At 67.3% G+C, this 55,822-nt stretch carries 56 protein-coding genes (2 of these 56 running past the window's edge); 19 read left to right on the top strand and 37 right to left on the bottom strand.

All coding sequences use genetic code 11. The features are described 5' to 3' along the window. The 4 genes in view from M9978_RS03210 to M9978_RS03195 are tightly spaced (each overlapping or abutting the next) and all read right to left on the bottom strand, a layout consistent with a single transcriptional unit that may run on beyond the window. Positions 1–872, bottom strand: the start of a protein-coding gene (locus tag M9978_RS03210) for a tetratricopeptide repeat protein (RefSeq protein WP_254291418.1). The gene continues 1,216 nt to the left of window position 1, outside the view; the window shows 872 of its 2,088 coding nt (coding positions 1–872); the start codon lies at positions 870–872; the stop codon falls past the left edge of the window. Next, positions 856–2,205, bottom strand: coding sequence for a PEP-CTERM-box response regulator transcription factor (gene prsR, locus M9978_RS03205; RefSeq protein ID WP_254291417.1), 1,350 nt, complete (start codon positions 2,203–2,205; stop codon positions 856–858). Before prsR ends, M9978_RS03210 begins: the two co-directional genes overlap by 17 nt. After that, positions 2,202–4,241, bottom strand: a complete 2,040-nt coding sequence (prsK, locus tag M9978_RS03200) for an XrtA/PEP-CTERM system histidine kinase PrsK (RefSeq protein ID WP_367305037.1) — start codon at positions 4,239–4,241, stop codon at positions 2,202–2,204. The genes prsR and prsK overlap by 4 nt, the downstream gene beginning before the upstream one ends. After that, positions 4,241–5,629 carry a TIGR03013 family XrtA/PEP-CTERM system glycosyltransferase gene (locus tag M9978_RS03195; RefSeq protein ID WP_254291415.1) on the bottom strand — a complete coding sequence of 463 codons (1,389 nt, stop codon included), beginning with the start codon at positions 5,627–5,629 and terminating at the stop codon, positions 4,241–4,243. Before M9978_RS03195 ends, prsK begins: the two co-directional genes overlap by 1 nt. 162 nt (positions 5,630–5,791) lie before the next feature. Here M9978_RS03195 and M9978_RS03190 point away from each other — a divergent pair, with 162 nt between their 5' ends. From M9978_RS03190 to M9978_RS03180, 3 genes are all read left to right on the top strand, one after another. Next, positions 5,792–6,850 (top strand): mannose-1-phosphate guanylyltransferase/mannose-6-phosphate isomerase, encoded by a 1,059-nt coding sequence (locus M9978_RS03190; protein WP_302053769.1) that lies wholly within the window; start codon positions 5,792–5,794, stop codon positions 6,848–6,850. 7 nt (positions 6,851–6,857) lie between these two features. Further along, the gene (trhO, locus tag M9978_RS03185; RefSeq protein WP_254291414.1) at positions 6,858–7,802 is read left to right on the top strand and encodes an oxygen-dependent tRNA uridine(34) hydroxylase TrhO; all 945 of its coding nucleotides are present in this window, start codon (positions 6,858–6,860) and stop codon (positions 7,800–7,802) included. 90 nt (positions 7,803–7,892) lie between these two features. After that, the gene (locus M9978_RS03180; RefSeq protein WP_254291413.1) at positions 7,893–8,447 is read left to right on the top strand and encodes an aspartyl/asparaginyl beta-hydroxylase domain-containing protein; all 555 of its coding nucleotides are present in this window, start codon (positions 7,893–7,895) and stop codon (positions 8,445–8,447) included. 71 nt (positions 8,448–8,518) lie between these two features. Here M9978_RS03180 and groL read toward each other — a convergent pair whose 3' ends face one another. Continuing rightward, complete coding sequence (groL, locus tag M9978_RS03175; protein ID WP_254291412.1) at positions 8,519–10,162, bottom strand: chaperonin GroEL; 1,644 nt, start codon at positions 10,160–10,162, stop codon at positions 8,519–8,521. A 52-nt stretch (positions 10,163–10,214) separates the two neighbouring features. Continuing rightward, on the bottom strand, positions 10,215–10,502 hold the full coding sequence (groES, locus tag M9978_RS03170; RefSeq protein WP_066660780.1) for a co-chaperone GroES: 288 nt from the start codon (positions 10,500–10,502) through the stop codon (positions 10,215–10,217). A gap of 298 nt (positions 10,503–10,800) precedes the next feature. Between groES and M9978_RS03165 the strand changes: the two genes are divergently transcribed. The 5 genes from M9978_RS03165 (at position 10,801) to M9978_RS03145 (ending at position 16,439) form a co-directional block, all read left to right on the top strand. Further along, a complete protein-coding gene (locus tag M9978_RS03165) occupies positions 10,801–11,676 on the top strand; it encodes a hypothetical protein (RefSeq protein ID WP_254291411.1) in 876 nt (291 codons plus the stop codon). A gap of 83 nt (positions 11,677–11,759) precedes the next feature. Next, positions 11,760–13,346, top strand: coding sequence for a ShlB/FhaC/HecB family hemolysin secretion/activation protein (locus M9978_RS03160; RefSeq protein ID WP_254291410.1), 1,587 nt, complete (start codon positions 11,760–11,762; stop codon positions 13,344–13,346). Between the two features lie 197 nt (positions 13,347–13,543). Then, positions 13,544–15,442: a signal peptide peptidase SppA gene (gene sppA / locus M9978_RS03155; protein ID WP_254291409.1), complete on the top strand. Its 1,899-nt coding sequence runs from the start codon at positions 13,544–13,546 to the stop codon at positions 15,440–15,442. Beyond that, positions 15,439–16,002 (top strand): GNAT family N-acetyltransferase, encoded by a 564-nt coding sequence (locus M9978_RS03150; RefSeq protein WP_254291408.1) that lies wholly within the window; start codon positions 15,439–15,441, stop codon positions 16,000–16,002. The genes sppA and M9978_RS03150 overlap by 4 nt, the downstream gene beginning before the upstream one ends. A gap of 47 nt (positions 16,003–16,049) precedes the next feature. Continuing rightward, positions 16,050–16,439, top strand: coding sequence for a hypothetical protein (locus tag M9978_RS03145; RefSeq protein WP_254291407.1), 390 nt, complete (start codon positions 16,050–16,052; stop codon positions 16,437–16,439). Between the two features lie 3 nt (positions 16,440–16,442). On the opposite strand, the gene M9978_RS03140 is transcribed toward M9978_RS03145, so the two are convergent. The 18 genes from M9978_RS03140 to M9978_RS03055 form a co-directional block, all read right to left on the bottom strand. Then, the gene (locus tag M9978_RS03140; RefSeq protein WP_254291406.1) at positions 16,443–16,979 is read right to left on the bottom strand and encodes a hypothetical protein; all 537 of its coding nucleotides are present in this window, start codon (positions 16,977–16,979) and stop codon (positions 16,443–16,445) included. 35 nt (positions 16,980–17,014) lie between these two features. After that, positions 17,015–17,641, bottom strand: a complete 627-nt coding sequence (locus M9978_RS03135; RefSeq protein WP_254291405.1) for a trimeric intracellular cation channel family protein — start codon at positions 17,639–17,641, stop codon at positions 17,015–17,017. 31 nt (positions 17,642–17,672) lie between these two features. Next, positions 17,673–18,179: a DUF2314 domain-containing protein gene (locus M9978_RS03130; protein ID WP_254291404.1), complete on the bottom strand. Its 507-nt coding sequence runs from the start codon at positions 18,177–18,179 to the stop codon at positions 17,673–17,675. Between the two features lie 51 nt (positions 18,180–18,230). Then, complete coding sequence (locus M9978_RS03125; RefSeq protein WP_254291403.1) at positions 18,231–19,262, bottom strand: CAP domain-containing protein; 1,032 nt, start codon at positions 19,260–19,262, stop codon at positions 18,231–18,233. Positions 19,263–19,580: 318 nt separating this feature from the next. Further along, positions 19,581–20,975 carry a dihydrolipoyl dehydrogenase gene (gene lpdA / locus M9978_RS03120; protein WP_254291402.1) on the bottom strand — a complete coding sequence of 465 codons (1,395 nt, stop codon included), beginning with the start codon at positions 20,973–20,975 and terminating at the stop codon, positions 19,581–19,583. A 58-nt stretch (positions 20,976–21,033) separates the two neighbouring features. After that, positions 21,034–22,260, bottom strand: coding sequence for a 2-oxoglutarate dehydrogenase complex dihydrolipoyllysine-residue succinyltransferase (odhB, locus tag M9978_RS03115; protein ID WP_254291401.1), 1,227 nt, complete (start codon positions 22,258–22,260; stop codon positions 21,034–21,036). Positions 22,261–22,286: 26 nt separating this feature from the next. Continuing rightward, entirely contained in the window at positions 22,287–25,244 is a 2,958-nt protein-coding gene (locus tag M9978_RS03110) for a 2-oxoglutarate dehydrogenase E1 component (RefSeq protein ID WP_254291400.1), read from the bottom strand. Between the two features lie 73 nt (positions 25,245–25,317). Next, positions 25,318–26,202, bottom strand: a complete 885-nt coding sequence (gene sucD / locus M9978_RS03105) for a succinate--CoA ligase subunit alpha (RefSeq protein WP_254291399.1) — start codon at positions 26,200–26,202, stop codon at positions 25,318–25,320. Next, a complete protein-coding gene (locus M9978_RS03100) occupies positions 26,203–26,544 on the bottom strand; it encodes a hypothetical protein (protein ID WP_254291398.1) in 342 nt (113 codons plus the stop codon). It lies immediately after the preceding gene. Beyond that, positions 26,545–26,778: a hypothetical protein gene (locus M9978_RS03095; RefSeq protein ID WP_254291397.1), complete on the bottom strand. Its 234-nt coding sequence runs from the start codon at positions 26,776–26,778 to the stop codon at positions 26,545–26,547. It abuts the gene before it with no gap. Next, complete coding sequence (gene mdh / locus M9978_RS03090; protein WP_254291396.1) at positions 26,778–27,740, bottom strand: malate dehydrogenase; 963 nt, start codon at positions 27,738–27,740, stop codon at positions 26,778–26,780. The genes M9978_RS03095 and mdh overlap by 1 nt, the downstream gene beginning before the upstream one ends. 320 nt (positions 27,741–28,060) lie before the next feature. After that, positions 28,061–29,170: a cell division protein ZapE gene (gene zapE, locus M9978_RS03085; protein ID WP_254291395.1), complete on the bottom strand. Its 1,110-nt coding sequence runs from the start codon at positions 29,168–29,170 to the stop codon at positions 28,061–28,063. Then, positions 29,167–29,616: a PaaI family thioesterase gene (locus tag M9978_RS03080; protein ID WP_254291394.1), complete on the bottom strand. Its 450-nt coding sequence runs from the start codon at positions 29,614–29,616 to the stop codon at positions 29,167–29,169. Before M9978_RS03080 ends, zapE begins: the two co-directional genes overlap by 4 nt. Continuing rightward, positions 29,613–30,569 carry an MBL fold metallo-hydrolase gene (locus M9978_RS03075; RefSeq protein ID WP_254291393.1) on the bottom strand — a complete coding sequence of 319 codons (957 nt, stop codon included), beginning with the start codon at positions 30,567–30,569 and terminating at the stop codon, positions 29,613–29,615. The genes M9978_RS03080 and M9978_RS03075 overlap by 4 nt, the downstream gene beginning before the upstream one ends. Continuing rightward, on the bottom strand, positions 30,566–31,348 hold the full coding sequence (locus tag M9978_RS03070) for a succinate dehydrogenase iron-sulfur subunit (protein WP_254291392.1): 783 nt from the start codon (positions 31,346–31,348) through the stop codon (positions 30,566–30,568). Before M9978_RS03070 ends, M9978_RS03075 begins: the two co-directional genes overlap by 4 nt. A gap of 19 nt (positions 31,349–31,367) precedes the next feature. After that, entirely contained in the window at positions 31,368–32,750 is a 1,383-nt protein-coding gene (gene creD / locus M9978_RS03065) for a cell envelope integrity protein CreD (protein ID WP_254291391.1), read from the bottom strand. An 85-nt stretch (positions 32,751–32,835) separates the two neighbouring features. Beyond that, positions 32,836–33,462, bottom strand: a complete 627-nt coding sequence (locus tag M9978_RS03060; protein ID WP_254291390.1) for an ATP-dependent Clp protease proteolytic subunit — start codon at positions 33,460–33,462, stop codon at positions 32,836–32,838. A 38-nt stretch (positions 33,463–33,500) separates the two neighbouring features. Beyond that, complete coding sequence (locus M9978_RS03055; protein WP_254291389.1) at positions 33,501–34,493, bottom strand: C13 family peptidase; 993 nt, start codon at positions 34,491–34,493, stop codon at positions 33,501–33,503. A 94-nt stretch (positions 34,494–34,587) separates the two neighbouring features. On the opposite strand from M9978_RS03055, the gene M9978_RS03050 reads away from it, so the two are divergent. Together M9978_RS03050 and M9978_RS03045 are read left to right on the top strand one after the other, a co-directional pair. Next, on the top strand, positions 34,588–34,830 hold the full coding sequence (locus M9978_RS03050) for a type II toxin-antitoxin system ParD family antitoxin (protein WP_254291388.1): 243 nt from the start codon (positions 34,588–34,590) through the stop codon (positions 34,828–34,830). Further along, positions 34,830–35,162, top strand: a complete 333-nt coding sequence (locus tag M9978_RS03045) for a type II toxin-antitoxin system RelE/ParE family toxin (RefSeq protein ID WP_254291387.1) — start codon at positions 34,830–34,832, stop codon at positions 35,160–35,162. Before M9978_RS03050 ends, M9978_RS03045 begins: the two co-directional genes overlap by 1 nt. Before the next feature lie 39 nt (positions 35,163–35,201). On the opposite strand, the gene sdhA is transcribed toward M9978_RS03045, so the two are convergent. Genes sdhA through sdhC form a run of 3 tightly spaced genes read right to left on the bottom strand, consistent with a single transcriptional unit; the run spans position 35,202 to position 37,854 of the window. Next, positions 35,202–37,004, bottom strand: a complete 1,803-nt coding sequence (gene sdhA, locus M9978_RS03040) for a succinate dehydrogenase flavoprotein subunit (protein WP_254291386.1) — start codon at positions 37,002–37,004, stop codon at positions 35,202–35,204. Continuing rightward, a complete protein-coding gene (gene sdhD / locus M9978_RS03035; RefSeq protein ID WP_254291385.1) occupies positions 37,004–37,390 on the bottom strand; it encodes a succinate dehydrogenase, hydrophobic membrane anchor protein in 387 nt (128 codons plus the stop codon). Before sdhD ends, sdhA begins: the two co-directional genes overlap by 1 nt. Then, positions 37,390–37,854: a succinate dehydrogenase, cytochrome b556 subunit gene (gene sdhC, locus M9978_RS03030; protein WP_254291384.1), complete on the bottom strand. Its 465-nt coding sequence runs from the start codon at positions 37,852–37,854 to the stop codon at positions 37,390–37,392. The genes sdhD and sdhC overlap by 1 nt, the downstream gene beginning before the upstream one ends. Positions 37,855–38,050: 196 nt before the next feature. On the opposite strand from sdhC, the gene M9978_RS03025 reads away from it, so the two are divergent. Genes M9978_RS03025 through M9978_RS03005 form a run of 5 tightly spaced genes read left to right on the top strand, consistent with a single transcriptional unit; the run spans position 38,051 to position 43,351 of the window. Then, the gene (locus M9978_RS03025; protein ID WP_254291801.1) at positions 38,051–39,394 is read left to right on the top strand and encodes a methyl-accepting chemotaxis protein; all 1,344 of its coding nucleotides are present in this window, start codon (positions 38,051–38,053) and stop codon (positions 39,392–39,394) included. Between the two features lie 10 nt (positions 39,395–39,404). Continuing rightward, on the top strand, positions 39,405–40,778 hold the full coding sequence (locus M9978_RS03020) for a methyl-accepting chemotaxis protein (RefSeq protein ID WP_254291383.1): 1,374 nt from the start codon (positions 39,405–39,407) through the stop codon (positions 40,776–40,778). 41 nt (positions 40,779–40,819) lie between these two features. Continuing rightward, positions 40,820–41,521, top strand: coding sequence for an SDR family NAD(P)-dependent oxidoreductase (locus tag M9978_RS03015; protein ID WP_254291382.1), 702 nt, complete (start codon positions 40,820–40,822; stop codon positions 41,519–41,521). Beyond that, positions 41,511–42,380: a subclass B3 metallo-beta-lactamase gene (gene bla / locus M9978_RS03010; RefSeq protein WP_254291381.1), complete on the top strand. Its 870-nt coding sequence runs from the start codon at positions 41,511–41,513 to the stop codon at positions 42,378–42,380. The genes M9978_RS03015 and bla overlap by 11 nt, the downstream gene beginning before the upstream one ends. After that, positions 42,377–43,351: a 50S ribosomal protein L11 methyltransferase gene (locus M9978_RS03005; protein ID WP_254291380.1), complete on the top strand. Its 975-nt coding sequence runs from the start codon at positions 42,377–42,379 to the stop codon at positions 43,349–43,351. The genes bla and M9978_RS03005 overlap by 4 nt, the downstream gene beginning before the upstream one ends. 18 nt (positions 43,352–43,369) lie before the next feature. Here M9978_RS03005 and M9978_RS03000 read toward each other — a convergent pair whose 3' ends face one another. From M9978_RS03000 to M9978_RS02955, 10 genes are all read right to left on the bottom strand, one after another. Next, on the bottom strand, positions 43,370–44,098 hold the full coding sequence (locus M9978_RS03000) for a metallophosphoesterase family protein (protein ID WP_254291379.1): 729 nt from the start codon (positions 44,096–44,098) through the stop codon (positions 43,370–43,372). Beyond that, positions 44,095–44,928 (bottom strand): diacylglycerol/lipid kinase family protein, encoded by an 834-nt coding sequence (locus M9978_RS02995; RefSeq protein ID WP_254291378.1) that lies wholly within the window; start codon positions 44,926–44,928, stop codon positions 44,095–44,097. The genes M9978_RS03000 and M9978_RS02995 overlap by 4 nt, the downstream gene beginning before the upstream one ends. Positions 44,929–44,959: 31 nt before the next feature. Further along, on the bottom strand, positions 44,960–45,730 hold the full coding sequence (locus M9978_RS02990; protein WP_254291377.1) for a phosphoadenylyl-sulfate reductase: 771 nt from the start codon (positions 45,728–45,730) through the stop codon (positions 44,960–44,962). Next, positions 45,723–46,148 carry a DUF934 domain-containing protein gene (locus M9978_RS02985; RefSeq protein ID WP_254291376.1) on the bottom strand — a complete coding sequence of 142 codons (426 nt, stop codon included), beginning with the start codon at positions 46,146–46,148 and terminating at the stop codon, positions 45,723–45,725. Before M9978_RS02985 ends, M9978_RS02990 begins: the two co-directional genes overlap by 8 nt. Beyond that, positions 46,141–47,772 (bottom strand): nitrite/sulfite reductase, encoded by a 1,632-nt coding sequence (locus tag M9978_RS02980; RefSeq protein ID WP_254291375.1) that lies wholly within the window; start codon positions 47,770–47,772, stop codon positions 46,141–46,143. The genes M9978_RS02985 and M9978_RS02980 overlap by 8 nt, the downstream gene beginning before the upstream one ends. A gap of 1 nt (position 47,773) precedes the next feature. After that, positions 47,774–48,070, bottom strand: a complete 297-nt coding sequence (locus M9978_RS02975; RefSeq protein WP_254291374.1) for a DUF2849 domain-containing protein — start codon at positions 48,068–48,070, stop codon at positions 47,774–47,776. Then, positions 48,067–48,864 (bottom strand): uroporphyrinogen-III C-methyltransferase, encoded by a 798-nt coding sequence (gene cobA, locus M9978_RS02970; protein ID WP_254291373.1) that lies wholly within the window; start codon positions 48,862–48,864, stop codon positions 48,067–48,069. The genes M9978_RS02975 and cobA overlap by 4 nt, the downstream gene beginning before the upstream one ends. 66 nt (positions 48,865–48,930) lie before the next feature. Further along, a complete protein-coding gene (locus tag M9978_RS02965) occupies positions 48,931–49,107 on the bottom strand; it encodes a hypothetical protein (protein ID WP_254291372.1) in 177 nt (58 codons plus the stop codon). 56 nt (positions 49,108–49,163) lie between these two features. After that, positions 49,164–50,579: a succinylglutamate-semialdehyde dehydrogenase gene (gene astD / locus M9978_RS02960; protein ID WP_254291371.1), complete on the bottom strand. Its 1,416-nt coding sequence runs from the start codon at positions 50,577–50,579 to the stop codon at positions 49,164–49,166. Between the two features lie 73 nt (positions 50,580–50,652). Continuing rightward, positions 50,653–52,041 carry a protein adenylyltransferase SelO family protein gene (locus tag M9978_RS02955; protein WP_254291370.1) on the bottom strand — a complete coding sequence of 463 codons (1,389 nt, stop codon included), beginning with the start codon at positions 52,039–52,041 and terminating at the stop codon, positions 50,653–50,655. A 36-nt stretch (positions 52,042–52,077) separates the two neighbouring features. On the opposite strand from M9978_RS02955, the gene M9978_RS02950 reads away from it, so the two are divergent. The 4 genes in view from M9978_RS02950 to M9978_RS02935 are tightly spaced (at most 60 nt apart) and all read left to right on the top strand, a layout consistent with a single transcriptional unit that may run on beyond the window. Beyond that, on the top strand, positions 52,078–52,935 hold the full coding sequence (locus tag M9978_RS02950; protein WP_254291799.1) for an alpha/beta fold hydrolase: 858 nt from the start codon (positions 52,078–52,080) through the stop codon (positions 52,933–52,935). 10 nt (positions 52,936–52,945) lie between these two features. Beyond that, positions 52,946–53,287 (top strand): hypothetical protein, encoded by a 342-nt coding sequence (locus M9978_RS02945; protein ID WP_254291369.1) that lies wholly within the window; start codon positions 52,946–52,948, stop codon positions 53,285–53,287. A gap of 57 nt (positions 53,288–53,344) precedes the next feature. After that, positions 53,345–54,481 carry a glycosyltransferase gene (locus M9978_RS02940; protein WP_254291368.1) on the top strand — a complete coding sequence of 379 codons (1,137 nt, stop codon included), beginning with the start codon at positions 53,345–53,347 and terminating at the stop codon, positions 54,479–54,481. A 60-nt stretch (positions 54,482–54,541) separates the two neighbouring features. Next, positions 54,542–55,822, top strand: partial view of an NAD(P)H-dependent flavin oxidoreductase gene (locus tag M9978_RS02935; RefSeq protein WP_254291367.1) — the 5' portion only. Its footprint extends 123 nt past the window's final position; 1,281 of the gene's 1,404 nt are visible here — the first part of the coding sequence; its start codon is at positions 54,542–54,544; its stop codon lies off the right edge, out of view.

Here is a 55,822-nt window from a genome sequence, read left to right as displayed (position 1 = left end):
TGCAGGTAGAGCGCCTGCGGGCTGCGCGGGCGAACCTCCATGGCCTTGCGCGTGACCGTCAGCATGTCGCGCGTGCGGCCGGCATCGCCAAGCGTCGAGGCATATTGGATCAGCGCGGCGTGGCGGTAGGGATCGCGCTTGAGGGCGGCCTCGAACCACGGCAGCGCGGCGACGAGGCCATATTGGGTGCGGACCAGTTCGCCGCGCAGGATCAGGGCGTCGGTATTGCCCTTGTCGAGATCGACCGCCTTGGCCGAGGCTTGAATCGCCCCGGCGACATCGCCCGCATTGAAGCGGAAGCGGCCGAGCTCGGTCCAGGCATCGGCGCTGCGCGGTGCGATACGGATGGCCGTGGCGGCCGCCTGTTGCGCGGCGGCGAGGTTGCCGCCGGCGGTGTAGGCTCGCGTCTTGATCCGAAGCGCGTAAAGCCGGTCGGAGGCGGGGGCCTTGTCCGCTTCGACGATTGCCCGGCGCGGGTCGCCTTGCAGCAGTACGGCATGGGCCATCAGCGCGTGAGTGCGTTTTGCATCGACGCCGCTGTCGAGCGCGCGGCGTAGCGAGGCTTCGGCGGCGACACCCTCGTCGAGCATCAGCGCGGCGCGGGCGAGCGCGAGATGCGCCTCGCCCCATTGCGGGTCGGCCTTGACTGCCTGAAAAGCCTGGCTGCGCGCGGCAGAGGCATTGTTGGCCTTGAGATAGGTATCGCTCCTGGCCAGCGCTTCACGCGCGGCTGCGGGGTCCGGCCCGCCGGTGACGACCGAGCGGAACGCGAGCAGCGCCACGCCGAACGCGCCGAGGCACAGCGCGAAGACGACCAGTCGGCGCAGGTTGAAGCGGCGCGCGCGGCGCGGGCGGTTACGGCTGGAGGTCATAGGCCTTCATCAGATCATAGAGGGTGGGGCGGCTGATCCCGAGCAGCCGTGCGGTGCCGGAGATGTTGCCTTCCGACCGCGACAGCGCATGCGCGATGGCGCGGCGGTCGGCGGCTTCGCGCACGGCCTTGAGGTTGATCGGCCCGGCTTCCTCGCCCGCATCGAGGTCGAGATCGGCGGCGGTGACGAGCTTGCCGTCGGCCATGATCGCGGCGCGCTTCACGCGGTTTTCGAGCTCGCGGACGTTGCCCGGCCAGTGCCAGGCGTCGATCGCGGCGAGCGCGTCGGGCGCGAAGCTCTTGTTGCCGAGCTTCATCCCCGCGGCGTGCTTGTGCAGCAGGTGGCGCGCGAGCAGGCCGGCATCGCCGGGCCGTTCGGCGAGTGAGGGAATGCGCACGACGATCTCGGCGAGGCGGTAATAAAGGTCCTCGCGGAAGGTGCTGGCGGCGACCATGGCGTCGATGTCCTGATGCGTCGCGCAGACGATGCGCGTGTCGACCGCGATCGGCTGGCGGCCGCCGATGCGCTCGATCACGCGCTCCTGAAGGAAGCGCAGCAATTTGACCTGGAGGGGCAGGGGCACATCGCCGATCTCATCGAGGAATAGCGTGCCGCCCTGCGCCTGCTCGATCTTGCCGGGGGTGGTTTTGACCGCCCCGGTGAACGCGCCCTTTTCGTGGCCGAACAGCTCGGATTCGAGCAACGTCTCGGGGATCGCGGCGCAGTTGATCGCGACGAACGCACCCTTGCGGCGGCTGGCGTCGTGCAGCCCCCGAGCAAGCAGTTCCTTGCCGGTGCCGCTGGCGCCCAGGAGCATCACCGAGACGTCGGCGGGGGCGACGCGCTCGATCGTGCGGGTGACCTTGAGCATCTCGGCCGAGCCGGTGATGATACCGCCTAAAGCGGTGCCGGTTTCGGCCTTGGCGGCGAGACGGCGGTTTTCAGCTTCGAGCGCGTGGACGTGGAAGGCGCGCGCGACGATCAGGCCGAGCGCGTCGATATCGATCGGCTTCTGGTAGAAGTCCCACGCGCCCATCGAGATGGCGCGCAGCATCGATTCGCGCTCGCCATGGCCCGAGGCGACGATGACGCGGGTATCGGGCTTGAGCGCGAGGATGGTTTCGAGGGCGGCGAAGCCTTCGGTCGTGCCGTCAGGATCGGGCGGCAGGCCGAGGTCGAGCGTGACCACCGCGGGCTCTTCGGCGCGCAGGATGGCGATGGCGCTCTCGCGGTCGCCCGCGGTGAGGATCTCATAGCCCTCATAGGCCCAGCGCAGCTGGCGCTGGAGGCCGGCATCGTCCTCGACGATCAGGAGTTTGGGCTTGTCGCTCATGCCGCTTTTCCGATTTCAGTTGCCGTCCGCCCGGCGGCGCGCAGCACCACGCTGAAGCGCGTGCCATGGCCTTCGCTGCTTTCGACCTCGATCCGCCCGCCCATTTCCGCAGCCAGCTTCTGCGCCTCGAACGCGCCGAGGCCGAAGCCGCCGGGCTTGGACGACACGAAGGGCTTGAACAGCTTTTCGCGGATGAAGGCGGGAGACATGCCGCAGCCGCGGTCGATCACATCGATTCGTGCCTCGCCCTGCGCCGTCCCGATCGCGAGCGTCACCGGCGCATCGTCCGGGCTCGCCTCGATCGCGTTCTGGATGAGGTGGCCGAGCAGGGTTTCGAGCAGCGCCGGCTCGACGATCGCCAGCGGATCGCCGGTCACGGTGACGTCGATCTTGCGCTGCGCGCGGCGCGCCTTGGCGACGCGGCGGGCGAGCGGGACGAGCGGGGTCGCCACCGGCGCTTCGCCACGCGCCGCGTGGTGCTGCGACAGGCGCGCGAGCATGTCGTTCATGCGGCCTGCGGAATCATGCAGTGTCGCGAGCATGTCGGCGCGGAAGGCGGGATTGTCGGCATGACGTTCGGCATTACGAGCAACCAGAGTAAGCTGGCTCACCAGATTCTTGATGTCGTGCATGATGAAGGCGAAGCGGCGGTTGAACTCGTCGAAGCGCTGTGCCTCGGCGAGCGCCTCCTGTGCGCGTTCCTCGGCGATATAGCTGGCGAGCTGACGCCCGGCGGCCTTGAGCAGGTCGAAATCCTCCCAGTCGAGCGCGCGCGGCACCGGCGGGCGGGCGAGCAGGATGACGCCGGCGAGCCGCTTGTGATGGGCCAGCGGGACGATCACCCAGGCGGGCTCCCAGGCGCGGATCGAAGCAGGGACCACGTCGGCCCCGGCGGGCGTGTCGAGTTCGAGAATGAGCGCGGGATCGATCGCGGCGCGCGTCCAGTCCTCGCCCTGATTGGCGGGGAGCGACGTGCGATCGACGTTCCACGTCGCACCCACGCAAAGCGTCTCGGCATGCGGCAGGAGCAGCACGCCGGCGGGCGAGTCGGTGAGATCGGCCAGCGCCTTGACGATGCGCTCGTCGAGCGGGGCGCTGTCCTCGGGCTCGCCCAGCGTCTCGGTGAAGCGCATCCATTCGGCGCGATAGTCGTAGCGATGGCGGAAGAAATGCTTGGCGAGCTTGACCTTGATCCAGGCGCGCAGCCAGGTGCTCGACACCAGCGTCAGAATTGCCGCCGTCGAGCCGAACACGAAGGCCGTCTGCAACAAGCGCGCATTGGCGCCGCCGATCGCGGCGATGGCAGTGGTGGCGAGCGCGAGAAGCGCGAAATACAGGCCAATCGCGACGAGGCTGAGCGACTGATAGGCGACCGTGCGCGAAATCTGCATCGGCCATTCGCCGCGCCGCTGGAGTCCGGCGGCGATCGTGACCGCGATCAACGCCATGGCGAGTCCGCGCATCGCGGCCAGCTCGGCGGGCCAGGCCGCGGTGAGATAGGCGACGCTCAGGATATTGACATCGACCAGCCACATCGCGCCCATCGCGAACACGATCGGGCGCATCCCGCTGCCGCGGACCGGCTTGACCGCATTGTACAGGCCCTGGACCAGCACGAGCGCGGCCACCGCCACCATCATCCGCAGCAGCAGCGCGGCTTCGGTGGCCTTCGCCGCGATCTCGGGGCTGGCGACCGCCGTCGCGTCGAGCGCGAGCGCGACCAGGATAAGGACGGCGACGACGCCATAGACGGTGCCGATCGCCGCTGGCGGGCGTTCGATTCCGCTGCGCCGCTGCACGACGATCATGAAGGCGAGCCAGGCGAGGTTGCGCGCACCGCGCGCGATCTGCGTCACCAGATCCTCCTCGCCGATGCCGGCGACGGCGAGCGCCCACAGCGCGGTCATCACCAGCGCGGCAGCGAGCGGCTTGCGCGGCACGCCACCCCCGCCGCCGCCGCGCAGCGCCCACAGCGCCAGTGCGCCGAACAGCAGCGCGGCGAGGGCATGGCCCCACAGGATGAGGGTGGGGATCATCATCGCGCGCCCTCTGGGAACAGCACGACGCGGATCGTCTGGAGGAGAATCAGAATGTCGAGGAAGGGCGAGTAGTTCTTGGCGTAATAGAGATCATATTCGAGCTTCTGGCGGCTGTCGTCGATCGACGCGCCATAGGGATAGTTGATCTGCGCCCAGCCGGTGATGCCCGGCTTCACCATGTGACGCTCGGCATAATAGGGGATTTGCTGCTCGAGATCCTCGACGAACTGCGGTCGCTCCGGGCGCGGCCCGACGAAGCTCATCTCGCCCTTGAGCACGGACCAGCATTGCGGCAGTTCGTCGATGCGAACCTTGCGGATGAAGCGGCCGACGCGCGTGATGCGCGGATCGTCCTTTTCGGCCCACACCGCCTTGCCCGCGACCTCGGCGTCCTGGCGCATCGAGCGCAGCTTGATGATGTCGAAGCCCTGGCCGTACAGGCCGACGCGGCGCTGGCGGTAGAAAGCGGGACCGCGGCTTTCCAGCTTCACCGCGAGTGCGCCGAGCAGGATCAGCGGCAGCGTCAGCGCCAGCAGGATGAGGCTGGCGGTGATGTCGAACAGCCGCTTGAAGATGCTCGAGAACATCCGGCCCGAGGAGAAGCCGTCGGAGAAGATCAGCCAGCTCGGATTGACCGACTGGAGATCGACGCGCCCGGTCTCGCGCTCGAGGAAGGTCGAGATTTCGTTGACATGGACGCCGGTGGTCTTGATCCGCAGCAGGTCCTTGAGCGGGAGCGCGTTGCGGCGTTCTTCCAGCGCGAGCACGACCTCGCTGGCGTTGAGCAGCACGACATGGTCGGCGAGATTGTAGATGGCGTCGCGCGCGATCGCCTCGGGAATCACCCGGTTGGGCTCGCTCATCGCGACATAGCCGACCACGACGAAGCCCGAGCCGGGCTTGCGCGCGAGCTGCTTCAATCGTTCGGCGCGCGCGCCGGCGCCGAGCACGACGATGCGCCGTTTGAACACCTGGCCGCCCAGCGTCTTGCCGAGCAGGATGCGCAGCATGAACAGCCCGACCAGCGCCGCGCCCATCGCGTAGAGCAGGTTCGAGCGCCAGAAGGTGAGCGCCGGGACGAGGAAGAAGATCACCGATAGGAAGATCGTGCCGAGCGAGATCGCGATCAGCAGCCGCGCCGTCGCGACGCGGATCGATTGCAGCGAATCCGCGCCATAGACGCCGACCGCCATCATCGCGAGCTCGAGGCTGAGCGCGAAGCTGACCATCTGCGGCACGCGGCTGTAGATCGGCTCGATATCCATGCCGATCTGGTGCGCGCGGTAGAGCCAGCCGAACTCCGCTGCGCCGAACAGCAGCAGCACGTCGAACAGCGCCAGCAGCAGCACCGCGTTGGGGATATAATGTTTGAACAGCCGGATCATGATGGCCGCACCCTAATCGCGATGTGTAAATATTTCCGACACGCTAGCTGCATGTCGGCGAAATTGACGAAGAAATGCTGAACGGGCGGACATCTGTTGCGCGATAAGTGTTTGGCGGGACGGGCGCGCATCGTTAGGTGCGCATGAGCAAGAGGACCAAGCATGACCGACCACAAGCCGATCGTTCCCGTGATCCTCTCTGGCGGGTCGGGCACGCGGCTATGGCCGATGTCGCGGCCCGAGCGGCCCAAGCAGATGCTGGCGCTGACCGCGGAAGAGACGATGCTGCAGCTGACCGCGCGGCGCACGCCGGCGGGGGAGCGTTTCGCCGCGCCGGTGATCGTCGCCAACGCGCTGCATGCCGACATGGTCGAGGAGCAACTCGGCGCGGTCGAGGCGCGGGCGCAGGCGCTGGTGCTCGAGCCGATGGGGCGCAACACCGCGCCGGCGATCGCGCTCGCCGCACTGGCGGTCGGCGGGGGCAGCGATCCGCTGCTGGTGATGCCGTCGGACCATGTGATCGCCGATATCGATGCCTTTCATGCGGCGATAGACGCCGCGTTGCCGGCGGTCGAGGATGGCTGGCTGGTGACCTTCGGCATCGCGCCCGACGCGCCGGAAACCGGCTATGGCTATATCAAGGTCGGCGAGGCGATCGGCCCCGGGGTGCACCGTGTCGACCGCTTTGTCGAGAAACCGCAGCGCGAAGCCGCCGAGGCGATGCTGGCGAGCGGCGATCATGCCTGGAATGGCGGCATCTTTCTGTTCCGCGCCGACGTGTATCTCGGCGCACTGGCCTCGTTCGCGCCGGACATGCTGGCGGCGGCGCAGGCGGCGATGGACCGCGCGGTGCGTGAGGGTACGCGCATCCTGCCCGACGCCACCGAGTTCGCGAAGTCGCCGTCGGATTCGATCGACTATGCGGTGATGGAGAAGGCGCCGCGCGTCGCGGTGGTGCCAGTCAGTATGGGCTGGTCCGACGTCGGCAGCTGGGACGCGCTGCATGCGATCAGCGACTGCGACGCGCATGGCAATGCCTGCCGCGGCGACGTGGTGGCGATCGACACGGCGGATTGCCTGGTGCGCGCGGCTGCCGGCAAGCGCGTGGCGCTGGTCGGCGTGTCGGACCTGATCGTCGTGGTGGATGGCGATGATGTGTTGATTTTGCCGCGCGGTCGCAGCCAGGACGTCAAGCGCATCATCGAGGCGATGAAGAAATAGCCTTTGCATGTCCGACGCCGCCGATCCGATCCGCGTTGCCGCGCTCTATCAGTTCACCCGCTTTGCCGATCCGGCCGCGATCAAGGGGCCGCTGGCGGCGCTGTGCTGCGCGCAGCGCGTAAAGGGCACGCTGTTACTGGCGGGCGAGGGGATCAACGGCACGATCGCCGGGAGCGACGATGCGATCGAGGCGGTGCTGGCGCATATTCGCGAACTGCCCGGATGCGCGGCGATCGAGGTCAAGCAGTCGCGAACCGCGGTGATGCCGTTCCACCGGATGAAGGTGCGGCTCAAGCGCGAGATCGTGACGATGGGGCAGCCGGACATCGATCCGCTGGCTGAGGTCGGCCATTATGTCGCGCCGCAGGACTGGAATGCTCTGATCGACGCGCCGGATACCGTCGTGATCGACACGCGCAACGATTACGAGGTGGCGATCGGGACGTTCGCCGGGGCGGTCGATCCCGGGACGAAGACGTTTCGCGATTTCCCCGACTGGTTCCGCGCGCATCGCGACGAGTTGGCGGGCAAGAAGGTCGCGATGTTCTGCACCGGCGGCATCCGCTGCGAGAAGTCGACTGCGTTTCTCAAGGCCGAAGGCATCGACGAAGTTTTCCATCTGAAGGGCGGCATCCTGGCCTATCTGGAACAGGTGGCCGAAGCGGACAGCCGGTGGCGGGGCGAATGCTTCGTGTTCGATGAGCGCGTCTCGGTGGGCCACGGGCTGGCGCTCGGGACTCACGGCCTGTGCCGCGCGTGCCGGATGCCCGTTGGCGACGCCGAGTGGGCCTCGCCACTATTTGTGGAGGGCGTCAGCTGCCCGGCTTGTCATGGTGAACGCAGCGATGCGCAGCGGACGAGCTATCGCGAACGGCATCGTCAGGCGCAGCTGGCTGCGGCGCGCGGCGATACGCATGTCGGGGCAGTGTTCCGCCGCGGCGACGGAGGTTGACCCGACCGGCTTGCAGCCGCGATCGTCGCGCTTAAGACTGGGCGCATGGAGTGTATCGAGCAAGCACGGGAATGGCGGTTTCCGGATCGGGTGAAACTGCCCCTCGCGCTGGATGGGGCGGCGCTGGAGGCCGATCTGCGACGGATCGAGGCGCGCGACTGGACGCGCCATGTTGTGCGGCAGAATTATCGGGGCGATTGGGATGTATTGCCGCTGCGGCATGCGGCTGGCGAGACGCACCCGATCCGCCAGGCGATGCCGGTGCCGGGCGCGATCGCCCATGTCGATAGCCCGCTGCTCGCCGGAGCGTCCTATATCGGCTCGGTTCTGACCAAGCTTCGCTGTTCGTTGCGCAACGTACGGCTGATGCGGTTGACCGCCGGGTCGGCGATCCTGGAGCATTGCGACCCGGGCATGAATGCCGAAAGCGGCCTGGTGCGGCTGCATGCGCCGATCCGAACCGGGGGCCGGGTGTCTTTCCGGGTGAACGGCACGCCAGTCGTGATGGCGCCGGGCGAGTTGTGGTATCTGAGGCTGTCCGATCCGCATGCGGTGGACAATGACGATGCGGTCGACCGCGTGCATCTGGTGATCGATGCCGAGGTCAATGACTGGCTCGAGGCCATGCTCGCCGCGGGACAATGATGCGAAAGGGCCGGCGGATCTCTCCGCCGGCCCTCTGCATTCGGTTCGACTGGATAGCCGAGCGTCAGGACTTAGAAGTCCATCCCGCCCATGCCGCCCATGCCACCGCCGCCCATCGGCATCGCCGGCTTGTCTTCCGGCAACTCGCTCACCGCCGCTTCGGTGGTGATGAGCAGGCCGGCGACCGAGGCCGCGTTCTGCAGCGCGGTGCGGACGACCTTGGTCGGATCGATCACGCCGGCCGCGACCAGGTTCTCGTACACGTCGGTCGACGCGTTGAAGCCGAACGAGGTGTCGGTCTGGTCGAGCAGCTTGCCCGAGACGACCGCGCCGTCATGGCCGGCATTCTGGGCGATCTGGCGAACGAGCGCCGTCAGCGACTTGCGGACGATGTCCACGCCGCGCGTCTGGTCTTCGTTGGCGCCGGTCAGGCCTTCGAGCGCACGCGTGCCATAGAGCAGCGCGGTGCCGCCGCCGGGGACGATGCCTTCTTCGACCGCAGCGCGGGTCGCGTGAAGCGCGTCGTCGACGCGGTCCTTGCGCTCCTTCACTTCGACTTCCGAAGCGCCGCCGACCTTGATCACGGCCACGCCGCCGGCAAGCTTGGCGAGACGCTCCTGGAGCTTCTCACGGTCGTAATCGCTGGTGGTGACTTCGATCTGCTGACGGATCGCGTCGGTGCGGCCCTTGATCGCATCGGCTTCACCCGCACCGTCGACGATGGTGGTGTTGTCCTTGTCGATCGAGACGCGCTTGGCGGTACCGAGCATGCCGAGCGTGACGCTCTCGAGCTTGATGCCGAGGTCTTCCGAGATCACTTCGCCCTTGGTCAGGACGGCGATGTCCTCGAGCATCGCCTTGCGGCGATCGCCGAAGCCCGGCGCCTTGACGGCTGCGACCTTGAGGCCGCCGCGCAGCTTGTTGACGACGAGCGTGGCGAGTGCCTCGCCCTCGATGTCCTCGGCGATGATCAGCAGCGGCCGGCCCGACTGAACGACGGCTTCCAGGATCGGGAGCATCGCCTGCAGGTTCGACAGCTTCTTCTCGTGGATCAGGATGTACGGATCGGTGAGCTCGACCGCCATCTTCTCCGGGTTGGTGATGAAGTAGGGCGAGAGATAGCCGCGGTCGAACTGCATGCCTTCGACGACGTCGAGCTCGAATTCGAGACCCTTCGCTTCCTCGACGGTGATCACGCCTTCCTTGCCGACCTTCTCCATGGCTTCGGCGATCTTCTCGCCGACTTCACGGTCGCCATTGGCCGAGATGATGCCGACCTGAGCGATCTCGCTCGAACCCGAAACCGGCTTCGAACGCGACTTCACGTCCTCGACGACCTTGGCGACGGCGAGATCGATGCCGCGCTTCAGATCCATCGGGTTCATGCCGGCCGCGACCGACTTCATGCCCTCGCGTACGATCGCCTGGGCGAGCACGGTCGCGGTGGTGGTGCCGTCGCCGGCGATGTCATTGGTCTTCGAGGCCACTTCGCGCACCATCTGCGCGCCCATGTTCTCGAACTTGTCCTTGAGCTCGATCTCCTTGGCGACGGTGACGCCGTCCTTGGTGATGCGCGGGGCGCCGAAGCTCTTGTCGATCACGACGTTGCGGCCCTTCGGCCCCAGCGTGACCTTGACCGCGTCGGCGAGGATGTCGACGCCGCGCAGGATGCGCTCACGCGCGTCGCGGCTGAATTTTACGTCCTTGGCTGCCATGTGACTGCCCTTTCAAAATCTGGAAGATGACAAAAGTGAGCTAGAAGAAGGGTCAGCCGACGATCCCGAGGATGTCGCTTTCCTTCATGATCAGCAGGTCTTCGCCGTTGACCTTGACCTCGGTGCCCGACCACTTGCCGAACAGGATGCGGTCGCCGGCCTTGACGTCGAGCGGGGTCACTTCGCCCTTCTCGTTCTTGGCGCCCGAGCCGGCGGCGACGACTTCGCCTTCCTGCGGCTTTTCCTGGGCGGTGTCGGGAATGATGATGCCGCCGGCGGTCTTGGCTTCGGCCTCGACGCGACGAACGAGCACACGGTCGTGCAGCGGACGAAAGTTCATGGAGCTCTCCTGAACGGGTTGGAATCACTTGTTGGCACTCCCCCTGGGTGAGTGCCAGCGCGAGGCATATGGATGCGGCATGGCGCGGCGTCAACGGGTCAGCGGCCAGGCGACCGAAAGAATCAGGCGAGCCGGTCTTTCAAGAAGAAGCATCCGTTTCGGATGTATCGTCTCAAGTACATACCAAGTAAACTCAAAGTTAACTACGATTGTTACCAAGAACATGGAACCGTCTAAATCAAAACAGCTTTTCCGTTATGTCGATCCGATCAAGTATCGACCGGACAGGAGATGCGCCATGATCAATAAAACGGCAGTTCTGCCGGCGCTGGTGTTCGCCTCGGGGGCGGCGCTGGCGCTGGCGGCTTGCGAAAGTTCCGGCAATTACCGCGTCGGATGGGTGGGTGATACGCCGCCGCCGGGCGGATCGGCGAGTTCCAGCAGCACCGGCGGCGACGATGGCGGGTCGAGTTCGGGCGGCTCGGGCGGCGGCACCGCGAGCAGCAGCGGCGGCGGTTCGTCGTCATCGAGTTCAGGCGGCACCGCGAGCAGCGGCGGAAGCGGATCGTCGTCGAGCTCCGGCGGCACGGCAAGCAGCGGCGGCGGCAGCACCGGCGCGCAGGGTCTGGTCGGCAACGTGCTCGTCACCGCGGGCAACACCGTGATCGGCGCGGCGGGCAAGGCCAACGGATTGGTCCAGGGCGGCGTGTTGCCGACTGCGGGCGTGGTCACCGGCAAGGTCACCGGCGTCCTCGCCAAGACCGGCCAGACCCTGGTCAGGCTGGGCGAGGGCGGCACCGGCGGCGGACTGATCCTCGACGGCGCGGGCGGCAAGGTCGGCGCGCTGGTCGGGATCGATCTGGGCAAGGGCACCGTGATCGCCGCGCCGGAGGGCTCGAAGTCGCTGATCGGCGTCAATGTGCTGGCGCAAAATCCGACCACCGGGACGCTCGCCACGGTCGGCGGCGGCACCGGCGGCAAGCTGCTGACGGTCGACGTCAACGGCCTGGGCGGCGCGACCGGCGGCGGGCTGCTCGGCGGCGTCACCAACGCCCCGCAGCCCGGCAATCTCGCCGGCACCGCCAAGGGCGCGGTCAAGTCGACCGTCGGTACGGTCGGCGGAGTCGTCGGCGGCGTGACCGGCGGCTTGCTGAGCCCCAAGACCGACAAATAGCGCGCCCCGAACCCGCGCGCCGCATCCCGATCCCCCAAGCGCGGCGCGCGGGTTCACCCCTTCCCTGGATCAAGGATCGCGAGATGATGCTGGCCGCGATGATGGCGCTGGCTGCCGCTGCGGCGGACCCGCAGGACGGCACACGGCTGATCGACCGCAACCGAATCGACCGGCCGCGTGCGCCTGCGCCGGTTCTGAAGCCGGCGCCGGCACCCGAAAAGGCGCGGGTCGCCGCCATCGGCACCGGCCGGCCGATCAGGGGCATCCGCTTTCAGGGCGCGCAGGCGCCACGTCCGGTGGCGCGCGCGGCCGAGACGTTCCTCGGCAAGCCGATGAATGCGGACACGCTGGCCGAGCTCGCCGGCGCGCTGTCGCGCGCCTATGGCAAGAGCGATGTCGCACTCTATACCACCGCGATCCCCGAGCAGGATTTCGCGAACGACGTGGTCAACGTGCTGCTGACCGAAGGGCGAATCGCGAAGGTCGAGTTGAAGGCCGAGCCGGGACGGCATTCATTGTTGGCGCGCCGCGCGGGACCGATGACGCTCGAAACGCCGCTGAGTCGAGCGACATTCGAGCGGCAGTTGACCTTGATGCGTGCGATTCCTGGGCTGACCGTCGCAACCGATTTCTCCGATCCGGAGGCAAATGGCGCGCTGACGCTCACGCTCACCCCCAAGCAGCGGCGGCGCAAGATCAGCGCGGGCTTCAGCAATCGCGGCGTCGATCTGACCGGCGACGGGCAGTTCGACGTCAATGCCGAATTCTATGGGCTGGCCGGCGACGGCGACCAGCTGACGCTGTCGGCCTCGGCGGCGAGCGATTTGGGCCGCTACCGCTATGTCGCGGGCGGCTATCAGGCACCGGTCGGCGCAAGCGGGCTGACCGCCGCGGTCAACACCGCCTATCTGGAGACGCGGCCGCGCGGCTATCCGGTGCGCGGCAAGGCGAAGCTGGCAGGGGCGTCGCTGACCTGGCCGCTGATCCGCCGCTTTCACCGCGCCGCCGACGTGATGATCGGCGTCGATGGGATCAACAGCGACAATGCCGTGCTCGGCAACCTCATCGCGACCGAGCGCACGCGCGCGGTGCGGATCGCCGCCGGGGTCACCGATGCGCGCGAGAAACGATCGTGGAGCGTGAGCGCGGCGGCGTCGCAGGGGCTCGACATGCTCGGCGCGCGGACGGTGGCGGCGCAATCGCAGAAGCGCTTCCGCAAGCTGAGCGGCGCGGCGAGCGTGGCGCAGGCGCTGGGCAAGAAGCTGACGCTGCGGGTCAATCTGTCGGGCCAGCTCAGCAACAACCGGCTGCCCGCGGCGGAGCGCTTCTCGGTCGGCGGCGAGACGCTGGGCCGTGCGTTCGACACCGCCTTTCTGACCGCCGACCGCGGCGCGGGCGTGCTGGGCGAGCTGGCGGTGCGGCCCCTGAAGGGCGGGCCGCTGGCGGCGAGCGAGCTCTATGCCTTTGCCGACCGCGCCTGGATCGGCGTCACCGCGCGCGGCGCGGACCCGCGGATCGACCTGTCGATGGCCTCGGCGGGGTTTGGCGGGCGGCTCAAGTTCCGCGAGAAGGCCGAGCTGGGGCTGGAGGCGGCGACGGCGATCGACGATCCCTATCCGGGGTTCGACGAGGATTGGCGGGTGTCGGTGATGTGGAAATTGTCACTGTGAGGTGATCAAGCCCCTCGGATGTCTCACTGAAACCGGCGCCTAGGGGCACTGCCCCACCCCAACCCCTCCCCTGAAGGGAAGGGGCTTAGCGTAAACCCCCATCTGTATTGCTTGATTAACACAGTTCCGTTATTGGCTTGCTCCAGAGCCTTCCCTGTGCGTCAACTGGCGCGGGGCAATCGCGGGAGCAGAAGCAAGTGAAACTGGTGCGCGGCGCATGGAAGCTGCTGGTCGGGATCAAGGACGCGCTCGTCCTGCTGTTCATGCTGTGCTTCTTCGGCGCGCTGTTCGCGATCCTGTCGGCGCGGCCCAATCCGGGTGCAGTGCATGACGGCGCGCTGGTGCTGGCGATCGACGGGATGGTGGTCGAGCAGGCGTCGAAGGCCGATCCCTTTGCCGCGATCGGCGGCGGCGACGCGCCCAAGGAGTTCCAGACGCGCGATCTGGTGCGCGCGCTCGATGCAGCGAAGGACGACAGCCGGGTCAAGGTTGTGGTGCTCGATCTCGACCGCTTCATGGGCGGCTATCCCGCCGCGGTGGCCGAGGTCGCCGACGCGGTGGCGCGGGTGCGTGCGTCGAAGAAGCCGGTGCTGGCCTATGCTACCGCCTATACCGACAGCGGCTATCGCATCGCATCGAACGCCAGCGAGATCTGGGTCAATCCGTTCGGCGGGACGTTGTTCATGGGGCCGGGCGGGTCGCGGCTCTATTACAAGGGGCTGATCGACAAGCTCGGCGTGACCGCGCACGTCTACAAGGTCGGCAAGTTCAAGTCGGCGGTCGAGCCCTATATCCTCACCCAGCAGTCGCCCGAGGCGCGCGAGGCCAATGAGGCGCTGTACGGCGCGATTTGGGGCCAGTGGCAGGAAGCGGTGGCCAAGGCGCGGCCGCAGGCGAAGCTGCAACAGGTGATCCAGCAGCCCGACGTGGTCGTCGCAGCGGCGCAGGGCGACATCGCGCTCGCCAACGAGCGGATGGGGCTGGTCGACAAGCGCGGCGACCGCATGGCGTTCGGCAAGCGCGTCGCCGAGATCGCGGGATCGGACGCGAACAAGCCGGCGGGCAATTTCAAGTCGATCAAGCTCGCCAACTGGCTCGAAGCCAATCCGGCGAAGAAGGAAGGCGACGCGATCGGCGTGATCACGATCGCGGGCGAGATCGTCGACGGCAAGGCCGGGCCGGGCACGGCAGGCGGCGACACCGTCTCCGAGTTGCTGCTCAAGGGGCTGGCCGAGAAGAAGCTGAAGGCGCTGGTGGTGCGCGTGGATTCGCCGGGCGGGTCGGTGCTGGCGTCGGAGCATATCCGCCAGGCGATCCTGCAGGCCAAGGCGCAGAAGCTGCCGGTCGTAGTGTCGATGGCGAGCCTGGCGGCGAGCGGCGGTTACTGGGTCTCGACCCCGGCCGATGTGATCTTCGCCGAGCCTAACACGATCACCGGGTCGATCGGCATCTTCGGGCTGTTGCCGACGTTCGAGAACACGCTCGCCAAGATCGGCGTGACCAGCGACGGGGTGAAGACCACGCCGCTGACCGGGCAGCCGGACCTTTATGCCGGCACCAACGAGACGGTCGACCGCATCCTGCAATCGGGCGTCGAGCAGGGCTATGCGCGCTTCACCGGGCTGGTCGCGCAATCGCGCAAGATGAGCGTGAGCCGTGTGGACGAGATCGGTCAGGGCCGGGTGTGGGACGGCGGCACTGCGCGCCAACTCGGGCTGGTCGACCGCTTTGGCGGGATCGACGACGCGGTGGCCGAGGCGGCGAAGCGCGCCAAGCTCGATCCGGCCAAGGTTCATGCGCTGTATCTCGAGCGTGAGCCGGGCTTCCTCGAGGGGCTGATCGCCGGGCTGATGGCGGGCGGCGACGACGAGGAAGAGGCCGAGCCGGAGAGCGGCAGCGACCTGTTCGCGCGGATCGCGGGCGACCGCCGCGCGGTGTTCGCGCAGGCGCTGGGCGATGCGAAGCGGCTGGCGATGGGGGCGTCGATGCAGGCGCGCTGCCTGGAGTGCGGCGCGTTCGGGCCGGTCGCGGCGACGATGCGCGCCGATGCCCGGCTGATCGATGTGGTGCTGGCGAAGCTGGGGTTCGGCCTGTGATTCAGATCCAGTTGCGCGCTGCCGAGCCGGGCGATGCCGCGGCGATCGCGGCGATCTATGCGCCTTATGTGCTGACCGGCACGGTGAGCTTCGAGTTCGACCCGCCCGATCCGCGCCAGATGCGCAGCCGGATGGAGGCATCGGGCGGGCTGTACCCGTGGATCGTGGCGACCAATGCCGAGGGCAAGGGCGTGCTCGGTTACGCCTATGCCACCAAATGGCGCGAGCGGGCGGCGTATCGTTATGTCGTCGAGACCTCGGTCTATGTGGCGGGCGCGCTGCAGGGGCAGGGCGTCGGGCGGCTGCTGTACGAGGCGCTGGTCGACACGCTGCGCGCGCAGGGCTTCACGCAGGCGATCGGCGTGATCTCGCTGCCCAACGAAAATTCGATCCGCGCGCACGAGCAGGTGGGCTTCCGCCGCGCCGGGCAGCTGCGCGAAGTCGGGTACAAGGAAGGGCGCTGGGTCGATATCGGGCTGTGGCAGTGCGAGCTCAACGACAGCGTGGTGCCGCCGGTCGAGCCCAGGCCGTTCAGCGAAGTGGGGATCGTGCGCGACTGACGCACGAGTTCACCATTTTGTCAGCATATTTCCGCTAGCTTTTGCACATGACCAGCAGCGAGGCGCGGCAGGAAATCGAGATCGACCGGGACCGCAACCTGGTCGTGGTCAAGGTATCCGGCTTCTTCTCGCCCGAGGCGGCGCACCGCGCGACCATGGAGACGCGCTATGCGATCCAGTCGCTGGGCAGCGCGGTCGGGCAGCATCTCACGCTCTACGACATGACCGAGACCGCGCCGTCGACCGCCGAGACGGTCGAGCTGATCCGCATGGGCTTCGCCAATCCGGTCTATCGTCCGCTCTGGGCGCGCAAGGTGGCGTTCTGCTCGCCCTCGTCGCTGTTGCGGCGGCAGATCGAGCGGATTCGCGAGGCGCGGGCGGACATCGGCATTTTCGAGACGCGCGACGAAGCGCTGGCCTGGCTGCTCGCCGACTGAGGCTCAGCCGAGCGCTGCGAGCCGCTGATCGGCTTCGACGACGCCGGATTCGCAGGACGATTCATAGAGCGAGCGCGCGTCGGTCCAGAAGCGGCGCGCCTCGTCGCGTTCGTCCAGCGTTTCGGCCAGCAACGCCGCGGCGCGCAGCGCGTTGGCGACATCGAGCGGCGCCGCTTCGGCATCGGCGCGATAGAGGTCGAGCGCTTCGTGCAGCGACGTGGCGGCATGCGCGTGGCGCTGCTGTTCTAGGAACATCTCGCCGGCATGGCGCAGCGCATGCGCGAGCTCGGGACCGGCGCCGGCCTTGCGGTAGAGTGCGATCGCTTCCTGCTGGTCGTGGATCGCCCAGTCGAGATTGCCGGTGTCGCGCGCGACCTGCGCGCAGCGGGTCAGCGCGTGCGCCTCGCAGATCAGGTCGCCATCCTCGCGGCAGGCATGGACCGCTTCGCCGAAACAATGCCGCGCATCCGCCGACCGCCCGTCGCGGCGTGCGGCGTCGCCATCGGCCATCAGCCGGGCAATGCGACTCGGCTCCTCCACACCACCAGCCTGCGCGAGAACGGCGCGGTTCGCAATCAGCTGCGTCCGAAATAGCCCGGCCATTTGAGCCGCCACACGATCGCGGCGGCGCGCAGCGCGAAGCCGGCGGTGGCGGCGATCAGCGCGGCGCCGAACACGGGCAGGCCGAGCAGCGTCAGCGCGACATGCAGCCCGGCCGCGAGCGCGGCGGGCGTGACGTAGAGTTCGGGCCGCAACAGGCTCGACGGCTCGCCCGCCAGCACGTCGCGCAGGATGCCGCCGGCGCAGGCGGTGAGCACGCCCATCAGCGCGGCAGGCACCGGCGGGATGCCGAAGCTCAGCGCCTTGGCGGTGCCGAACACGGCATAGGCGGCGAGGCCCAGCGCATCGAGCCAGTCGAGCGCCTTGCCGCTCCACCAGCGCACCGGCGTGAACCAGATCAGCACCGCCACGCCGAGGCAGAGCGCGGCGACGAACGGGTGGTGCACCCACCACACCGGCGCGCCGATCAGCAGGTCGCGCAACGTGCCGCCGCCGACCCCGGTGACCAGCGCGAAGAAGGCGGCGGTGACGACATCGCCCTTGTCGCGCGCCGCGAGCGCGCCCGACGCGGCGAACACGGCGATGCCGAGCAGGTCGAGCCAGGGGAGGAAGTTGCCGAGCTGGGGGAGAGCGGGGTTCATGCCGCCCGTGTCTCACTCGCGGCGCGGCGGATCAATCCCAGCCGTGCGACCGGCGCAATGCAGCGGCTTCGGCGGGCGGGACCATGGCGAGCAAGGCGCGCGTGGTTTCGGCGCCCATCACCCGCACGTCGTCCTTGACGTAGCTCCAGTCGATCACCTGCGCGTCGGTCACCTGAACCTCCTGGCCCTTGGCATAGCCCGGCGCGCGCGGGCGGTTGACGAGGCGGGCGGTGGTGGCGCCGCCGGCGCGGGTGATCACCTGTGCCCAGATATATTCGTCGACTTCGCCCGGGACGAGGTCGAACTTGATGAGGAAATAGCTCTCGCCGGGGCCGGGCGCAGCGGCGCGCTGCCAGAAGCCGGGCAGGCCGGCGCGCGCCTTGCGGATCGCGGCCGCCATTTCGGGCTTGCCCTTGGCGATGTCGACGATCGGGTCGTGCTTCTTCGCTTGCGCCGGCAGCACGGGAGCCATGGCGCAGAGCGCGAGGGCGAACAGGCAGGGCATCGCGGCATCCTCTTTTTGCCTGCCGCCGGTCATAGCGGCTGCGAGAATGCGGCGCGATGGGCTGTCAGAAGCCGTTAGAGACGATCACGGGACGATGCGGAAATTATACGTATAGCTCGTCTGCGGCGCGTTGCGGACGCCGGCGATCGTCACGGTATAGCTGGTGTTGCTGGCGAGGCCGGTGACGCGCCACTGGATGTTGTTGGCGATGCCATAGCCGTCATTGTCGCGGCTGATGTCGGTGACGGTCATGTTGGTGCTGCCGTTGCGCACGCTGACCGTCGCGGCGCTGAAATCGACCGAACGGTCGGCGCCGTTGTTGCTGCTGCTGGGGATGACCGAGAAGGAGAGATAGTCGGTCAGCGCGAAATAGCGGACCGGATAGTCGCCCTGCGGGAAGCCGACATAGGGCGGGACGGTCGAGGGGGCGGGCGCGCCGCTGGCGAAGCTGAACACCCGCATCGACGCGGTGGTGGCGCGGCGGCCGCCGGCGAGCGTCACCGAGACGCGGCCATAGCTGGTCTGGCCGAGGAAGGGGTGGAGGATCCAGCGGCGGTGGCCGAGCTGCGGCGCGCCGCCCTCGCGCAGCCAGCCGGCGAGCAGGCCGTCCTCGCTGTCGAACGGCAGGCCTGTGCCCCAGCCGCCGATCAGGTTGCTCGCGCCCGCGCCGGTGGCGCCGCCGGAGGTGTAGCAGGTCCAGCTGCTCGGCGGCGTGTGGCTGAGCGTCTGGGCGATCGCCATCATCAGCGAGCTTTCCTGCTCCTGCGCGTCCTCGGTGGTCGAATAGACGACCGGGGCGAGACCGTGGCGGGCGCGGATCTCGTTGAGGCGGGCAAGGAACTCGGCCTTGACCGCGGCCTTGAGCGTGCCCGCGCGGCACGTGGCGACGTCGGGCTGGACGTCGTAATAGCCGGCGACATCGGCCCAGCTGGTGGGGAGCGGTGAGGCGGAAGGGCTCGGGCTCGGCGACGGACTCGGGCTGGGTGAGGGGGATGCGGTCGGAGATGGGGTGGGCGTGACGATCGTGCCGCCGCCGCCACCGCCACCGCCGCCGGAATCGCATGCGGTCAGGGCCAGCGCGGTGGCCAGAGCGGACAGATACAGGGCGGTACGCATGAGGGCAGCTTGGAACGCAAAGCTGCCGCAACCGCAAACGATGACGGTTAATGCGCGGTCAGACGTGTTGTGCGTGCGACGGCGGGTTTGGGGCGACGGTCACCCCGGCCGTGTGCCGGGGGCCACTAAGCCGCGAGTGTGGCCAATGGAGGCTTGAACGTCTCGCCTGCCGCACGGTGGACCCCGGCACAAGGCCGGGGTGACGGTGACGGAGTTGCGTCACGGCAAAGCCGTGACGTCGAACGGCGCTTTAAGCGCCGCCGGCCGGACGCGCCTAGTTCGCTGGCGATTAGCTGCGCTAATCGCTTTGCCGGCGCGTCAGATATGGATCGGCTTGCCAGTCACCGCCATCGCCGCTTCCTTGATCGCCTCGCTGTGCGTCGGGTGGGCGTGGCAGGTATAGGCGATGTCTTCGCTGGTTGCGCCGAATTCCATCGCCTGCGCGGCCTGCGCAACCATCGTGCCCGCGACCGAGGTGATGATCCACACGCCGAGCACGCGGTCGGTCTTGGCGTCGGCGATCACCTTCACGAAGCCATCGGGCTCGTGATTGGTCTTGGCGCGGCTGTTGCCGGCCATCGGGAACTTGCCAACCTTGACCTCGCCGCGCTCCCTGGCGGCTTCCTCGGTCAGGCCGACACCGGCGATCTCGGGCTTGGTATAGACGACCGAGGGGATGACGTCGTGGTTCACGATGCCGGTGAGGCCGGCGATGTTCTCGGCCACCGCGATGCCCTCGTCCTCGGCCTTGTGCGCGAGCATCGGGCCGGGGATGACGTCGCCGATCGCCCAGATGCCGGGGACGCTGGTGGCGAAGTCGTGATCGGTCTCGATCTGGCCGCGCTGGTTGACAGCGAGGCCAGCAACGTCGAGCGCGAGGCCGTCGGTGTTGGGCTTGCGGCCGATCGAAACGAGGACGTTGTCCGCCTCGATCGTTTCCGCCGCGCCGCCCTTGGCCGGTTTGACGGTGATGCTGGCCTTGCCGCCCTTGACGGTGACGCCGGTGACCTTGGTGCCGGTCCTGAACTCGATGCCCTGCTTCTTGAACAGCTTCTGCGATTCCTTGCGCACGTCGCCGTCGAAGCCGGGGAGGATCTGGTCGAGATATTCGACCACGGTGACCTTGGCGCCGACGCGGCGCCACACGCTGCCGAGCTCTAGCCCGATCACGCCACCGCCGATGACGACGAGATGCTCGGGCACCTTGGCCAGTTCGAGCGCGCCGGTGGAGTCGACCACGACCTTCTGGTCGATCTCGACGCCGGGGAGCGGGGTGACGCTGGAGCCGGTGGCGATGATGATGTTCTTCGCGCGGACCTCACGGTCGCCGACCTTGACCGAATCCTTGCCGGTAAAGGCGGCATAGCCCTTGAGCCATTCGACCTTGTTCTTCTTGAACAGGAATTCGATGCCGCCGGTCAGGCCCTTGATCGCATCGACGCGCTGCGCGTGCATCGCGTCGAGATCGAGTTCCACGGACCCCAGCTTGACGCCGAGCTTGGCGAGATGGCCGCCCGCGGCTTCCTCATACAGCTCCGACGCGTGGAGCAGCGCCTTGGACGGGATGCAGCCGACGTTGAGGCAGGTCCCGCCCAGCGTCTCGCGGCCTTCGGCGCAGGCGGTCTTGAGCCCCAGCTGCGCCGCGCGGATCGCGGCGACATAGCCGCCCGGGCCGGCACCGATCACGAGAACGTCGAAGTCGTATTCAGCCATTTCTTGCTCCGTTCGCCCCTTGTTGTCGGCGCGCGATGTGGGGACGTGCTCGGGTAAATTACAGGTCGATCAGCAGGCGCGTCGGGTCCTCGATCGCGTTCTTGAGCGCGACGAGGAACGTCACCGCCTCGCGACCGTCGATCAGGCGGTGGTCGTAGGACAAAGCGAGGTACATCATCGGGCGGATGACGATCTGGCCGTCGCGGACGACCGGGCGGTCCTCGATGCGGTGGAGGCCGAGGACGGCGCTCTGCGGCATGTTGATGATCGGGGTCGACATCAGCGAGCCGAACACGCCGCCGTTGGAGATGGTGAACGTGCCGCCCTTCATCTCTTCCATCTTGAGCGTGCCGTCCTTGGCGCGCTTGCCGAAATCGCCGATCGTCTTCTCGACCTGCGCGACGCTCATCTGGTCGGCGTCGCGGATGACGGGGACAACCAGACCCTGCGGCGCGGAGACGGCGACCGAGATGTCGGCATAGTCGTGATAGACGATCTCCTCGCCGTCGATCTGCGCGTTGACGGCGGGGATGTCCTTGAGCGCCATGCACGCGGCCTTCACGAAGAAGCCCATGAAGCCGAGGCGCACGCCGTGCTTCTTCTCGAACAGGTCCTTGTACTTGGTCCGCGCCTCGATGACGGCGGTCATGTCGACGTCGTTGAAGGTCGTGAGCAAAGCCGCGGTGTTCTGCGCGTCCTTGAGGCGGCGGGCGACGGTCTGGCGCAGGCGCGTCATGCGCACGCGCTCTTCCTTGCGGTCGCCCGTGGCCGGAGCCGCTGCGGGGGCAGGGGCGGGCGCCGCGGCCGGAGCGGGCGCGCTGGTCTTGGCCGAGGCGGCGGCGACGACATCGTCCTTGGTGATGCGGCCGTCCTTGCCGGTGCCGGTGACGGTCGAGGGGTCGACGCCATGTTCGAGCACCGCGCGGCGGACCGATGGGCTGAGCGCGGCGGCTTCGGAGCCGGGTTCGGCGGGTGCCTGTTGCGCTGGGGCGGCAGGCGCCGCGGCGGGCGCTTCAGCCCTGGGCGCGGGCGCCGGTGCCGTGCCTTCGCCGGCCTCGATCGTGCCGATCATCGCGCCGACATTGACGGTGTCGCCGACCTTGACCGCATGTGCGCCGAGCACGCCTGCGGCAGGCGCGCCGACTTCGACCGAGACCTTGTCGGTCTCGAGGCTGACGACGGGCTCATCGGCCTCGACGCGGTCGCCGGGCTGCTTGAGCCATTCGCCCACCGTCGCTTCGGTGATCGATTCGCCCAGCACGGGGACGAGGATTTCGGTTGCCATCGTTCAATCCTTCCTGGGGATCAGGTTCAAGCCCCGGCCTTGCCGGCGGTCTTGGGGTCTTCGGTCTTGCGTGCGCGGCGGATTTCCTCGCGCACATTATGGCCGAGCGCGTCGGCGACGAGCGCGCCCTGTTCGGCCTGGTGGCGCTTCATCAAGCCCGTGGCCGGCGAGGCGGCGGGCGCGCGGCCGGCATAGCGCGGGCGCTGCGGCTTGATGCCCGCCTCGACCATGCAGCCCTCGATGAACGGTTCGACGAAGAACCAGTAGCCGTTGTTCTTCGGTTCTTCCTGCGCCCACACCACCTCTTCGAGGTTGGTCATGCGCTTGAGGCGGGTGACCAGCGGCTCGCCGGGGAAGGGGTAAAGCTGCTCCAGCCGCACGATCGCGGTGTTCTTGTCGCCTGCGGCATCGCGCGCCTCGATCAGGTCATAAGCGACCTTGCCGGTGCACAGCACCAGACGCTTCACGTCCGTGTCGGCCGGAGCCGAGGGGTCGGACAGGATGCGCATGAAGTGCGTGTCGCCGGTGAAGTCCGCAGTCTTGCTGACCGCGAGCTTGTGGCGGAGCAGCGACTTGGGAGTCATGATGACCAGCGGCTTGCGGAAGTTGCGGTGCATCTGCCGGCGCAGCAGGTGGAAATAGTTCGCCGGGGTGGTGCAGTTGGCGACCTGCATATTGTCGCCCGCGCACAGCTGGAGGAAGCGCTCGGGGCGCGCCGAGCTGTGCTCAGGGCCCTGGCCTTCATAGCCGTGCGGGAGCAGCATCACGAGGCCGTTGGCGCGCAGCCACTTGGCCTCGCCCGCGGCGATGAACTGGTCGATCATGATCTGCGCGCCGTTGACGAAGTCGCCGAACTGCGCCTCCCACAGCACCAACGTCTTGGGGTCGGCGAGGGCATAGCCGTACTCGAAGCCGAGCACGCCATATTCGCTGAGCGGCGAGTCCAGCACCTCGAAGCGGCCGTGCGGGATTTCGCTGAGCGGGATGTACTTACGCTCATCGGTCTGGTCGACCCAGACGGCGTGGCGCTGCGAGAAGGTGCCGCGGCCCGAATCCTGACCCGACAAGCGCACGCCATAGCCTTCGGAGAGTAGCGCGCCGAACGCCAGCGCCTCGCCGGTCGCCCAGTCGAAATTCTCGCCCGACTTGAACATGCTCGCCTTGGCATCGAGCACGCGCAGCAGCGTCTTGTGCGGGGTCAGCCCCTCGGGAACGCTGGTGAGCGTGCGGCCGAGGCTGTCGAACAGCTTCTTGTCGACGCCGGTCTCGACGTTGCGGCGCGCGGTTTCCTCATCGACCGGCGCGCTCAGCCCCTGCCAGCGGCCGCCGAACCAGTCGGCCTTGTTCGCCTTGTAGCTCGCACCCGCGCCGAACTCGTCCTCGAGATGCGCGGTGAAGTCGGCGATGTGCTGGCCGGCGAACCCGCTATCGATCACGCCTTCGCCTTCGAGGCGCTTGGCATAGAGCTCGGCGACGCCGGGATGGCCCTTGATCTTGGCGTACATCAGCGGCTGCGTGAAGGACGGTTCGTCGCCCTCGTTATGGCCGAAGCGACGATAGCACCACATGTCGATCACGACGTCGCGCTTGAAGGTCTGGCGGTACTCGATCGCCATCTTGCACGCGAAGGTCACCGCCTCGGGATCGTCGCCATTGACGTGGAAGATCGGCGCCATCACGCCCTTCGCCACGTCCGACGGATAGGGCGAGGAGCGCGCGAATTGCGGGCTCGTCGTGAAGCCGATCTGGTTGTTGATGATGAAGTGGATGCAGCCGCCGGTATTGTAGCCGCGGATGCCCGAGAAGCCGAGGCACTCCCACACGATGCCCTGACCCGCGAACGCGGCGTCGCCGTGCAGCAGCACGGGGAGCACCTGCTGGTGATCGGCGAGGTCGTTGCGGTTGGTCTGCTGCGCGCGGACCTTGCCGAGCACGACCGGGTCGGCGGCTTCGAGGTGCGAGGGGTTGGCGACGAGCGACATATGGACGCTGACGCCGTCAAACTCGCGGTCGGTGCTGGTGCCGAGGTGGTACTTGACGTCGCCCGAGCCGCCAATGTCGTCGGGATTGGCCGAGCCGCCGGCGAATTCGTGGAAGATGACCTTGTACGGCTTGGCCATCACGTTCGCGAGCATGTTGAGACGCCCACGGTGCGCCATGCCATAGACGATCTCGCGCACGCCGAGCTGGCCGCCGTACTTGATGATCGCTTCCATCGCCGGAATCATCGACTCGCCGCCGTCGAGGCCGAAGCGCTTCGTGCCGACATATTTCTTGCCGCAGAATTTCTCCCACTGCTCGGCCTCGATGACCTTGGAGAGAATTGCCTTCTTACCCTCGGGCGTGAACTCGATCGCCTTGTGCTGGCCCTCGATCCGGTCCTGCAGGAAGCGGCGCTCCTCGACATCGGCGATGTGCATATATTCGAGGCCGACATTGCCGCAGTAGTTGCGGCGCAGGATCGCGACGATCTCGCGCACGCTCGCCTTTTCGAGGCCGAGCGTGCCGCCGAGAAAGATCGGACGGTCGAGATCGGCGGCGGTGAAGCCGTGATATTCGGGCGTCAGGTCAGCGGGCAGGTCCTGCTTGGACAGGCCGAGCGGGTCGAGATTGGCCGCCAGATGCCCGCGCACGCGATAGGTGCGGATCAGCAGCATCGCGCGGATCGAATCGTTCGCGGCGCTGGCGATGTCGGCGGTGGAGGCAGCGGGCTTGGCAGGCGCGGCGCCGGCCTTGGCGGGCTTGGGCGCGGGCTCCATCTGGGTCGGGTCGAGCGCAGCGGTGAGCGCGTCGGTGTCCTTGACCGGCCAGGACGCGTTCGCCCAGCTGGGACCGGTTACCGCGCCTTCCAGACCGTCGAACCAGTCGCGCCAGCCGGACTCGATCGCGGAAGGGTCGGCCTTCCACTTCGCATACAGCGTCTCGACGAACGCCGGGCTCACGCCCCCGGCGATCTCCGCGAAATCGAGCCCTTCATAGCCCATCGGTCGTTCCCATCATCCGTTCGTCCCGAACCATGGGACGGTGAGGACGCCCCCGCCGGGGCGCCCGCTTCAGTTAGGCCTTCAACGCCTCGAGCAGCGTCTCGCCCAACAGGCTCGGCGACTGGCTCACGCGGATGCCGGCGGCTTCCATCGCCGCGATCTTGCTCTCGGCATCGCCCTTGCCGCCCGACACGATCGCGCCGGCATGGCCCATGCGGCGGCCCGGAGGCGCCGTGCGGCCCGCGATGAAGCCCGCCATCGGCTTCTTGCGGCCCTTCTTGGCCTCGTCGATCAGGAACTGCGCGGCCTGCTCCTCGGCGTCGCCGCCGATCTCGCCGATCATGATAATCGACTGGGTCGCGTCATCGGCCAGGAACAGCTCGAGCACGTCGATGAAGTTGGTGCCGTTGACCGGATCGCCGCCGATGCCGACCGCGGTGGTCTGGCCGAGGCCGGCATTGGTGGTCTGGAACACCGCCTCATAGGTCAGCGTGCCCGAGCGCGAGACGACGCCGACGCTGCCCTTGGAAAAGATGTTGCCCGGCATGATGCCGATCTTGCATTCGCCCGGCGTCAGCAGGCCGGGGCAGTTCGGCCCGATCAGGCGCGACTTGGAACCCGACAGCGCGCGCTTGACCTTCACCATGTCGAGCACCGGAATGCCCTCGGTGATGCAGACGATCAGCGGGACTTCGGCGTCGATCGCCTCGAGGATCGAGTCGGCGGCGAAGGGGGGCGGAACATAGATCACGCTGGCGTCGGCGCCGGTGCGCTCGACGGCTTCGGCGACGGTGTCGAACACCGGCAGGTCGAGATGGGTGGTGCCGCCCTTGCCCGGCGTGACGCCGCCGACCATCTTAGTGCCATAGGCGAGCGCGGTCTGGGTGTGGAAGCTGCCGGTCTCACCGGTCATGCCCTGCGTGATGACCTTGGTGTTCTTGTCGATAAGAATGGACATTCAAAAGCCTCCAATGGCTTGGGAAACCAGGATCAGGCCCTGGATGCCGAATTGCGCGCCGAGCGGATTGTCGCGCGGCACATAGGTGATTTCGAGCGTGACGCCGTCCTGCCACGGCTCCCAATGCAGCTTCGCCGCATTGCCGGCGCCGGTTACGCCGGACGGCCCCTTGCCGACCCAGCCCGATACGGCCTCCGTGGTCGGGGCGGCGGGGGCGTCGAGGTCGTAGGCGCGGCAGCCATTGGCCCAGCCGTCCTTGCCGTCGATCTTGAACTCGACGCGGCTGGTGGCGAGCCATACGTCGCGGCCGTCGAACTTGTGGCGGAACAGCTGGCCCGACATCTACGCGGTCGGCTCTTCCTTCTTCACCGCGTCGAGCCCCTTGGCGAGGATCGCGGCGATGCGCGGATCGGCGCTGGCCGGGGTGACCTCGGTCCAGCCCGCGGCGAGCGCGGCCTTGCCGACGCCATCGAACTGGCGGACGTTGAAGCAGGCCGCCTTGAACGCATCGAACAGCGGCGAAGGCGTTGCCTGCGCCGCTGCTGCGATGATTGCGAAGGCGGCGACTGCCGACATCAGTTCAGCGAGCTGTCGATGCCCTTGCAGGCGACCAGCAGTTCCTTGACCGCGTCGACCGACACGGCGAGGTTCGCCTTGGCTTCGTCGTTGAGCTTGATCTCGATGACCTTCTCGACGCCGTCCTTGCCGATGATCACCGGCACGCCGACGTAAAGGTCATCGACGCCATATTGGCCGGTCAGGTGAACCGCCGCCGGGATCACGCGCTTCTGGTCGTAGAGATAGCTTTCCGCCATCGCGATGCCGCTGGTGGCGGGGGCGTAGAAGGCCGAGCCGGTCTTGAGCAGGCCGACGATCTCGCCGCCGCCCGAACGCGTGCGCTGGACGATCGCGTCGATGCGTTCCTTGGTCGAGAAGCCCATTTCGATCAGGTCGGGGACGGGGATGCCGCTGACGGTGGAATATTCGATCACCGGGACCATGGTGTCGCCATGGCCGCCGAGGACGAACGAGTTGACGTCCTTGACCGAGACCTTGAACTCGTCGGCGAGGAAGTGGCTGAAGCGCGCGCTGTCCAGCACGCCGGCCATGCCGACGACCTTCTGATGCGGCAGACCCGAGAATTCGCGCAGCGCCCACACCATCGCGTCGAGCGGGTTGGTGATGCAGATGACGAAGGCGTCGGGGGCGTTGGCGGCGATGCCCTCGCCGACGGCCTTCATGACCTTGAGGTTGATGCCGAGCAGGTCGTCGCGGCTCATGCCCGGCTTGCGCGCGACGCCGGCGGTGACGATGATGACGTCCGCGCCCGCGATGTCGGCATAGTCGTTGGTGCCGGTGATGCTGGCGTCGAAGCCTTCGACCGGGCCGCACTGCGAAAGATCGAGCGCCTTGCCCTGCGGCACGCCCTCGACCACGTCGAACAGCACGATGTCACCCAGACCCTTGAGCGCGGCGAGATGGGCGAGCGTGCCGCCGATGTTGCCGGCGCCGATGAGCGCGATCTTCTTGCGGGCCAATGGAACCTCCCTCGTATCGTCGTTGGGCGGCTCTGTTGCGTGTGGGCCGCACGGGAACGGGGGCGCCTTAGGCCGATTGTCCCCCTACGGCAACAGGGGAAATGGGGGTTGTCAAGGAAATCTTTGCAGTTGCGAATTAATTGCAATAAATGATTTGAGGGCCTTAGCGCTCCCTCGTCACCCCGGCCTTGTGCCGGGGTCCACCGTGCGGCAAGCGGTGCATTCAGAGGCTCTAGCGCATGCCGCGCGGCGGCGTGGACCCCGGCACAAGGCCGGGGTGACGATTATCTGGTATCGGACGAGGCTCGGCGAGGCGAACGTCAGGCCTCGCCGTGCCCCAGTGCCAGATACTCCTCGGACTGCATCTCCATCAGCCGGCTCACCGTGCGTTCGAACTCGAACTTGCCGTCGCCTTCGCGGTACAGGTCGATCGGCGCGGCGTCGGCCATCGCCAGCAGCTTGACCTTGTGCTCGTAGAGAGCGTCGATCAGCGTCACGAAGCGCGCGGCCTCGTTGCGGTTCTCAGGCCCCAGACGCGGAATGCCGACCATGATGACGGTGTGATAGCGCCGCGCGATGGCGAGATAGTCGGCCGCGCCGCGCGGCTCGCCGCACAGGCGCCTGAACGAGAAGACCGCGACGCCCTTGAGGCTCTTGGGGACGTGCAGCGTGCGGCCCTGAACCTCGATCTCCTCGGTCGGGACATGCGCGCGGTCCTCGGGCGGATAGTCGGTCAGGCGGAAGAAGGCGGCGGAGAGCGTGGCGGTATTGGCCGGGCTGTTGGGGACGAGCCACATGTCCATCACGCCGAGCCGGTCGCGGCGGTAGTCGGTCGGGCCGTTGAGCGGCAGGACGTCGAGCTTGTCCTTGAGCAATGCGATGAACGGCAGGAAGCTGTCGCGCTGGAGTCCGTCCTTGTAGAGGTCCTGCGGCGGGCGGTTCGAGGTCGCCACGACGCTCAGCCCCTCCGCCATCATCGCCGTGAACAGGCGGCTGAGGATCATCGCGTCGGCGGTGTTGTTGATCACCATCTCATCGAAGGCGAGCAGACGCAAATCCTCCGCCAGTGCTTTCGCGACGGGCGCGATCGGGTCGCCGGCTTCCTTCTTGCGCTCCTCGGCGATGCGCGAATGCACCTCGATCATGAATTCGTGGAAATGGACGCGGCGCTTGCGCTCGATTTTCACGGCGCCGAACAGCAGGTCCATCAGCATCGACTTGCCGCGCCCGACGCCGCCCCACAGATAGACGCCGCGAGGCGCCTGTGGGGGCTTTCCAGCGAGGCGCCAGAGGATGCTGCCCTTGCGCGGGCCTTGTTCGAGCTCGCGGGCGAGTGTGTCGAGCCGGCGCGCGGCGGCGGCCTGGTCGGGATCGCGGCGCAGCTCGCCGGCCGCGACCAGCGCGTCGTAACGGGCGAGAACCTGAGTCATTTGGGCGGTGATGATTTGCGCATGGTGCCGGTGAAGCTGGCGAGTATGTTCTCGTCCTGCTTCACGAGGCCGCGCATGAACAGCAGGCGGCCGGTTTCGCGCAGTAATTCCACCTCGGCAACAATTGGATCGCCGATCCGGCTGGTGCCGATGAACTGTGCGGAGAGGTCAAGGGTCGCCGCGCCGCCGCCCTCCATCACGCCGAGGCTGTGCGCGGCGGCGAACAGCGCCACGTCCATGAAGGCGAGCAGCGCGCCGCCATGCGTGGAATCGCGCAGGTTCGAATGGCGCCGCTCGGGGACCATGCGCACCAGCGCGCGCCGATCATCGATCAGCCTGCCCCAGACCGGGCCGAGCAGGGCGCTGAAGCGGGTTTCGTCGCCGTTGTCCCAGCGCTTCCAGCCGGGCAGGTCGGGGTCGTCGATAAAAGCGTACCGATCGCTCATGCCGCGCAATTCCTGTCGAGTTCGCCGCCGCGGATGCGCGTAACATAATAGGTCGCCATCGATAGCGTGCGCACTTGCTCCGCCGCGCTGAGCACGTGCGAGAGTGGATCGTGCCAGCCGGTCGCGCAAGCGCTCGCCAGCCGGTCGCTGCGTGCGCAATCGAGAAATGCGCCGAACGCGCGCCGCCAGCTTTCGAACCCGGCGCGGGTCATCGGTGACCCGTGGCCGGGGACCAGCGTAACGAACGGCACGGCAGCGACTTGGTCGAGCGCCTTGCGCCAGCCGTCGGGACAGGCCGTGTCGAGAAACGGGACGGGCATCGTCACCAGATCGCCGGCGATCAGCACGCGCGTGCCGGGGTCGTAAAGCCAGACGTCGCGGCCGGTCGCGGCGCCACGGGCCAGCTTGATCTCGATCGGCTTGCGCAGGGCGGTGATCGTGCCGGATCGCGTGATGACATCGTCAGGCCGCAATTCCTGCCCGCGCGTGAAGGTGGCGAGATCGCCGCGGACTTCACTGGCCATCGGTTCGGGGATTTTGCCTGCGTCCAGAGCCGCGCGGGCGCTGTCGGCACTGCGCTGGAGGAAGCCGGTCAGCGCGCCGTCGATCGCATCGCTGGCGGAGACGCGCACCTTGGGGTTCTTTGCCTTGAGTGCGAGGTTGCCGCTGACATGATCGAGATGCCAGTGGGTGTTGACGATCTGCACCAGCGGTTTGTTGAGCGCGGCGATGGCGGCCTCGATCTTCGCGGCGTGGCTGGCGTGGCGGCCAGTATCCACCAGCAGCAGCGCGTCGTCGCTCTCGAAGATCACGCTGTTGCCATCGGGCTGCTTGCCGGCTTCGTAACCGCCCGCGATCAGCCACACGCCCGGCGCGACCGGCCTGGCGTCCTGCGCGGCGGCCGGGGCCGCAAGGCACAGGAGCGCGGCAAGCCAGGCGCGCGTTCCGATCAAACGATCCGCTCGGCTTCCATCTTCTTGATCTCGGCGATCGCCTTGGCGGGGCTGAGGCCCTTGGGGCAGACGTTCGCGCAGTTCATGATCGTGTGGCAGCGATAGAGGCGGAAGGGATCTTCCAGCTCGTCGAGCCGCTCGCCAGTCATCTCGTCGCGGCTGTCGGCGAGCCAGCGATAGGCTTGCAGCAGGATCGCCGGGCCGAGGAAGCGGTCGCTGTTCCACCAATAGCTCGGGCACGAGGTCGAGCAGCAGGCGCACAGGATGCACTCGTACATGCCGTCGAGCTTGGCGCGATCCTCCGGCGACTGGAGCCGCTCCTTGCCCGAAGGCGGCGGGGAGACGGTCTTCAGCCAGGGCTGGATCGAGGCATATTGCGCGTAGAAGTGCGTGAAGTCGGGCACCAGATCCTTGACCACGTCCATCGCGGGCAGCGGGGTGATGCGGATGTCGCCCCTTATGTCCTCGATCGCCGTCGTGCAGGCGAGGCCGTTCTTGCCGTCCATGTTCATCGAGCACGACCCGCAAATGCCCTCGCGGCACGAGCGGCGGAAGGTGAGCGAGGGGTCGATCTCCGACTTGATCTTGATCAGCGCGTCGAGAACCATCGGCCCGCAATCGTCGAGGTCGATCGTGAAATTGTCGTAGCGCGGATTCTCGCCCGAGTCGGGATCGTAGCGGTAGATGGTGAAGGTGCGCGCGCGCGTCGCGCCCTGCGGGGCCGGATGGGTCTTGCCCTTCTTGATCTTGCTGTTCTTGGGAAGGACGAAATCAGCCATCTGAAACCCCGCTTTTCACTCAGGTGGAGGGGGCTGCGCGACGGCCGCCCCACTCCAAATTGCGCGTCAGATACATAACAGCTGCCAAGGCTGCAAACAGAAGGATCGATCCGATCAGCAACGAATAGGCTTCGAGGCTGAGCAGCACGTAGAGCACGCCGTACAGCGCGACCAGCAAGGCGGCGATGAACCCGGCGCGCTTGCGGCTTTTCAGCACCGCGGCGGAATAGGCGGTGAGCAAGGCGATGATCGCGCCGCCGGCGACGAGATAGGCCGGGGTGAAGCCGATCACCTCGGCAAAGGCGAGCAGCAGGACGAAGAACAGCACGAGGCCGGCGCCGACGAGAAGATATTCGACCGCCGAGACGCGCACGCCCGCGACGACGTCGAACATCAGGAACGCCATGAAGGTGAAGCCGATGAACAGGAAGCCGTATTTCACGCTGCGGTTGACCTGGCTGTAGAGGTCTACGGGCTGGATCAGGCCGACCTGCGCTTCCGAGGTCGGGGTGGCGCCTGACATGCGGCTGTAGGGCGTTTCGGGCGCGCGCAGCTCAACCGCCGAGTCGCTGGTGCTGACCAATGTCGTGCCGAGTGCGAGGTTGGAGATCTTGTAGGTCGCGCTGAAGCCGTCCGGCGTCACGCTGCGCGCTTCGGGAAGGAAGCCGCCGGTGAAGCTCGGATGCTGCCAGGGCGAAGTCACCGTCCAGCGCGTGGCACCGGCGCGCGGGGCGAGAGCGATGACGGAATGGCCGCGCAGCGCGAAGCCGAACTCGACCGCGATCGGGCGGGTGGTCAGCGGCGTGGCATCGAGGCCGGTGAAGAAGCCCGAGCCATTGGTGGCAGCAAGGCCGTTGCCCGGCTGCGCCGCGGCGGACTGGCCGTCGATGACGATGCGATTGGCGGGTTTGAGCCCGCGCGGGTCGGCGACGCCGAAGCGCAGCTCGGCCTTGTCGAACATGAGGGTCGCGACGTCCACGCCGAGCCGGCCCGTGTCGGCGGGGAGGCGGAACTGCGCCTTGCCCGAGACCTCGGCGTCATAGACCACCGCTTCGTAGATCGAGCGCGAGCGGCGTTCCGGCTTGACCCTGGTATCGATCTCGAGCGCGGCGGGGGCGAGGAACAGCTCGCGCCGCTGGACGGAGGTGCGGGTGACGGGCTTGCCATTCTCCTGCACCGTCTCGGTCACCTGCGCGTCATAGGGGATCGCGATCAGCGGCCCGGCCAGCGTTTGCGGCCCGCCCCAGCCCTCGGAGATCGAGGTGCGCGCGGTTTCCGACTGAGTCTGGCGATCCCAGTTCAACAGGTAGATCGAAAAGAGCGGGATCGAGAGCAGCGCGCCGACGAGCAGCGCCAGCAGCAATTTCATGGCATGTGAACGTTCGGGCAGATCGGTGTCCATGGTCGACTCCAGCCGGTGGAGTGCGATGCGTAACGCAATGCCGCGTGAGCGTCATGAGGGGCAGGTGAGCTTTTGCTGAGCGCGGTCAGATGACGTCGAGGACCAGCCCCAGATCGCGCGCTTCCTCGGCCTCCAGATAGAGGTTGGCCGGGGCCTTTTGGCATATCGCCTCGAACGTGATCTTCGATCCGGCGACGATGTCGCGAAAGCCCTCCTCCTCGATGCGGATCGATTCCTCGATCTCGTGCAGCTTGGCGCGGAGGGTGGGAAGGAGCGTCTTTAGTGAGCCTTCGAGATGGAGGTCCTGGCTCAGCTTGCGCTCGTGGATCATGATACGCGTGCCGCGCGTCAGGAAACGCTTGTCGACCGGGAAATGCGCCATGAACGTCGCGCCCGCGGAATAGACCGCAACCTTGCCGAGGAACAGCGTCTCGCGGTCTTCGAACTCGCGGATCAGCCGCACCTCGTCGCCCATCAGCCGCGCGACCTCCGGGTCGCCGCCAAGCGTCGAAATGGCGAAGACGAGCATGCCTGTGGACGGAGCGGCCTCGAGCTGCTCGCGGAAGCTCTGGTACATCGCTTGATCGACGGGGCCGGACAGGCAGACATGCGGGCGCGCGAGCAGCGGGTAGTTGACGCTGTTGGGGGTATCGGCCGGCGTTTCCTGCACTGAAGCAGCTGATTGCGGGGCAGAATCGGCGAAATCGGTCATGCCCCGCGCAACCGACGGCGCGCGGGGAGGTTCCGCGCCTAACGGCGCTGCAACTCGCTCAGGCTGTCGACTGACGGGCGACCGACCGGTGCGGTCGCGACCTTGGGCATACGCGCTTCCAGGGGCGTGAGCCAGTTGCCGACCTCGACCCCGATGCTCTGCTGGGGCAGCGATGGCTTTAGATCGCCCTGCCGTTCCCACTGGCGGATCAGCGACACGGCTTCGTTCGCGGCGGTGCCGAGCGGTTGCGGTTTGCGCAGCGCACGGTTGATCATCGCATCGCCGAAAAAGGTCCAGTCATTCTCGGCCATGCAGCCGAAGGACGAACGGTCGGACGAGGCGGCGCTGAAGATCGCGGTCTGCGGCCCCGACAGCACCGGCACGAACACGCCCGAATAACAGGCGCTGATGATCAGCAGCCGGCGTTCGATCCCGAACGCATCGAACAGGCGGGAGAGCCGGGTGGGCGAGATCGCGCCATAGCCCTCGTTACCGTCATTATAGACCACGCCGAACGGCGCCCCGTGGCTGGTGGTGTAGAGGATCAGCACGTCCTCGGCCGGATCCATCGTCTCGGCGATGCGGGCGAGCGCGGCCTCGATATTGTGCGGCGAGCCCATCGGCAGCGGGGAGGGCGCGCTGCCGTCGCTGCCGCCGAGCGTGATCGTCCGTCCCGCGGCGTCATAGCGGCGGGCGAGGACCCTGGTGGCTTCGCGCGCCTCGCGACCGAAAACCGGGTCGCTGTCGAGCGCGACCGAGAGCACATAGGCGTCGACCACGCCCTTGCGCTGCGGCGCGAGCGTGGCGAGCGCGCGGGCGAGGCGGCGATGCTCGGCAAGGGCATGGCGCGCGGGGCGGTCGCGCTCGATCTGCGTGCCGCCATTGGCCTGCTGGACGATCTCGAACTCGGTCGAGCGCGCCATGCCGGGAGGCGGCGGGGCGGTATGCTGGGGCGGGGAATAGGGTTGTTGCTGGGCGGAGGCGGTGGGGAGCAGTGCGAGGACGGCGGCAAGTGGCAGCAACAGGCGCATCGATGGTCCCCCGAAGACTTGGCGCAGAGTGAAGCGCCCATAGTGGATGCGTCAAGGCTGGCGGATGCTACCAGGATTTGGTACTGTAGGCGGCATGGTTGCGAAGAACACCTCGGTCGCGCTCGGCGATCATTTCACCGCCTTTGCGCAAGAGCAGATCGCCTCGGGCCGTTACGGTACGGTGAGTGAGGTGCTGCGCGCGGGATTGCGGCTGCTCGAGGACGAGGAGCGCAAGTTGGAAGCGCTTCGAACGGCTATTCGCGAAGGTGATGAGAGCGGGCCAGCCGCACCCTTCGATGTGCGCGCGTGGATCGCTGAACAGTTTCCCGAGGCTTGATGCTCAACCTCGAGATTCGACCGAAGGCGCGGGCTGATCTGCGCGATATTGTAGCTTACTCCGCGATACAGTGGGGCCGCGCGGCAGCAAAGCGTTATGTTGATGCGATCGCTGACAAATTCGAGCAGATTCGGTCGACAGCTTTCGCCGGCAGCGATCAAAGTCAGCTCTCGGCGGGTCTGCACAGGTGGCGTAGCGGGTCACACCACATTTATTATCGGGTGACCGACGAGGCCATTCTGATCGTGCGCGTGCTGCACGAGCGAATGGACGTTACGCGCGTTCAAATGACGCTACAAAGTCCGGTCAGCGGTTACCGGCCGGAAGCTTGAGCCATCGACCGGCCGCGCGACGGCGGCCGGCAACCCGCCTCAATACACCCGCTTCTTCGGCTTGATGTACTCGATCTCGTCGGTGAGCGTGTAGTCGTGCACCGGTCGGTAGTCGATCTTGACCGCGCCGCCCTTGCCGCCCCAGCCGTCGAAGGTCGCGACGGTGTGCTTCATCCAGTTGGCGTCGTCGCGGTCCGGATAGGTTTCGTGCATGTGTGCGCCGCGCGATTCCTTGCGGTTCTCGGCGCCCTTGATCGTCACCACGGCCTGGCCGATCAGATTGTCGAGCTCCATCGTCTCGACCAGATCGGTATTCCAGATCAGCGAGCGGTCGGTGACGCCGACATCCTGGAAGCCCTGATAGATCGAGTCCATCTTGGTCGCGCCTTCCGCCAGCAGCGCGCTGTCGCGGAACACCGCGCAATGGCGCTGCATCGTGCGCTGCATCTCGGCGCGGATCTTCGCGGTGGGCGTGCCGCCCTTGGCGTTGCGGAAGTGATCGAGCCGGCCCAGCGCATAATCCTCCGAGCCCTTGGGCAGCGGATTGTGCGGCGTGCCGGGCTTGAGCGTCTCCTTGAGGCGCAGGCCGGTGGCGCGGCCGAACACGACGAGGTCGATCAGCGAGTTGGAGCCGAGGCGGTTCGCGCCATGCACCGACACGCACGCCGCCTCGCCGACCGCGAACAGGCCGGGGACGATCGAATCCGGGTTGCCGTCGCGGTTCTGGACGACTTCGCCATGATAGTTGGTCGGGATGCCGCCCATATTATAGTGGACCGTCGGCGTGACCGGCAGCGGCTGGCGCGTGAGATCGACGCCGGCGAAGATCTTGCCGGTCTCGGTGATGCCGGGCAGGCGCTCGGCCAGCACCTTGGGGTCGATATGGTCGAGGTGGAGGTAGATATACTCGCCGTCCTTGCCGACGCCGCGGCCCTCGCGCATTTCCATCGCCATCGAGCGGGCGACGACGTCGCGCGACGCGAGGTCCTTCGCCGAGGGGGCATAGCGCTCCATGAAGCGCTCGCCCTCGGAGTTGGTGAGGTAACCGCCTTCACCGCGCGCGCCCTCGGTAATCAGCACGCCCGCGCCATAGATACCGGTCGGGTGGAACTGGACGAACTCCATGTCCTGCAGCGCGATGCCCGCGCGCAGCGCCATGCCGTTGCCATCGCCGGTGCAGGTGTGCGCCGAGGTCGCCGACTGATAGACGCGGCCGCCGCCGCCGGTGGCGAGCACGACCGAATGGCTGCGGAAGCGGTGGATGCTGCCATCCTCCATGCACAGCGCGATCACGCCGCGGCACGCGCCATTCTCCATGATCAGGTCGAGCGCGAAATATTCGATGTAGAAGTCGGCATCATACTTCAGGCTCTGTTGATAGAGCGCGTGGAGCATGGCGTGGCCGGTGCGGTCGGCGGCGGCGCAGGTGCGCTGCACCGGGGGGCCTTCGCCCATATTCTGCATATGGCCGCCGAACGGGCGCTGGTAGATCGTGCCATTGTCGTTGCGGCTGAACGGCACGCCGGCATGTTCCAGCTCGATCACCGCCGCGGGCGCTTCGCGCACCATATATTCGATCGCATCCTGATCGCCGAGCCAGTCCGATCCCTTGACGGTGTCGAACATGTGCCAGGTCCAGTGGTCCGGCGAGTTGTTACCGAGCGAAGCGGCAATGCCGCCCTGCGCCGCGACGGTGTGCGAACGCGTCGGAAACACCTTGGTGATGCAGGCGGTCTTCAGGCCCGCCTCGGCGCAACCCATGGTGGCGCGCAGGCCCGAGCCGCCGGCGCCCACGACCACGGCGTCATAGGTGTGGTCGATGATCTTGTATGCGGCGGACATCAGGCAGCGGCTCCGGTGAAGGCGACCTTGAGGATCGAGAAGATCGCGAACGTGCCCGCCGCGATGGTGAAATAGTTGAGCAGGCTCATCAGCACGATGCGCGTTTCGTCATGCTGATAATCCTCGATCACCACCTGCAGGCCGAGACGGAAGTGATTGAACACGCTGATCACGAGCAGGATCATCGGCACCGCGGCCCAGGGCGATGACAGCCAGGACTGGACGACGCCGTAGCTCAGCTCGGGCAGGCGCACGAGGCTGACGATCAGCCACAGCATCAGCAGCAGGTTCGAGCCCGCGGTCAGCCGCTGGGTGACCCAGTGATGCGCGCCCTCATGCGCCGCGCCGAGGCCGCGAACGCGGCCGATGTGGGTTCCGTTGCCCATTATTTCGTCTCCACCGCGATCGGCGCGTTGCCGGCAGGCGCGGCCTTCAGCTGGTCATAGGTGATATAGCCCCACAGCGCCGCGGTGAGCAGCACCGAGACGACCACGGTCAGCACCGCGAAGCTCTTGTTCGCCTTGAGCTCGAACGCCGCGCCCGCATCCATCACGAAGTGGCGGATGCCGGTCATCATGTGCTGGAAGAAGCTGAGCGTCAGGCCGATGCCGAGGATATAGCCCGCGATGTTGGGCGCGCCGCTCTTGACCGTCAGCAGGTCCATGAACCGTGCATAGTCGCGCTCGCCCGCCGCCAGCGCGCCGAGCCACCACAGGAAGACGATCACGCCGACCGTCGCCATGCCGCTGCCGGTGACGCGATGGAGGATCGAGACCGTCATGTGCGGTCCCCATTTCCACACCTGAAGGTGCGGCGAGAGCGGTCGATTGATGTTGCGAGCCTTGGCCAAGGCGGGTCCCCTGATATTTTGCGGGCCTAATGAGACAGAGCGGCCAGCGATGCAAGTCAGAGTGTCGCGAATGGGCCGTGGCTAACTGCCTCTTAACACCTGACCCCTTAGCGTGGCCGCCAGACGGACCGCGCGTAACTGCGGTGCGCCGCAACGGGGGACTCATTTCGTGAAGACTGCGCCGACGCCCAAGGACATGCCCGCAACGGGCGCGATGACCGCGCGGATCGACATCGCCGCGCGGCTGCGCATCTTCGACGTCGATGGCTCGCTCGACCGGTTGAGCCGTGATGTGTGGACCTTGCTCGAGCCCGAAATTCGCGAGATTTCCGAGGCTTACTGGAACCAGTGGGTGCGCTGCTTTGCCGATCAGCGCGACTGGGCGACCGACGACACGCAGAAGATGATCGATGTCGGCGTGGTGTTCCTGCGCAACCGTTTTCTCGACACGCGCGGGCGCGCCTGGGTTGAATCGATCGAGCGTTCGGTCGCTGCGGCCTATGCCGCCGATGTCGAGCCGATGGCGCTGCTGTCGATGATCAACGCCAGCGACCGCGCTGCGCTCGATGTGCTGATCCGCCGGGTCGAGGCGGGCGAGACGCGGCTGCCGGCGCTGATCGACACGCTGATGCGGCTGTCGGCGCTGGAGACGGACATCACCGTCGAGCTCTACAACCTCTATCGCGATCACAGCGCGCAGGCGGCGCGAGACCGGCTGGCGGGGCAGTTCCGCGAGTCGATCGGCAGCTCGGTCGAGCAGGTTTCGAGCGAAGGCGAGGCGCTGCGCGCGCAGGCCGCGCATACTTCGGCGGCGGCACGCGGGATGCTCGGCAAGACCAGCGAAGTCGCGGCGGCGGCGGAACAGTCGGCAGTAGCGATGCGCGAGGCGGCACACACCGCGGCGGGCCTGATCCGGGCGATCGAGGATGCGCGCACCGAGGTCGAGGCGGCGGCGGGGATCGCCACGCGCGCCTCCGCCCAGGCGAGCGAAGCGGTGTCGATGAGCGAGATGCTGTCCGACCACGCCAAGTCGATCGAATCGATCCTCGGGCTGATTCGCGACATTGCCGGGCAGACCAATTTGCTCGCACTGAACGCGACGATCGAGGCGGCGCGCGCGGGCGATGCCGGGCGCGGCTTTGCGGTTGTGGCGCAGGAGGTGAAGAGCCTCGCCAACCAGACCGCGCGCGCGACCGACGACATCGCGTCGAAGATCGCCGCGATCCAGTCGGCGACCAAGGGCACCGTCGATACCAACGCCTCGATCCGCGACACGGTGCTCGAAGTCCAGGCCAGCGCGGACCGCATCCGCACCGCGATGGAAATTCAGGCGCAGACGGTGACGGCGATCACCGCGGCGGTCGACGAGACTGCGCTCGCCGCGGATTCGATGTCGGCGACGATCGGCGCGATCCGCGAGGATACCGAAACGGTGGCGAGCGAGATCGACCGCGTCGGCCACGGCTTCGCCGCGCTCGACGGGCAGCTCGGCACATTGAAGAACAGCGCGGGCGAGTTCGTCGCAAAAGTCGCTGCCTGAGGGAGAGAACATGGCTGAACGGGCCAAGGATGTCGGTCAGTGGAGCGTCAACGACCGCCCGCTGAGCGAGCGGATCCGCGACTATGACTGGGACGGTGCGATCGCGCCCGGCTGCGCCGAGATTTCGACGCTGCTCGACGGTGAATTCGATCAGATCTCGAAGGCGTTCTGGGATCATTATCTCAGCCTGCCGACGACCGCGCATGTCCGCGGCTATTTCACGGGCGACCGCATGCGTGACCAGTTGCGCGCGAGCGCGGGCTATATGGCGGCCAAGTTCCTGCGCCCGCTCGACGATGGCTGGCTCAGGATGGCGGCGAAACATGCCGACGACGCGCACCGCTCGCGCATTCCGCTGTCGGCGCTGCTCGCCGGCTTCGCGCACGCGCATTCGGTGACCTATCGCATCCTGAAGGACAAGCTGCAGAGCGATGTCGAGCGGCTGGCGCGGCTCGGCGATGTCGCGCAGCGCATGTCGATGCTCGAATCGGACTTCATGGCCTCGCAGCTCGGTGCGCGTGACGCTGAGCTGGCGCAGGCTGGCCGCGTGGAAAGGCTCGCGCGTTTCCGTGGAGAGATCGCGGTGACGATTGAAGCGGCGAGCGCACGCGGCGCGCGGGTGCGCCAGCAGGCGCAGGGCGTCGCCGGGTCGGCGCGCGGGATGCTGGGCAAGACGAGCGAAGTTGCGGCGGCGGCCGAGCAATCCGCCGTGGCGATGCGCGAGGCGGCACATACCGCGGCCGGACTGATCCGCGCGATCGAGGATGCGCGCACGCAAGTCGAATCCGCGGCCGCGATCGCGACGCGCGCATCGGGTCAGGCCAGCGATGCGGTGACGATCAGCGAGATGCTGTCCGATCACGCCAAGTCGATCGAATCGATCCTCGGGCTGATCCGCGACATTGCCGGGCAAACCAATTTGCTCGCGCTCAATGCGACGATCGAAGCGGCGCGTGCCGGCGATGCCGGCCGCGGCTTTGCGGTGGTGGCGCAGGAAGTGAAGAGCCTCGCCAACCAGACCGCGCGCGCGACCGACGACATCGCCTCGAAGATCGCGATGATCCAGTCGGCCACGCGCGAAACGGTGACGACCAACGCTTCTATTCGCGACACGGTGACCGAGGTGCAGGCCAATGCCGAGCGGATTCGCACGGCGATGGAGGTGCAGGCGCAGACGGTGACGGCGATCACCGCGGCGGTCGACGAGACCGCGCTGGCAGCGGATTCGATGTCGGCGACGATCGGTGCGATCCGTGAGGACACCAAGACGGTGGCCGAGGAAATGGACACGCTCGAGCGCGAATTCGGCGAGATCGACGAGCAGCTCACCCAGCTCAACGCGACCGCCACGGAATTTTCGGCCTCGGCCGCGTCGGCGCGATAGGATTCTCGACTTCCCGCTATCCGCACGGGTAGAGGGTCGGGATGACAACGAACATCCTCGTGACCGGCAGCAGCCGGGGTATCGGCGCCGCGATCCTCAAGGCGCTCGAACGCCCCGGCGTGCGCGCCGTGGGGCAGGGAACGCGTAGCGGAATTCCCGCCGATTTCACCGATCCGGCTGCGCCACGCGCGCTGTGGGATGCCGCGCTCGATGCGCTCGACGGGCGGATCGACGTGCTGGTCAACAATGCCGGGGTGTTCGAAGCCGCGCCGATCGAGCTCGACGATGACGATTGGCTCGATGCGTGGGAGCGCACGATGCGGATCAACCTGACCGCCGCGGCGCAGCTCTCGCGCCTCGCCGTGAGGCATTGGCAGGCGCGCGGCAGCGGCGGGCGGCTCGTCAACATCGCCAGCCGCGCGGCCTATCGCGGCGATTCGCCCGCGCACTGGCATTATGCCGCGTCCAAGGCAGGTATGGTCGGCATGACCAAGAGCATCGCGCGCGGCTATGCCAAGGAGGGCATCTTCGCCTTCACCATCTGCCCGGGTTTCACGATGACCGGCATGGCGGAGGAGTATCTGTCGAGCCGCGGCGGCGACAAATTGCTCGCCGACATTCCGCTCGGTCGTGTCGCCGGTCCGGACGAAGTGGCGACGATGGCGCGCTTCTGCGCGCTGGAGGCGCCGCCGTCGATGACCGGCGCGGTGCTCGACGTGAACGGGGCGAGCTATGTTCGCTGAAGCGGCGGCGGCGCTGCTCGCGCTGTTCGTCCCCGCGACACCCGCCGATACCGGCCAGCGCGCGCTCGCACAGGCGTGCCAGGGCAAGGATGGCTGGAGCGACCCCGCGCCGCCCGCTCGCATCCATGACCGCACCTATTATGTCGGCACCTGCGGCATCACCGTGCTGCTGATCGCGACGCCGAGCGGGCATGTGCTGATCGACGGCGCGACCGAAAAGGCGGCGCCGGGCATCCTTGCCAATATCCGCAAGCTCGGCTTCAAGCCGGAGGATGTGAAGCTGATCCTCAGCACGCATGAGCATGACGATCATGTCGGCGGGCTCGCGGCGCTGAAGGCTACGACCGGGGCGACGGTGGTTGCGCGGGCACCGGCCCGGGCCGCGCTCGAATCCGGGCGCGTCGATGCCGATGATCCGCAGGCGGCGATCGCGTCGCGCTTCCCCGGCGTGAAGGTCGATCGAATCGTCGCCGATGGCGAGGTGGTGCGCGTCGGCAAGCACAGCTTCACCGCCCATGCGACGCCGGGCCACACCACGGGTGGCACCAGCTGGAGCTGGCGGTCGTGCGAAGGCGGCAAATGCCTGGCGCTGGTGTTTGCGGACAGCCTGAATGCGGTATCCGCGGACAGTTACCGCTTCAGCGCCCATCCGCCGCGTGTCGCGATGTTTCGGGCGAGCTTCGCCAAGGTCGCGGCGCTCGATTGCGGACTGCTGATTACCGGGCATCCCGGCGGGAGCGGCCTGTTCGAGCGGTTCGCGGGCAAGCGGAAACTGGTCGATGGCAGCGCTTGTAGGGCCTATGCGGCAGGGGCGGCGAAACGGCTCGACGATCGACTGGCAAGCGAGGCGAAGCGATGAGCTGGAAACTGACGCTGCCGTGCACCCGCGCCGAGGCCGAAGCGATCGACTTCGAGGGCACGGAGCTGCTGTCGCTCGATCCCTCGCCGGTGCTGCTGACCAGCGAGACGATTCCCGACGATCCTGCCGCGTGGCAGCTCGAAGCCTATTTCGAGACCAAGCCGGGCAAGGCGGAGACCGCCGCGATCCGCACATTGGTGCCGAGCGCGGGCAAGGCCAGGCCCAAGGTCGAGCAACTGCCCGACGAGGATTGGGTGACGCTTAGCCAGTCGGGGATCGAGCCAGTCCATGCCGGGCGCTTTTACGTCCACACCAGCGGTAATCGCGGCCATGTGCCTGCCGGGGTGAAGACGCTGCAGATCGAGGCGGGGCGGGCGTTCGGCACCGGCACGCACGAAACCACCAGCGGCTGCCTGCTGACGCTCGACGCGATGCGCGCGCGCGGCGAAGTTGTGCGCAACCTGATCGACGTCGGCACCGGCACCGGGCTGCTGGCGTTCGCGGCGATGCATCTGTGGCCCACGGCTTATGCCACGGCGTCGGACATCGATCCGGTCGCGGTCGAGGTGACCGCAGAGAATGCCGCGATCAACGGCGTCGAGATCGGTGGCGGACCGGGCCAGCTCGCGCTGGCCGCTGCGCCGGGGCTGGAGCATGAACTGCTGATCGGCCGTGCGCCCTATGATTTGATCATCGCCAATGTGCTGGCCGGGCCATTGATCGACCTTGCGCCCAGCCTCAGCGCGGCGCTGGCCGAGGGCGGGACGCTGATCGTCGCGGGGCTGCTGAACGCGCAGGCGGAGCGGGTGGCCAATGCGTATCGCCGGCATGGGCTGCGGCTGGCGGGCCGGACGCCGATGGGCGACTGGCCGACGCTGCGGCTGCGCAAACGGGCGCGCTATGGCTGGGGGCGGACGACGCGCCCGGGGCCGGATGGGAGCGGGTTGGCGCCGGGCTTCGGGAGCTGGTGAGTTCGATAAGCCCCTAGGTTACACCATCACCCGCACGACGGCTTCGAAATCGCGATCGGCCACCCGGATCTCGTTGAACGAAGGCCGGCTCTCGCGCACGCGTTCCGACAAGGTCCCGGCGCCGATCAGGCGGATCGTGCCGGCGGGCGTGCTGTGATCGATCTCGAACGGGTCGTGGACATGCCCGGTCAGCACCGCATGCGCGCCAGCCTTTACCAGCGCATTCAGCGTCTGCGGGCCGCGTCGCGTGCTGCCGCTGCTCCGCGTGCCCGCCTCGACCAGCGGATGGTGGCAGGCCACGAACACCAGATTCCCGGCCGGCACCGCCGCGACGGCGGCCAGCGCGTCATCCATCGCGCGGTTGCTGACATAGCCCTTCGACCAGTTGAGCCGCAGCTGGAAGCGCGCGGTGGTCTTGAGCGGAACGATCGACACGCCGCTGATGTCGAGCGGCCGCTCGATCATGCGTTCGAGCGCCTGATAGCGTTTGTAGGGCGTCACGAACCGCGCCCAGAGGTTGAAATAGGGCAGGTCGTGATTGCCGACCTCGACCGTGACCGGACGGCCTAGACCTTCCAGCCACTTCGCCGCCGCCTCGAATTCGTGCCGCCGCGCGCGCATCGTCAGGTCGCCGGTGACGATCACGGCGTGGGGCTGCTCGGCATGGACAAGCCCCGCGAACCAGTCGAGCGCGGCCTGATCCTCCGCGCCGAAATGCACATCGCTGACATGGAACAGGCGGATCATGCTTCCTCCGCTTTGGTGGCGATGAAGACGGGCCGGGTGGTGCCGCCGGTGATCTCGGCATCGGGCGCGAGTGTCTCCGGTTCGCCATCGAACAGCGCCAGGACCGGCTTGCGAGCGGCGAGCCGGACGCGATCGGTGTGGCGATAGGTCACGGCGCGGGCGTCGATCCAGTCGCCGGTGAGCCAGTCCCAGCCGAGTTGCGCGATACTGCGCAGGTCGCGCGCATCGACTGCGGCGACTTCGAGCCGCTGTTCCGCCGGGTGGACGAACACCGCCTGATAGCGCCGCGTCATGCCCGGCACACCGCTCACCCGCAGTCCCTTGCCGAAGGTCCGCGTCCATGCCTTTCCGATCAGTTCGACGACGCGCCGCGGCTGGCCGTCGCGCGCCGCTTCGCGCGCGCGGCCCCAATGCGCGGCAGGGCCGACGATCAGTCCGGCAAAGGCGCGGTGCGGGCCGGCTTCGGCGAAGGGCAGAGGGACGCGGCGGCCATGTTCATGCGCGGCGTGGATGATCTCGGCCGGGTCGAGGCTGTGGTGCAGCGCTTTGGCCAGCAGGTTCATCGTGCCGCCGGGCAGGATCAGGAAGCCGCCGTTCCAGTCGGCGAGCTTGCACAGGGTGGCATTGATCGTGCCGTCGCCGGCGAACAGCACGATCGTGTCCGCGTTCGCCGCCGCCAACTCAACCTCCGATGGAATGTCTTCGTTGGGAAAGTCGGTTCGGCCGGCGAGCGTCAGCCCGCGTTCCTCGAACACCGCTTCCAATGCCTCGCACTTCCCGGCGCTCGCCGAGCCCGAGGCGCGATTGGTGATGAACCAGACCCGCTCCATGTCCGCGCCAACGCACGAGCACGGCGGACGTTCAGAACACCGGCAGGTTGGGGTCGTTGTCGTCGACCGGCGTGTGGATGCCGCACTCGGTCTTGTCCCAGCCGGCCCAGCGGCCCGAGCGCGGGTCTTCGCCCGGCTTGACCTTGCTGGTGCAGGGCGCGCAGCCGATCGAGAGATAGCCTTCCGCCACCAGCGGGTGCGGTGGCAGGTCGTGCTCGACGAAATAGGCGTCGAGATCGGCCTTGGTCCAGTCGGCGAGCGGGTTGACCTTGAGCTTGCCGGCCTTGTCTACCTCGAAGCGCGGCAGGGCGTTGCGGGTCGAGGCCTGGAACGCCTTGCGCCCGGTGATGCTCGCGTCGAATCCGGCCATCGCCTTTTCGAGCGGGATCACCTTGCGGATCTCGCAGCAGCCATCGGGGTCGTAGGACCAGCGCAGACCGGTCTCGTCCTTTTTGGCGATGACGTCGGCCTCGGGCTCGACGATACGCAGATTCTTGAGGCCGAGCCGCTGAACCAGCGTGTCGCGATAGGCGACGGTCTCGGGGAAATGCTTGCCGGTGTCGAGGAAGACCACCGGGACATTAGGATCGACCGAGGCGACCAGATGCAGCAGCACCGCCGATTCCGCACCGAACGACGAGACGATCGCGACATCGCCGACCATCTGCTCGGCCAGCACGGTGCGCAGCATCTCAGTGGTCGATACGCCGCGGAACAAATTGTTGAGGCGCAGCGCGTCCCGCTCCGTGAAAGCGGGGGCGACGTCGATGCGGTCGATGTTGCGGTCGGCCACGTCAGCCATGCCGCTTCTTCCAGACGGGGACGTAAGCGTCCGCCGCGGTCTGATAGACATGGTCGTAGCGCGCCAGCGACGCGGTCAGCACCGCCTCGTCCACCTCGGCTTCGGGCGCGAAGCTGTCGAAGCCGCAGCGGCGCATCAGCGGGATCTGATCGACCAGCACGTCGCCCTGCGCACGCAGTTCACCGGTATAGCCGGCCTCGCGCAGAATCCGCGCCGAGGAATAGCCACGACCGTCGCGGAACTTGGGGAAGCTGACTTCCACCAGCGACAGCCGGCCGAGATGCGGCAGCAACGCGCGCGCGTCCTCGCCGCTCTCGATACGGACGGCGGTGGCGTTGGACTGGCCGAGGAACGAGTCGAGCGTCACCGCGGGCTCGTCATGCGGCTCGTCGTCACGATAGCGCAGGAGCTCAACCATAGATCGCCTCCTTGAACGGCGCCATGCCGATGCGGCGATAGGTGTCGAGGAAGCGCTCGCCCTCGCCGCGCTGCGCGAGATAGACGTCGGTCGCCTTCTCGATCGCGTCGACGATGCCGTCCTCGCTGAAGCCGGGGCCGGTGATCTGGCCGAGCGACGTATCTTCCGCGCCCGATCCGCCGAGCAGCAGCTGGTAATTTTCGGTGCCCTTCCGGTCGACGCCGAGGATGCCGATGTGACCGGCATGGTGGTGGCCACAGGCGTTGATGCAGCCGCTGATCTTGAGCTTCAATTCGCCAAGCTCGCGCTGCCGCCCGAGATCGGCGAAACGAGTCGCGATCTTCTGCGCGACCGGGATCGAGCGGGCGTTGGCAAGGCTGCAATAATCGAGGCCGGGGCAGGCGATGATGTCGCTGATCAGGTCGAGATTGGCTTCCGCCAGGCCCGCTTCGGTCAGCTGCTGCCAGATCGTGTAAAGATCGGCCTTTTTCACATGCGGCAGCACGATGTTCTGCGCATGCGTCACGCGCAGCTCGTCGAAGCCGTATTGCTCGGCGATGTCCGCCATCAGGTCGATCTGCGCCGACGATGCGTCACCGGGGATGCCCCCGGCGGGCTTCAGGCTGATGTTGACGATGGCGTAGCCCGGTTGCTTGTGCGCGACCGTGTTCTGGTCGAGCCAAACCGCGAAATCGGGGTCGCTGCGGTCGATCTCGTCCGACAGGCCGGTCTCGAACGCCGGATCGGCGAAATGGGCGGCGATGCGGTCGAACTCGGCCTTGGGCGGATCGATGCCGAGCTTCTTGACCTCGACGAACTCGTCCTCGACCTGCGCGCGGTAGGAGTCCGCGCCGATCTCGTGGACCAGGATCTTGATCCGCGCCTTGTAGATATTGTCGCGGCGGCCGTAGCGATTGTAGACGCGCAGGCACGCCTCGAGATAGCTCAGCAGGTCCTCGATCGGGACGAAGCCCTTGATCTCGGGCGCGATCATCGGGGTGCGGCCCATGCCGCCGCCGACGAACACCTTTGCCCCCAAAACACCGTCCTGCTCGACGATCTGGATGCCGATATCGTGCAGCCGCATCGCCGCACGATCCTCGTCCGCGGCGATCACCGCGATCTTGAACTTGCGCGGGAGATAGCTGAATTCGGGGTGGAAGGTACTCCACTGGCGCAGCAGCTCAGCCCAGGGGCGCGGATCGGTCAGTTCGTCCGCCGCGGCGCCGGCATATTGGTCGCTGCTGATGTTGCGGATGCAGTTGCCCGAGGTCTGGATCGCATGCATTTCGACGCTCGCCAGATCGGCGAGGATGTCGGGCGCGTCCTCCAGCTTGATCCAGTTATACTGAATGTTCTGGCGCGTGGTGAAATGGCCGTAATCGCGGTCATATTTGCGCGCGATATGCGCGAGCATCCGCATCTGCCGGCTGTCGAGCGTGCCATAGGGGACCGCGACGCGCAGCATATAGGCGTGAAGCTGGAGATAGAGGCCGTTCATCAGCCGGAGCGGCTTGAACTGGTCCTCGGTGATCTGCCCGGCCAGGCGGCGCTGCACCTGGTCGCGGAATTCCTCGACGCGCGACGCGACGATCGAGTGGTCATATTCGTCGTACTTGTACATGTCAGATCACCCAGCTGCCGGCGGCGGGATCGGCGGGTTTGAGCGTCAGGTCCGGGCGCACGGTCGGGCCGAGCGCGCGGATGCGGTCCTTGATGTGAGCGGGGCGCGGGCCTTCGGGCGTCTGCGTCGCATCGATCACATAGGGGGCGTTGACGCGGCGGGCGCCTTCCTCGGCCTGTGCGATCGCTTCACCCTGATCGGCGACGTCGATCGCCTCCTCGACATGGCGCGACCAGCTATCGCCGGTCCACCAGGTGACGTCGCCGCTGGCGAGATCGTTTCCGGTGAGGATCTTCACAGGTCAAATCCGTGCATGAGTTCGGCCTTCTTTGCCCAGCCGGCGAGTTTGTCCTCGGCATCCGAGATCGCGACGACCTCGCCGACGACGATGATCGCCGGGCTCTGGACTTTCTCGCGCTCGACCAGCGGGCCGAGATCGGCGAGCAGGGTGCGCATCGCGCGGCTGCCCTCGAGCGTCGCGCGCTCAAGGATCGCGACCGGCATGTCGGGGGCGACGCCGTCGTTCATCAGCTTCTCGGCGATGTCGGGGCAGGTCGCGACGCCCATATAGATGACGAGCGTGCGGCCCTTGCCGGCAAGGCCCGACCAGTCCTGTTCGGACAGGCCCTTGCACTGGCCGGCGACGAAGCTGACAGCGCTCGACCAGTCGCGATGGGTGAGCGGCAGCATTGCCTCGGCCGCGCCGCCCAGCGCCGCGCTGACGCCCGGAATGACCTCGACCGGCAGCCCGGCCGCGCGCACCGCCTCGACCTCTTCGCCGCCGCGGCCGAAGATGAACGGATCGCCGCCCTTCAATCGCACGACGATCGCGCCGGTCTTCACATGCGCGATGATCAGCGCGTTGATGCCGTCCTGCGGCACGGTGTGCTTCGAGCGGCGCTTGGCCACCGAGATACGGTGCGCTTGCGGGGCGAGGTCGAGCACGCGCGGATCGACCAGCCCGTCATGGACGAGCACATCGGCCTGCTTTAGCGCTTCGACGGCGCGCACGGTCAGCAGGCCGGGATCGCCCGGACCCGCGCCGACCAGAATCACGCGGCCACGCGCGGAAGGATCGAGTAGGGAAGCCATGGATGCCAGATGGTCCGGGCACCCCGATGCGGCAACCGATGCTTGCTTGGGCCGTCGCTAGCGAAACTATGCCGCCAGTTCGCGCGCGCGTGCGGCGAGGCGAATCGCCTCGTCGATCAGGTCGGCGGCGAAGTCGCTGTCCTTCTGCCCGACCGCGATCGACAGGCAGTTGCGGGCTTCCTGAGCGAGTTTATGAGCACGGGACGGAGGTTTGGTCGGAGGTATGTGGGTCACGGCCCGCATAATTCGCGCGACGCCGCCCGGTTCCGCGGCTTGTCGCATTGCGCAAGAAAATGCGGTCAGCCGTCGCGGATGCCGACGCCGATCGATGCGCGCGCCTGATCGGCCTCGCTCGATACCACCGGATATGCGCAATAATCGGCGGCGTAGAAGGCACTCGGGCGATGATTGCCCGACCAGCCGATCCCGCCGAACGGCGCCGACGAGCTGGCGCCGTTGGTCGGCCGGTTCCAGTTGACGATGCCGGCGCGGATATTCGCCCAGAACTGATCGTAGAGCTTGGGATCCTGGCTGACGAGGCTCGCCGACAGGCCGTAGCGGGTGTTGTTCGCCTCGGCGATCGCGTCCTCGAAGGTCTTGGCGCGGATCACCTGCAGGATCGGACCGAACAGCTCGACATCGGGCCGCTCGCGTGCGTCGGTCATGTCGATCATCGCCGGGGTAACGAACGGACGGCCCTCGATCGGCCGTTCGATATGGCGCAGCGCACGGCCGCCGAGGAAGGACAGTTCGAGAAAGCTCTCGGTCAGTAGGTCGGCGGTGTCGTTGTCGATCACCGGCCCCATGAAGGGCTGCGGATCGGCATGCGGCTCGCCAATGATGAGGCGACCGATCAGCTTGTTCACCTCGCCGATCAGCGGTTCGTACAGCGTCTCATCGACGATCAGCCGCCGCGCCGCCGTGCAGCGCTGGCCGGCGCTGGTGAAGGCCGATTGCACCACCAGCACCGCGGCGGAATAGATGTCGGGGGTCGACCAGACGAGGATCGGGTTGTTCCCGCCCATCTCCAGCGCGAGGATCTTTTCGGGCTTCGAGGCGAAGGCGCGGTTGAGCGCGATGCCGGTGCGCGCCGAGCCGGTGAAGAGCAGCCCGTCGATGCCGTCATGCCCGGCCAGCGCCTTGCCCTCGTCCGGGCCGCCGATCAGCAGGCGGACACAACCTTCGGGCACGCCCGCGGCGTGCAGGCATTCGACCAGGAACGCGCCCGATGCGGGCGTCTTTTCCGACGGCTTGAACACCACGGCATTGCCCGCGAGCAGTGCCGGAACGATGTGTCCGTTGGGAAGGTGCGCCGGGAAATTATACGGTCCCAGCACCGCCAGCACGCCATGCGGCTTGTGCCGCAGCGCCAGCCGCGTGTTCATCGGCGCGTCGATCCGGCGCTGGCCGGTGCGCTCGGAAAAGGCGGTGACGGAGAGGTCGACCTTGGCGATCACCGTCTCGACCTCGGTCCGCGCTTCCCAGATCGGCTTGCCGGTCTCGCGCGCGATCAGGTCGGCGAAGGCGTCGGATTTCTGCCGCACGACATTGGCGTAGCGGCGCAGCGCCTCGACGCGATAGGCGAAGGGACGCGCCGCCCATTCCGCCCAGCTTTCACGCGCCTTCGCCACCTCGGCATCGACATCGCCGATCGCCTGACGCCACAGCACCGCGCCGGTGGCGGGCTCGGTCGAGATGATTTCCGATCCGGGCATTCGTTCTTCTAAGGACTTTCGGTTGCGGCCCCCGCCATATGCGGCTGCTCTAGCATCATTTCGTCAAGCGTTTCTAGCGCTTGCCCGCGTCGAGTGCCTCACCCAACCGCCGGATCGCCGCGACCTTGGCGTGGAACGGCGACCAGTCGTCATGCCGGTCGATCGCTGACCAGATATCCTCGACCTCGTCGATCAGCATCGAGCAGGGTTCGCCACCTTCGAAATAGCGGTGGGAGCGGCCGATGGTGACGGGTTCGAATTCGCCCAGCGTGGCGCGCACCGCGTCCCATTCCGTGCCGTAGCCGGACGGTAGCGTGCCGCCAAAAGCGTCGAAGAAGAACCGGTCGATCGGCCATTGGGTCGCGAGCAACGCGTCCTCGATCGCGTCCTTGAGCCGCCAGGCTGCCTCGGGATCGTCGCCGGTCAGGCCGAGGCGGCGCAGCAGCGGCGCGGCATAGGCCTGTCTGAACCGCGCCTCGAACGTCTCCAGCCGCTCGATCAGCGGCGGCGCCTCGCTCAGCAGCCGCAGCGACACCGCGAGTTGCGCTGCGTTCCACATGATCGCCTCGGGCTGGCGGGCATAGGCGTAAAGCCCGGCATGGTCGAAATAGGCTGCGGTGAAGCCGGGCTCGAACGTCGGCGCGAACCGCCAGGGGCCATAGTCGAAGCTCTCGCCCATCACGTTGATATTGTCGGTGTTGAGCACGCCATGGACGAAGCCCGCGGCCATATATTGCGCGGCGAGCGTGGCGGTGCGCTCGACCACCAGCCCGAGCAGTTGCGCCGCCGGCTGATCGCCCGGCGTTACGCCGTACATTTCGGTGAGGCAGTAATCGACCAGCCGCCGCATATTGTCGGCATCGCGATGATAGGCGAGCCGCTGGAACGTGCCGATGCGGATATGGCCGAGGCTCATCCGCACCAGCACCGCCGAGCGGGTCGGGGAGGGCTCGTCGTTGCGCTGGAGCGCTTCGCCGGTCTCGATCAGCGAAAAGCTGCGCGAGGTCGTGACCCCCAGCGCTTCCAGCATCTCGCTCGCCAGCACCTCGCGCACGCCGCCCTTGAGCGTGAGCCGCCCGTCGCCGAAGCGGCTCCACGGCGTCTGGCCCGAGCCTTTGGTGCCGAGTTCGAGCAATGCCCCGTCGGCCCGCCGCATCTGCGCGAAGGAAAAGCCCCGCCCGTCCCCGATCTCCGGATTGTACACGCGGAACTGGTGGCCGTGATACCGCATCGCGAGCGGCTGCGGCAGGTTGCCGGGCAACGGCTCGAACCGGCCAAAATGACGCAGCCAGGCGTCGTCGTCGAGCGTGTCCAGCCCAGCCTCCGCCGCGGCGCGATCGTTGCGGAAGCGCAGCACGGTCTGCGGGAAGTCCGCCGCGCTGACCTCGTCGTAGAATGCGTCGCCGAGCTTCAACAGCGCCGGATCGGGACGGTAGCTCGGCGCTTGCGGGAAATCGGCCATGCGGCGATATGGGGGGTGATGGCGACTGCGCGCAACCTGCCCGATTATGCCGATGGCTATTGGTGGTCGCCCGACGGGCTGCGCCTTCATTATCGTGACTATCCCGGCGATCCGGCCAAGCCGCCCTTGCTGTGCATCCCGGGCCTGACCCGCAACGCGCGCGATTACGAGGCGCTGGCGGCGCGGATGGCGGGTGAGCGGCGGGTGATCGCGGTCGATCTGCGCGGGCGCGGCGAGAGCGCCTATGCCAAGGATCCGATGAGCTATGTGCCGCTGACCTATCTCCAGGATCTGGAGGCGCTGGTCGGCGAACTGAAGCTCGATAGCTTCGTCGCGGTGGGCACCTCGCTCGGCGGCATATTGACGATGCTGATGGCCTCGACTCATCCCGAGCGGATCGCGGGCGCGGTGCTCAACGATGTCGGGCCGGAGATCGACGCGGCAGGGCTGGGGCGCATCCGGACCTATGTCGGTAAGGCCAACTGGCACCCGACCTGGATGCACGCGGCGCGCGCGGTCGCGGAAAGCAATGCCGAGGTCTATCCCGATTACGGCACCGAGCAGTGGCTCGACATGGCCAAGCGGCTCTACCGCCTCAACAGCGCCGGCCGCATCGTGCTCGATTACGACATGAAGATCGCCGAGCCGTTCCGCGTGCCCGGCAACGAGGCGGGGCCGGACATGTGGCGCGCGTTCGATGCGCTCAAGGGCAAGCCGCTGCTGGTGGTGCGCGGCGAGCGCTCTGACATCCTGTCCGCCGCCACCGCTGCCGAAATGGGCAAGCGGGTCAAAGGGAGCGACCTCGCCGTCATCCCCCGCACGGGGCATGCGCCGACGCTCAATGAATGCGAAGCTGTCGCCGCGATCGACAAGTTGCTGTCCACGATCGGATGAGGGGGAAGTCATGAAGTATTCGATGGGAATCGCGGCAGTCGCCGCGCTGGCGGCGGCGGGCAATGCGTCGGCGCAGGTGACCACGCACATCGCGACCAAGGGCGCGCTGCGCAACCATTCGACCGAAGTGTGCAAGGAGCGCGGCAAGTCGGTCGCGCTGACGCTCGACATGACCAGCGGCGGCGACACGCTGAGCACGTGGATGGTGCGTCCGGGCAGCGCGACAACGACGGTCGTGCGCTGCGACATGCCGCAATGGGTGGTGGTGATTTCGGCCGGCCCTGACTGGAACGCGGTCAATGCGCAGAACAATCAGGTGGTCGAGTTCTACAACAAGATCGGCGGCAACTGATCTGACGGTGCGGGCCGCGTTGTAAAGCGCGGCCAAGTCCGGCTATTCGCCCGCGTCATGGCCGCACCGCTCAACATCCTGCACCTCCATTCCAGCTTCGATCTGGGCGGCAAGGAAGCGCGCGCCGTCCGGCTGATGAACGCGTTCGGCGACCGCGCGAAGCATGTCATCGTCTCGGGCGTTCCCGATGCGCTCGGCGCCCGCGCGGCGATCGCGCCGGGCATCCGCTACGAGATCGCGCAGAATCCGCCGCCGCTGACCGGCAAGCCCACTGTCGCGCGCTATGAGGCAATCGCGAAGTTCATGGCGCGGTTCGACCTCGTTCTCACGTACAATTGGGGGGCGATCGACGGGGTGATGGCGCGGCGCGTTTTTTCCAAGAACATGCCGCCGCTGATCCATCACGAGGACGGCTTCAACGCCGATGAGGCGGTGCGGCTCAATCCGGTGCGCAACGTGTACCGCCGGCTCGCGCTGCCCGTGGCGCATGCGCTGGTGGTGCCGTCGCACGTGCTCGAACGCATCGCGCTAGGCGTATGGAAGCAGCCGCGGGACCGAGTCCACCGCATCTCCAACGGCATCGACACTAAGCGCTATGGCAAAAAGCCCGATCCGCGCGCTCTGCCCGGCTACCGGCACCTGCCCGGCCATGTCGTGGTCGGCACGCTTGCCGGGCTGCGCGAGGTCAAGGACCTGCCCATGCTGGTCCGCGCGATGGGCGGCATGAAGACCAAGGCGCAGCTGGTGATCGTCGGCGAGGGGCCGGAACGGCAGGCGATCGTCGATACGGTCGAGAATATGGGGATGGAGAAGACCGTGTTCCTGCCCGGCTTCGCCGCCGATCCGCACCGTTACATGGGCCTGTTCGACATTTTCGGGCTGTCATCGCGCAGCGAGCAGCAGCCGATCGCGGTGATGGAGGCGATGGCGGCGGGACTGCCCATCGCGTCGGTCCCGGTCGGCGATGTCGCGCAGATGGTTGCGCCGGAGAATGCGGATTTCATTACGCAGGGGCGTGACGCGGTGCAGTTGCGCGACCAGATCGAGCGGCTCGCCGGCTATCCCGATTTCCGCCGCCATGTCGGCAAGGCGAACCAGGCGCGCGCCCGTGCGTTGTTCGACGAGGCTGCAATGATTGCGAGCTATGCCGCGCTTTATTCGGAGGCAGCCGGACGCCCGGGCGCGCTCGGCTGAATCCCCTCGCTAACAATGGCGAACGCGGCTAGTGTCCGCGCGATTTTTTCGGAGGATATGTTGTTCAAGGGTCTCACGCCGATCATCTACAACGGTCAGGAAGTCTGGCCGATCGTGGAGGGCGGCAAGGGTGTCGCGGCCACCAACCACGCCTCGGCCGGCGCCTGGGCGGCGGCGGGCGGCATCGGCACGGTCAGCGCGGTCAATGCCGACAGCTATGACGCCGAGGGCAAGATCATCCCCCAGGTCTACAAGGCGCTGACCCGGCGTGAGCGGCACGAGGAGCTGATCGCCTATGCGATCGAGGGCGCGGTCGAGCAGGTCAAGCGCGCGTTCGAGATCGCCGGCGGCAAGGGCGCGATCAACATCAACGTGCTGTGGGAAATGGGCGGGGCGCAGCGCGTGCTGCACGGCGTGCTGGAGCGGACCCGCGGCATGGTCGCGGGCGTCACCTGCGGCGCGGGCATGCCCTACAAGCTCAGCGAGATCGCCGCCTCCTACGGCGTCAACTATCTCCCGATCGTCAGCTCCGGCCGCGCCTTCCGCGCTTTGTGGAAGCGGGCTTATTCCAAGGCGTCGGAATGGCTCGCGGCGGTGGTCTATGAAGACCCCTGGCTCGCCGGCGGGCATAACGGCCTGTCAAACGCCGAGGATCCGCGCGCGCCGCAGGACCCATATCCGCGCGTGAAAGAGCTGCGCGACGTGATGCGCGAGGGCGGCATCAGCGACGACGTGCCGATCGTGATGGCCGGCGGCGTCTGGTATCTGCGCGACTGGAACGACTGGATCGACAATCCCGAGCTTGGCACGATCGCCTTCCAGTTCGGCACGCGCCCGCTGCTGACGCAGGAATCGCCAATTCCCGAGGGCTGGAAATCCAAGCTGATGGAGATCGAAGAGGGCGACGTGTTGCTGCACCGCTTCTCGCCCACCGGCTTCTATTCCTCGGCGGTGCTCAATCCGTTCCTGCGCAATCTCGAGGCGCGGTCGGAGCGGCAGATCGCCTATTCGACCGAGCATGCCGGGGATCACACCTTCCAGCTCGATGTCGGGGTGAAGGGGCGTAATTTCTGGGTGACCCGCAACGACCTGCTGCGCGCGCGCGAATGGGTCGGATTGGGCTTCACCGATGCGCTCAAGACGCCCGACAATACGCTGGTCTTCGTCACCACCGACGAAAAGCAGATCATCCGCAAGGACCAGGCCGACTGCATGGGTTGCCTCAGCCAATGCTCCTTCTCGTCCTGGGCGGATACCGAGACCAATTCGACCGGGCGCCTCGTCGATCCGCGCAGCTTCTGCATTCAGAAGACGCTGCAGGACATCGCGCATGGCGGCGAC

Origin of the sequence: Sphingomonas tagetis, from assembly GCF_024211275.1 — a bacterium.
GTDB lineage: Bacteria > Pseudomonadota > Alphaproteobacteria > Sphingomonadales > Sphingomonadaceae > Sphingomonas > Sphingomonas tagetis.
Note: the sequence above shows the minus strand (reverse complement) of the source record. Positions and strands in the feature narration are given on the sequence as shown.

Excerpts from the sequence above, each read along its gene's own strand:
- prsR (WP_254291417.1), bottom strand. The coding sequence starts at position 2,205 with ATGAGCGACAAGCCCAAACTCCTGATCGTCGAGGACGATGCCGGCCTC.
- prsK (WP_367305037.1), bottom strand. The coding sequence starts at position 4,241 with ATGATCCCCACCCTCATCCTGTGGGGCCATGCCCTCGCCGCGCTGCTG.
- M9978_RS03195 (WP_254291415.1), bottom strand. The coding sequence starts at position 5,629 with ATGATCCGGCTGTTCAAACATTATATCCCCAACGCGGTGCTGCTGCTG.
- M9978_RS03190 (WP_302053769.1), top strand. The coding sequence starts at position 5,792 with ATGACCGACCACAAGCCGATCGTTCCCGTGATCCTCTCTGGCGGGTCG.
- trhO (WP_254291414.1), top strand. The coding sequence starts at position 6,858 with ATGTCCGACGCCGCCGATCCGATCCGCGTTGCCGCGCTCTATCAGTTC.
- groL (WP_254291412.1), bottom strand. The coding sequence starts at position 10,162 with ATGGCAGCCAAGGACGTAAAATTCAGCCGCGACGCGCGTGAGCGCATC.
- groES (WP_066660780.1), bottom strand. The coding sequence starts at position 10,502 with ATGAACTTTCGTCCGCTGCACGACCGTGTGCTCGTTCGTCGCGTCGAG.
- M9978_RS03165 (WP_254291411.1), top strand. The coding sequence starts at position 10,801 with ATGATCAATAAAACGGCAGTTCTGCCGGCGCTGGTGTTCGCCTCGGGG.
- M9978_RS03160 (WP_254291410.1), top strand. The coding sequence starts at position 11,760 with ATGATGCTGGCCGCGATGATGGCGCTGGCTGCCGCTGCGGCGGACCCG.
- M9978_RS03145 (WP_254291407.1), top strand. The coding sequence starts at position 16,050 with ATGACCAGCAGCGAGGCGCGGCAGGAAATCGAGATCGACCGGGACCGC.
- M9978_RS03135 (WP_254291405.1), bottom strand. The coding sequence starts at position 17,641 with ATGAACCCCGCTCTCCCCCAGCTCGGCAACTTCCTCCCCTGGCTCGAC.
- M9978_RS03130 (WP_254291404.1), bottom strand. The coding sequence starts at position 18,179 with ATGACCGGCGGCAGGCAAAAAGAGGATGCCGCGATGCCCTGCCTGTTC.
- M9978_RS03125 (WP_254291403.1), bottom strand. The coding sequence starts at position 19,262 with ATGCGTACCGCCCTGTATCTGTCCGCTCTGGCCACCGCGCTGGCCCTG.
- lpdA (WP_254291402.1), bottom strand. The coding sequence starts at position 20,975 with ATGGCTGAATACGACTTCGACGTTCTCGTGATCGGTGCCGGCCCGGGC.
- odhB (WP_254291401.1), bottom strand. The coding sequence starts at position 22,260 with ATGGCAACCGAAATCCTCGTCCCCGTGCTGGGCGAATCGATCACCGAA.
- M9978_RS03110 (WP_254291400.1), bottom strand. The coding sequence starts at position 25,244 with ATGGGCTATGAAGGGCTCGATTTCGCGGAGATCGCCGGGGGCGTGAGC.
- sucD (WP_254291399.1), bottom strand. The coding sequence starts at position 26,202 with ATGTCCATTCTTATCGACAAGAACACCAAGGTCATCACGCAGGGCATG.
- M9978_RS03100 (WP_254291398.1), bottom strand. The coding sequence starts at position 26,544 with ATGTCGGGCCAGCTGTTCCGCCACAAGTTCGACGGCCGCGACGTATGG.
- M9978_RS03095 (WP_254291397.1), bottom strand. The coding sequence starts at position 26,778 with ATGTCGGCAGTCGCCGCCTTCGCAATCATCGCAGCAGCGGCGCAGGCA.
- zapE (WP_254291395.1), bottom strand. The coding sequence starts at position 29,170 with ATGACTCAGGTTCTCGCCCGTTACGACGCGCTGGTCGCGGCCGGCGAG.
- M9978_RS03080 (WP_254291394.1), bottom strand. The coding sequence starts at position 29,616 with ATGAGCGATCGGTACGCTTTTATCGACGACCCCGACCTGCCCGGCTGG.
- M9978_RS03070 (WP_254291392.1), bottom strand. The coding sequence starts at position 31,348 with ATGGCTGATTTCGTCCTTCCCAAGAACAGCAAGATCAAGAAGGGCAAG.
- creD (WP_254291391.1), bottom strand. The coding sequence starts at position 32,750 with ATGGACACCGATCTGCCCGAACGTTCACATGCCATGAAATTGCTGCTG.
- M9978_RS03060 (WP_254291390.1), bottom strand. The coding sequence starts at position 33,462 with ATGACCGATTTCGCCGATTCTGCCCCGCAATCAGCTGCTTCAGTGCAG.
- M9978_RS03055 (WP_254291389.1), bottom strand. The coding sequence starts at position 34,493 with ATGCGCCTGTTGCTGCCACTTGCCGCCGTCCTCGCACTGCTCCCCACC.
- M9978_RS03050 (WP_254291388.1), top strand. The coding sequence starts at position 34,588 with ATGGTTGCGAAGAACACCTCGGTCGCGCTCGGCGATCATTTCACCGCC.
- M9978_RS03045 (WP_254291387.1), top strand. The coding sequence starts at position 34,830 with ATGCTCAACCTCGAGATTCGACCGAAGGCGCGGGCTGATCTGCGCGAT.
- sdhA (WP_254291386.1), bottom strand. The coding sequence starts at position 37,004 with ATGTCCGCCGCATACAAGATCATCGACCACACCTATGACGCCGTGGTC.
- sdhD (WP_254291385.1), bottom strand. The coding sequence starts at position 37,390 with ATGGGCAACGGAACCCACATCGGCCGCGTTCGCGGCCTCGGCGCGGCG.
- M9978_RS03025 (WP_254291801.1), top strand. The coding sequence starts at position 38,051 with ATGCCCGCAACGGGCGCGATGACCGCGCGGATCGACATCGCCGCGCGG.
- M9978_RS03020 (WP_254291383.1), top strand. The coding sequence starts at position 39,405 with ATGGCTGAACGGGCCAAGGATGTCGGTCAGTGGAGCGTCAACGACCGC.
- M9978_RS03015 (WP_254291382.1), top strand. The coding sequence starts at position 40,820 with ATGACAACGAACATCCTCGTGACCGGCAGCAGCCGGGGTATCGGCGCC.
- bla (WP_254291381.1), top strand. The coding sequence starts at position 41,511 with ATGTTCGCTGAAGCGGCGGCGGCGCTGCTCGCGCTGTTCGTCCCCGCG.
- M9978_RS03005 (WP_254291380.1), top strand. The coding sequence starts at position 42,377 with ATGAGCTGGAAACTGACGCTGCCGTGCACCCGCGCCGAGGCCGAAGCG.
- M9978_RS03000 (WP_254291379.1), bottom strand. The coding sequence starts at position 44,098 with ATGATCCGCCTGTTCCATGTCAGCGATGTGCATTTCGGCGCGGAGGAT.
- M9978_RS02995 (WP_254291378.1), bottom strand. The coding sequence starts at position 44,928 with ATGGAGCGGGTCTGGTTCATCACCAATCGCGCCTCGGGCTCGGCGAGC.
- M9978_RS02990 (WP_254291377.1), bottom strand. The coding sequence starts at position 45,730 with ATGGCTGACGTGGCCGACCGCAACATCGACCGCATCGACGTCGCCCCC.
- M9978_RS02985 (WP_254291376.1), bottom strand. The coding sequence starts at position 46,148 with ATGGTTGAGCTCCTGCGCTATCGTGACGACGAGCCGCATGACGAGCCC.
- M9978_RS02980 (WP_254291375.1), bottom strand. The coding sequence starts at position 47,772 with ATGTACAAGTACGACGAATATGACCACTCGATCGTCGCGTCGCGCGTC.
- cobA (WP_254291373.1), bottom strand. The coding sequence starts at position 48,864 with ATGGCTTCCCTACTCGATCCTTCCGCGCGTGGCCGCGTGATTCTGGTC.
- M9978_RS02965 (WP_254291372.1), bottom strand. The coding sequence starts at position 49,107 with ATGCGGGCCGTGACCCACATACCTCCGACCAAACCTCCGTCCCGTGCT.
- astD (WP_254291371.1), bottom strand. The coding sequence starts at position 50,579 with ATGCCCGGATCGGAAATCATCTCGACCGAGCCCGCCACCGGCGCGGTG.
- M9978_RS02955 (WP_254291370.1), bottom strand. The coding sequence starts at position 52,041 with ATGGCCGATTTCCCGCAAGCGCCGAGCTACCGTCCCGATCCGGCGCTG.
- M9978_RS02945 (WP_254291369.1), top strand. The coding sequence starts at position 52,946 with ATGAAGTATTCGATGGGAATCGCGGCAGTCGCCGCGCTGGCGGCGGCG.
- M9978_RS02940 (WP_254291368.1), top strand. The coding sequence starts at position 53,345 with ATGGCCGCACCGCTCAACATCCTGCACCTCCATTCCAGCTTCGATCTG.